This window comes from Candidimonas nitroreducens (assembly GCF_002209565.1).
Taxonomy (GTDB): Bacteria; Pseudomonadota; Gammaproteobacteria; order Burkholderiales; family Burkholderiaceae_B; genus Candidimonas; species Candidimonas nitroreducens.
Genome location: NZ_NJIH01000003.1, coordinates 742442 through 800112 on the forward strand (window position 1 = coordinate 742442; position 57671 = coordinate 800112).

Sequence of the window (57671 nt, forward strand, 5' to 3'; positions counted from 1 at the left end):
AGGCCTTGCGTGAACTTGCGGCAATCGCCGGTTTCTTCGTCGGCGGTGTAGATGGCACCGGCCATGGCGCTGCCCAGGGATCGCAGGGACGGTTCGATCTGCAGGACTTCGGAGGGCGTCAGTACCCTCTGGCTGGAACCGTGCTCCGCCTGGTAGGCGACCAGCGCACGCGCCTTGTCCAGCAGGGCGGCGTCGCGGTAGACGATGAGCTTGCCGCTGCGCTGCAGATTGAAGTCCAGAGGTTCGTCGCGCAGCAGCGTGTGCAGCGTTTCGCGGCTCAGGTAGGAAAGCGTCAGCATTTGCGCCGTGGACGCGCGCGCCACGGACGAGCGGCAGGCGCCCAGGAATGCGGCGATCCAGCGCCATTGGTGGGGATCCCAGCGCGGCCGGAAGCGCAAAGGGGAGTCTTTTTGCCACAGCCATTTGGGCATGCTGGGAATCACCCCCGGCCCGGCCAGCGGCGCCACATAGCTATAGCTGAGCTGTCCGCCGTTGGCGAAACTGGTCATGCCGGCCGCCTCGGCGCCCGCCTCCAGCAGCGTGACTCGATGTCCTTCCTGTGCCAGCAGGTAGGCCGAGGTCACGCCGACCACCCCCGCACCGATCACGCAAACATGCATGGCCCGAAATCCGTCCACAAAAGATGGGGGATTCTGGACGCGGCGCCGCCGGGGCGTCAATTCCAATGCTGCGGGTTGCCATAACCTTGCGATATGGGTGGGCTCGCGCACGCTTGCGCCTGAGCCTCAGGCAGTGATGGTGGCGTCGGGTGGCGGGTGGTGGGTGGCACCAGGCCATGCGCGGCCCGTGTTGCGTTCAGCCCTGCAGATTGTCCTGGCCGTCGGGCAGCAGGATCTGCTTGCAGGCCGTGCACAGTTTGTCGATGAAGGTCTGGGGCTGGGCCGAAAGCGGGTCGTCGGCGTGCACCATGACGCTGATGGGTACTTCGATGCGTGGGGCCAGGCGGCACAGCGTCAGGCCGGGCCGCAGCATGGCGCGTCCGGTGATCAGGTCGACGATGGTGTCGCCGCAGCCTGCCTCCACCAGCGCGCAGGCCACGTAGTGGGTCTGCACCTGCGCGATGATGTTCATGCTTAGGCCTTCGGCGTCCATGGCCTGCTGCAACAGCAGGCCCGAGGGGTCGCGGGCCTCGAGCGCGATGAAGTCGCGCTTGGGCAGGTCGCGCAGCTTCATGGGCCCTGGCTTGTTCCGGCGCGTCATGTAGACGAGTTCTGTCTGGCCCACGGGTATGCGCCGCAGCCCCGGGTATTCGTTGCGGTCGAACGTGACGATCAGGTCGAGTTCGCGGGCCAGCAGGCCTTCGACCAGTTCTCCGCTGTGATGCGTGTGCAGGTCGAAGGTGACGTGTGGATGCGTGCGCTGGCTGTGCCGCACCACCGCGGGAAGCAGGCCCAGGCCCAGCGCGGGCGTGCTGCCTATGCGCAGGTGGCCCTGGTGGCTGTGCTTGAGGCTGTAGGCCAGGCGCCGCACGTTGGTCAGTTCTTGCTGCAGGCGCGCCACCTGGGGAGCCAGCACCTCGGCCTCGCGGGTGGCACGCAGCCGTCCCTTGACGCGCTCGAACAGCTTGAATCCGAGCTGGGCCTCGGCATTGGCCAGCAGCTTGCTGGCCGCCGGCTGGGAGACGTGCAGCGCTTCGGCCGCTTCGGTCAGGGAGCCGGTGCGCCAGATGGCGTCGAAGATTTCAATGTGGCGCAGCCGCATGATGGATCCCCCTTTGAAAAGCAGGCTATGGCGTTGTGGATGAAGCCGCAAGGCGGGCGGCGCCCCGCGGCTTGCTTTTGAATTTATGCCCGTGGGCCACGTAAACAGGATATTGAACCTGCGAGGGTAGCGGGGCAGTCTCGCTCTTCACGTGCGGCTGGCGTACTATAGCCGGTGCCGCGGGTCGGCTATTCCAAAAACTATAACCAAAGGTTATTCATGCTGTCGAATTGGCTATTTGTCCACGGGCGAATCGCGACCCGATAATGTCCTGCGTCGCCAAGCGCCTTGCGCCGCTGCATGGCAGCGTCGCTGCGGCAAAGCGTAGTGTATGCGGGACGGGGCGATAGATCCTCTTGCACGTAAATTCATTGGAACCCAATTGGATCCACAGAGGCTCACGCATCGGTGGGATCAAGTTCAAAGGAAGGTCATGAAAGTATTCAGCGGGGCATTGGGCACGGAAACCAATACATTTTCCCCAATGCCGACCAGCATCGAGGTGTTCCGCTCCCACGAGTATTATCCGGCGGGCCAGTATCCCGACAGCCCTACGCTGTACGGCGCGCCGCTGGCCGTCGCGCGCCGGCGCGGCGCCGAACTGGGCTGGGAAGTGCATGCGGGCATGGTGTCTTCGGCGCCGCCCAGCGGCATTACCACCCGCGCCGCCTATGAAGAACTGCGCGACGAATTGCTGGCAGACCTGCGCCGGGTGCTGCCCGTGGACATGGTGCTGCTGAGCCTGCACGGCGCAATGGTGGCCGACGGCTACGACGATTGCGAGGGCGACATACTCGCCCGGGTACGCGACATGGTCGGGCCGCAGGCCATTGTCGGGGCTGAACTCGACCTGCATTGCCACCTTAGCCCCACCATGGTCGAAAAGGCCGACGTGCTGGTGCTGTTCAAGGAATACCCGCATATCGATATCGTCGAGCGCGCCGAAGAACTGGTAGAGCTGTGCGTGGCCAAATACGAAAAGCGCATACGGCCCGTGGCGGCGGTGGTCGACTGCGAGATGATCGTACCCATGCACACCACCCGCGACCCCGGCCAAAGCTTTGTGCGCCGCATCCAGTCGCTGGAAGGCAAGGACTCCATCCTGTCTGTTTCGGTTGCCCATGGCTTTGCCACGGGCGATGTTCCCGACATGGGCACTAAGGTGCTGGTATACAGCGACGGCAAGCCCGAGGCGGCGCAGCGCCTGGCCCGCCAGTTGGCCGATGAACTGATCGCCATGCGCGAACAACTGATGGTGCCTTACCGCAGCATCGACGAGGCACTGGACGAAGCCCTGGCCACGGACGGCGGCCCGGTGGTGCTGGCCGACCGGCCCGACAATCCGGGCAGCGGGGCGCCGGGAGATTCCACCTTTGTCCTGCGCCGCATGCTCGAGCGCGGCATCGGCAATGCCGCGCTGGGGCCGCTGTGGGATCCGGGCGCCGTGCGTATCGCCTTCGACGCCAAGCCGGGCGCCACCCTGGCCATGCGGCTGGGCGGCAAGATCGGGCCGCTGTCGGGCGACCCGGTGGACGTGGTCTGTACCGTCAAGGCCATCCAGCCCGATCTGCTCATGACCGGCCTGACCGGCGCGCCGGTGCGCATGGGCGATGCCGCGCTGGTCGATGCCCAGGGCATAGATATCGTTCTTACCACCCGGCGCAACCAGGCCATGGATACCGACTTGTTCACCAAGATGGGCTGCGATCTGTCGGCCAAGAAGATCGTCGTGGTGAAATCGGCCCAGCACTTTCATGCGTCGTTTGCGAAGGTGGCGCGCCAGATCATCTACGTGGGCGGCAAGGGCGTGGCCAGCCCCGACTGGAAGACCTTGCCGTACAAGCATATAAAGCGGCCGAAGTGGCCCTTGTAGGGGTTGCGCCGGCAGCTGTTGCCTGTTCTTGCCAAAAGGGGCATCCCTTATAGTGTGAACAGGCCTAGCGGCGCGACAATGTATATCAAAACCAAAAGAGAGGGGAGGTAAAAATGGAAAATACCTGGCAAGCCAAGAGCCGGCCCGGCACGGCGCCTGGGCCGCGGTCGCCCTGACGCCAGCGCAGTGATTTGCGGCTTTCTGCAAGCCGCGGCTCGTCGTTGATAGGCTCGTCGTTAATAATTTCATTCCTGGGAATAGACATGAAACAACGTATTCTTGCTCCGCTCGCGGCTGCGCTCGCGATCTCCGGCACCCTTTGCGGCGTGCAGGCCCATGCCAAGACGCTGAAGATGGTGCCTTATGCCGATCTGAAGATCCTGGATCCAAGCTTCACCACTTCGTATGTCACCCGCAATTTCGGCTACATGGTCTACGACACGCTGTTCGCCATGGACGCCAAGGGCCAGCCCCAGCCCGAAATGGTCGACACCTACAAGAAGTCGGACGACGGCAAGGAATGGACTTTCACCTTGCGCCCCGGCCTGAAATTCAGCGACGGCAAGCCGGTTACCGCGGCCGACTGCGTGGCTTCGCTCAAGCGCTGGACGGCCCGCGACAATATCGGGCACGCCATGACCAAGGCGGGCGGACAATGGAGCGTGGTCAACGACAACACATTCAAGCTGACCCTGCAGCAGCCCTTCGGGCTGGTGCTCGACGGCCTGGCCAAGGTGTCCAGCTATCCGGCCTTCATCATGCCGGCCAGGCTTGCCGACATGCCCACCAACAAGCCGATCGCCGAAGTCGACGGCTCGGGCCCGTATCTCTTCAAGCGCGACGAATGGGTGCCGGGCAACAAAGTAGTGTTCGTGCGCAACCCCGCCTATGTGCCACGCAAAGAGGCGGCCAGCGGGCTAGCGGGCAGCAAGGCCCCGCACGTGGATCGCGTGGAATGGGTGATACTGCCCGACGCCAACAGCGCCGCCGCGGCGCTTAAAAGCAACGAAGTCGACATGATCGAGCAGGTGCCGGCCGATTTCATCTCGAACCTGGCCGCCGACAAGAATCTCAAGACCGGCATCCTTAGCCAGAACCAGGCATACATGGTCATGAACCACGCGCTGCCGCCCTTCGATAACGCCAAGGCCCGGCAAGCCGTGGCGCACGCCATCGACCAGAACGAAGTCACCAGCGCCATGGGCTATCCCGACAATCTGCGCAAGCAGTATTGCGCTACGTTCTTCATCTGCGGCGGCCCCAATGAAACCGACGCGGGCGCCGCGCCCTACCGCAAGCCCGACATTGCGCTGGCCAAGAAGCTGCTGGCCGAATCGGGCTACAAGGGTCAGAAAATCGTGGTGCTGCTGCCTACCGATGTGCCGCACCTGAATGCGGCTACGCTGGTGGCCATTCAAGATTTGAAGAAGATCGGCTTCAACGTCGATGTGCAATCCATGGATTGGGCCACGATGTCGGCGCGGCGCGCCAAGAAGACGCCTGTCAGCCAGGGCGGCTGGAACGTCTTCGTCTCGTCGGCTGCGCAATTCAATGTGGACTCGCCCCTGAACAACACCTACCTGGGCGCGGCCTGCGGCAATACTCTGCCGGGCTGGCCTTGCGACGAAAAGCTCGACAAGCTGCGCGCCGAGTGGATCGCGGCGACCGATCCGGCGCAGCGCAAGAAGCTGCTGGACGAGTTCCAGGTGGAATCCTACGCGAGCTTTCCCAATCTGCCCATCGGCCAGTTCTCGGCGGTGTACGCCACGCGCAAAGACGTGAAATACAGCGACAAGCTCTGGGGCCTGCCCAACCTCTGGGTGCTGGATAAATAAATCGATGGATCGTGCCCGCCGGCCGGCGTGATGTTTCGCCGGCATAGGCGGGCCTTGGGAAGCCTGCATGCAATACATCCTCAAGCGCATCCTGGCCGTCATCCCCGTAGTGGTGGTGGTGGCGGTTGTGGTGTTCCTGTTGATACATCTGTCGCCGGGCGATCCCGCGGCGCTGATCGCGGGCGACTTCGCCACGACCGACGACATCGCCAAGCTGCATGAGGCCCTGGGCCTGAACGAACCGTTGTGGCGGCAGTTCATGCTCTGGGCGCTGAAGTTGCTGCACGGAGACTTGGGTACGTCCATCTTCACCCAGACGCCGGTTACACAGTTGCTGGCGCAGCGCCTCGGGCCCACCGTGTCGATCGCGGTGCTGACTACCTTATTGTCAGTGGTGGTCGCGGTGCCTCTGGGTGTGCTGGCCGCCTACTTGGCCGGCAGCTGGATCGACCGGCTGTTGATGCTGTTCGCCGTGCTGGCGTTTTCGGTGCCGGTGTTCCTGGTCGGCTACCTGTTCATGTACAGCTTCGGGGTCAAGCTGCAATGGTTCCCGACCCAGGGCTACGTCAGCCTGTCGCACGGGCTGGTTCCGTGGCTACGCAGCCTGGTGCTGCCTTGCGTCAACCTGGCGCTGGTGTACATCGCGCTGCTGACCCGCATGACCCGCGCCACGGTGCTCGACGTGCTGCACGAAGACTACATCCGCACGGCGCGAGCCAAGGGCCTGGCGGTGCTGCCGGTGCTGGGCCATGCGCTGCGCAACGCTGCCATTCCCATCGCCACTACCGTCGGCGTCGGCGTCGCCCTGATGCTGGGCGGCGTGGTGGTGACCGAAACCGTGTTCGCGATCCCGGGTATTGGGCGCCTGGTGATAGACGCCGTGCTGCACCACGATTACCCGGTCATCCAGGGCGTGCTGCTGGTGTCCGCGGCCTGCTACGTCGTGATCAACCTGCTGATCGACCTGAGCTACGGCCTGTTCGACCCGCGCATCCGCTACTGAGCGCCGCGAAGGATTTTGCCATGACAGACAGTTCCGTGTCCGCGCCGACCGCCGGCGCCGACGTGCCCGCAGACCACGACCTGCGGCGCGCCTTGCGTTTCAGGTCGCTGCGCAAGTATCCCATGCTGTACCTGGGCAGCGCGCTGCTGGTGCTGATCGCCGCCACGGCGATCTTCGCGCCCTGGATAGCAACCCATGACCCGCTGGCGATCAGTCCGCTGACGCGGCTCAAACCGCCGTCGGCGGCCCATTATTTCGGCACTGACGCCCTGGGCCGCGACGTATTCAGCCGCGCCGTGTGGGGCGGCCGCGTGTCCCTGGTCGTGGCGGTGGCGGTGGCCGTGCTGGCCACGGTTTGCGGCGTGATACTAGGCTTGGCCGCGGGCTTCCTGCGCTGGGCCGATTCCCTCATCATGCGCATCATGGATGGCCTGATGGCCATCCCCGACATCCTGCTGGCCATTGCGCTGGTGGCCATCGTGCGCCCCAGCATGACCACGGTCATCGTCGCCATCACCATTCCACAGATTCCGCGCATGGTCAGGCTGGTGCGCTCGCTGGCTCTGACGCTGCGCGAACAGCTGTTCGTCGAGGCGGCTCATGCCATAGGCACCCGGCTGCGCGTCATCTTGTGGCGCCATGTGCTGCCCAACACTCTGGCGGCGGTGGTGGTGCAGGCCACCTTCATCGCCGCCACAGCGGTGCTGACCGAAGCGGTGCTTTCCTTCCTGGGCGTGGGCGTGCCGGCGCAGATACCGAGCTGGGGCAATATGATCGCCGACGGCCGCAACGTCGTCGCCATCGCTCCGCACATCATCCTGTTTCCGGGCATTCTGCTGGCGCTGACGGTGCTGTCCATCAACTCGATCGGCGATGGCCTGCGCGATGCGCTGGATCCGCGCCTGGCAAACCAACTGTAGGGTGCGGGCCATGCGTATCGATGACCCGAACAAAATGAATTCCCATGACGCGCCGGGGCTGCCGGCCGGCTTGCCCGGCGGGGGCTCCATGGGGGAAAAGGGCACTCTCCTGCTCGAAATCGACAATCTGTCGACCTTCTTCGATACCCTGGCCGGCACGGTGCGTTCCGTCAACGGCGTGTCTTACAGCCTGCATGCCGGCGAAACGCTGGGCGTGGTGGGGGAATCGGGCTGCGGCAAGAGCGTCACGGCGCTGTCGGCCTTGCGTCTGATACCCACGCCGCCGGGGCGCTACGCCGGCGGCCAGATCCGCTATCGCGGCACCAATCTGCTGGATCTCAGCGAAAAGGAAATGCGCCGCATCCGCGGCAATCGCATCTCCATGATCTTCCAGGAGCCCATGACCTCGCTGAATCCGGTGCTGACGGTGGGCCGGCAGATCGCCGAGACCATCATGGTGCACCAGAAGGTCGGCAAGCGCCGGGCCTATGCCCAGGCCCTGGAAATGCTGGAACTGGTGCAGATCGCCGAGCCGCGGCGCCGCATCGACGAATTTCCGCACCAGCTGTCGGGCGGCATGCGCCAGCGTGTCATGATCGCCCTGGCGCTGGCCTGCCGGCCCGACGTGTTGATCGCCGATGAACCCACCACGGCCCTGGACGTGACCATCCAGGCGCAGATACTGCAATTGCTGCGCGACCTGCAGAAGCAGCTCGGCATGGGCGTGGTCATGATCACCCACGACTTGGGCGTGGTGGCCGAATGCTGCGACCGGGTAGTGGTGATGTACGCCGGGCGCAAGGTGGAAGAGGCGCCGGTGGCCGAGCTGTTCGACCACCCGGCGCACCCTTATACCCGGGCGCTGCTGGCCGCCATGCCGGCCATGAGCTCGCAGTCGGGGCGCCTGGAGGAAATTCCCGGCATCGTGCCGGCGCTGCACAAGCTGGGGCCGGGCTGCAGCTTCGCGCCCCGCTGCCGTTACGCCACGCAGCGCTGTCGCGCCGAGCTGCCGCCTTTGCATGCCTTTGGCGACGGCCATACGGTGGCCTGTTTCGAGGCCGAGCGTATAGCCGGGCTGGCTGCGGTGCCGCAGGCAGCGGGTGGCGGGCATGCTACGGTAGCGGCGCAGGATGCCGTGGCGGTCGCGGAATCCTCGCCGCTGGATGGCGTACCTGCTTCCGGCGTCCCGGATATAGTTGGTGCATCAACCGCTGCGGGCGCATCGCATGCTGCAGAAGTATCTGTGGCAGTGGATGAATCGCTTGCCTCGGGCCCCGATCACGCCGCTGCCGCAGCCCCGCTGCTGGTGGTGCGCGATCTGAAAAAATACTATGCGGGTTCGCGTGCGTGGTTCGGCAAAGGCGCCCCGGTGGTGCAGGCGGTAGACGGCATCTCGTTCACGGTGGGTCGCGGCGAAACCCTGTCGCTGGTGGGCGAGTCGGGCTGCGGCAAGTCGACCACCGGCAAGTCCATCGTGCGCCTGATCCAGCCCACCGCGGGCTCGGTGCAGATCGATGGCGTGGAAATCACCGGCCTGGACGCCGAGCAGATGCGCATGCGCCGCCGCGACATGCAGATCATTTTCCAGGATCCATACGCCTCGCTCAACCCGCGCATGACCGCGGGCCAGATCGTGATGGAGCCCATGCGCAACTTCCCCGATGCCGACACCGCCACGGCGCGCGGGCGCCAAGAGCGGGTCGAGTGGCTGTTTTCCAAGGTGGGCCTGCGGCCCGAGGCCACGAGCAAATATCCCCATGAGTTCTCGGGCGGACAGCGCCAGCGCCTGGGCATTGCGCGTGCGCTGGCGTTGCGGCCCAAGCTGATCGTCTGCGACGAGCCCGTGTCGGCGCTGGACGTTTCCGTGCAGGCGCAGATCATCAACCTGCTTACCGACCTGCAGAACGAGCTGGGCGTAGCCTACTTGTTCGTGGCGCACGACCTGACGGTGGTGCGCCACATCAGCCACCGGGTCGCAGTCATGTACCTGGGCCACATCGTCGAGATCGCCGATCGCGACACCCTGTTTTCCAGGCCTTTGCACCCCTATACGGAAATCCTGTTGTCGGCGGTGCCGATGCCCGACCCCCATGCCACCGCGCAACGCAAGCTGTTGCAAGGGGATCCGCCGAGCCCGGCCCACCCGCCCAGCGGCTGCCGTTTCCACACCCGCTGCCCGCTGGCCCGGCCCATCTGCACGCAGGAACGGCCCGTGCTCACGCCGAGGCAAACCGGTGCCGGCGGGCAGCAGATGGTGGCCTGCCATGTGCGCTAGGGGCGAAACTGCTGCGAACCGCATGCGCGGACAATGCCGTGTTCGCGCCATGCCCTCGCTGCCTCGGGCATTGGCTTTTCAGTGACGATGCAGATGCCTGTCCGTACCTGCCACCAGCCGGCGGCTGCCTATTCTTCATGCCCGCCCGTGCAAGCAATGGAGCCATACCGTGAGTGAACAGAATTCCAGGCCCGCAGCGCGGCCCGTCTTCGACCTGATCATCCGCAACGGCACCGTCATCGACGGTACCAAGCGGCCGCGCTACGACGCCGACGTCGGCATCCTCGACGGCCATATCGCCGAAATCGGCGACCTGTCCGCGGCCAAGGCGCGCGAACTCGTGGACGCCACGGGCAAGATCGTCGCGCCGGGATTCATAGATTCCCACACGCACGACGACCACGCGCTGCTGGCGCAGCCCGACATGAGCTTCAAGATTTCCCAGGGCGTCACCACGGTGATCACCGGCAATTGCGGCATCAGCCTCGCCCCGCTGGACGAAGGCGTGCCTGTTCCCGCGCCCCTGAACCTGCTGGCGGGCGACGGCGACCGCCAGCGCCATCACAGCTTCGCGGCCTACATGGATGCCTTGCGCGAGCGGCCGGCCGCCATCAACGCGGCAGCGCTGGTGGGGCATTCCACCCTGCGGGTCATGGCCATGAGCGACCTGGGCAAGCCCGCCAGCGAGGCCGAGATCGCGACCATGCGCCGCCTGCTGGCCGAATCGCTGGATGCCGGCGCCATAGGCATGTCCACCGGCACCTACTATCCGCCGGCCGCCTCGGCCAGCACCGAAGAAATCATCGAGGTTGGCCGGCCCTTGAGCCAGGCGCGCGGCGTGTACGCCACGCACATGCGCGACGAGGCCGACCACTGCCTGGAATCGCTGGAAGAAACCTTCCGCATCGGCCGCGAGCTCGACATCCAGGTGGTGGTCTCGCACCACAAGCTGCAGCGCCAGGAAAACTTCGGCAAATCCGCCATCACGCTACCCCGTATTCGCGAGGCCATGCGCTGCCAGTGCGTAGCGCTGGACTGCTACCCCTACAACGCCAGCTCCACCATGCTGCATACCGATCCGAAGCGGCTCACGGGCCGCATCATGATCGCTTTCAGCGGCAGCCATCCCGAATGCGCCGGGCGTGACCTCGACCAGATCGCCGCCGAATGGCAGGTACCCATCGTCGAAGCGGCGCAGCGCCTGCAGCCGGCCAGCGCCATCTACTTCACCATGGACGAGGCCGACGTGCGCAACATTCTTGCCTTCGAAGACACCATGATAGGGTCGGACGGCATCCCCCAGGGCGAGAAGCCCCACCCGCGCCTGTGGGGCACCTTCCCGCGCGTGCTGGGCCACTACTGCCGCGACCTGGGCCTGTTCCCGCTGGAAACCGCAGTCTGGAAAATGACCGGGCTGACCGCCCGCAACTTCGGCCTGAAAGGCCGGGGGCAACTGCAGCCCGGCAGCCACGCCGATGTAGTCGTCTTCGACCCCGCCACCGTCCGCGACCTGGCCACCTACCAGGATTCGACACGCATGGCGCAAGGCATAGTAGCGGTGATTGTTAACGGGGAGCTGGCGTGGAAGGAAGGCAGGAGCCTGGGCACGCGCAGTGGGCAGGTGATTAGGCGATTACCGAATGGTTTACAAAATTAATCTCCCTTATTTATAGAAGCACGGATAGCGATAATTTGAGAGCTAGGTGCGCCGATATGGTCGTCGTGTGTCCTACATGGGTACGTAGATTGATGCAGCTCATTGGGCCAGCAACTGATCAGCATACCGAACGTCGTATTTGCAATGGGCACAACGGCTACCGCTTGTCGTCGTTATACGTGCTCGTCGCGTTTCAATCCATGTATTTGCGCAGGACACGACGTGGCAGGACTGCACCAGATCCAGGGCCTCTTCTAGGTTTCAATCCGCGCGCCCCAGAAGGAATGCGACCCACCGCGTAGTTCGATGGCCTTGAGCATATTCATGTTTCAATCCGCTCATCCGTGAAGGATGCAACTTTTTTAAGGCGATCCTGGGCGGCGGCCAGAACATCGTTTCAATCCACGCATCCGCGAAGGATGCGACAAGACCTCAGTAAAGTTACTTCAGGAGGGTGACGTTTCAATCCACGCATCCGCGAAGGATGCGACAGCCCAAGCCCTTTGTCGGCGCCCAAGGCTGGATGTTTCAATCCACGCATCCGCGAAGGATGCGACGCAGGCACCGGCCTGGCTGCCCAACAGATCAGCCAGTTTCAATCCACGCATCCGCGAAGGATGCGACCCTTAGCGTCGCCAAAGTCGTGGCCATAGAACGTGTTTCAATCCACGCATCCGCGAAGGATGCGACCAGGGCGTTGATCCGATTGCCCGGCTGAACGTGCAGTTTCAATCCACGCATCCGCGAAGGATGCGACGCCACTTTTGCCGTTAACTGGCACTATAAGCGCCAAGTTTCAATCCACGCATCCGCGAAGGATGCGACGTGCGCCGTGGGTGCTGTAGCGGGCACCTTGCAGGGGTTTCAATCCACGCATCCGCGAAGGATGAGACATTGATAAGGTAGCTCTTATTGATGAGTTTGTTAGTTTCAATCCACGCATCCGCGAAGGATGCGACGAGCGCGCCTATCAGTTCATCGTGGCCTATGTCCTGTTTCAATCCACGCATCCGCGAAGGATGCGACACTCGGGATCAACATGCGTGCCTCGCCGCCCTAGCAGTTTCAATCCACGCATCCGCGAAGGATGCGACCTCGCGTTCAAGTAGATGCTTGCGCGTCTTGATGAGTTTCAATCCACGCATCCGCGAAGGATGCGACCGTCCAACGTCCATGCACTATTGACCCAAACATAGTTTCAATCCACGCATCCGCGAAGGATGCGACCAGCGCGTCGATGATTTCCTGGGTTGTCAAAGAACGTTTCAATCCACGCATCCGCGAAGGATGCGACCCACTGGGGGCGCTGGTGATTCGAAATCGGAGGGTGTTTCAATCCACGCATCCGCGAAGGATGCGACATTATCGAGTCGACAATTCAAGCGCATCGGAAAAGTTTCAATCCACGCATCCGCGAAGGATGCGACGCGCTGGCCAAGCTGCCGCCGGACGAACAGCACGCGTTTCAATCCACGCATCCGCGAAGGATGCGACCAGCGTTGGCAATCATCTTGAGCAGCATGTCAGCGTTTCAATCCACGCATCCGCGAAGGATGCGACGGAAACTCAGAATAGGCCCTGCTGCGCATCGAATCGTTTCAATCCACGCATCCGCGAAGGATGCGACCCGCCTGGATCCGTGCATAGATCATATTCTTGGTGTTTCAATCCACGCATCCGCGAAGGATGCGACCAGGATTCGTGGCGATTCAACAGTGGTATAACTAGTTTCAATCCACGCATCCGCGAAGGATGCGACAGTTTCCTGTACAAATTCCGATACAGGAAGCTTCATGTTTCAATCCACGCATCCGCGAAGGATGCGACACCTATAGCGCTCGCAATGTTAGCAAAGTTCATGGGAGTTTCAATCCACGCATCCGCGAAGGATGCGACTATTCATAGATGACCGGTAGAAATTCCGGGTCATGTTTCAATCCACGCATCCGCGAAGGATGCGACACAGGCGGCTGTCCATTGACCATTCGCTGTATTCGTTTCAATCCACGCATCCGCGAAGGATGCGACCGTCCCGTTGACGCGAAGCGCATCGAAGATCTTCGAGTTTCAATCCACGCATCCGCGAAGGATGCGACGGCAAATCACGAGTAACCATAGCAATTCCAAAAAGTTTCAATCCACGCATCCGCGAAGGATGCGACGATGCAAGCAAAGGAGTCTGCGATGAACCGAGGCAAGTTTCAATCCACGCATCCGCGAAGGATGCGACCTCTATGATGCGTTTGGTTAAGCGGCACTCACATTGTTTCAATCCACGCATCCGCGAAGGATGCGACCACTGACGCGCGTTTCACGAGCACCCTGGATGATGTTTCAATCCACGCATCCGCGAAGGATGCGACACGTTCGCATAGACGAAAGCCAGCGTGTCGGATTGTTTCAATCCACGCATCCGCGAAGGATGCGACAGGCGCCCCATGGCGGCGACGCCGACGACTATGTCGTTTCAATCCACGCATCCGCGAAGGATGCGACGCCAGGGCCGCGTCCAGCTTGTCCTGCATGCTGGTGTTTCAATCCACGCATCCGCGAAGGATGCGACGGTGTCTCGTACCAGCGGCCATTATCTAACGACTGGTTTCAATCCACGCATCCGCGAAGGATGCAACCGGCTCGACTGGGCGCACGTCGAAGTCTCTCAAGGTTTCAATCCACGCATCCGCGAAGGATGCGACCTCTTCAACCGTCATGGCATGTCTAGGTATCAAGTTTCAATCCACGCATCCGCGAAGGATGCGACACGCGTCGACGATCTCCCGGCGCACCGCATCAGCGTTTCAATCCACGCATCCGCGAAGGATGCGACACGTATCGCTGTCGGCTGGCCGTTTTCATCAATAGTTTCAATCCACGCATCCGCGAAGGATGCGACGCGCATGATCGGAGAATACAAATGGCTGTCACCGCAGTTTCAATCCACGCATCCGCGAAGGATGCGACCATCTGGGCCTTGCAGCGTGTAGATAGGCATTTATCGTTTCAATCCACGCATCCGCGAAGGATGCGACGCCCGGAGACGTCTATATCGACGAGATCTATGTGAAGTTTCAATCCACGCATCCGCGAAGGATGCGACAGGCCATCATCACGCTCAATGACCATCCTGATATTCGTTTCAATCCACGCATCCGCGAAGGATGCGACGCACTAAGCTGCTTGAGCACAGCTGTGTATGTGGTTTCAATCCACGCATCCGCGAAGGATGCGACCACGCGGAATCATTGCAAACTGATGGACATTAACAGTTTCAATCCACGCATCCGCGAAGGATGCGACCTACTCCGAAACCGGAGGAACATCAACAACAGGAGGTTTCAATCCACGCATCCGCGAAGGATGCGACCACGGCCCTAATAGCTATCATCCTGAAGATAGAGATGTTTCAATCCACGCATCCGCGAAGGATGCGACCGCCGGGCGCCGGCACCTTGCAAGCCTTCTACAAGGTTTCAATCCACGCATCCGCGAAGGATGCGACGATTGGGCATCGGGCGTGGCGCCGAACACCTGCTGTTTCAATCCACGCATCCGCGAAGGATGCGACGACACAAGCCGCGCGACAGGCCGGCCAGGCTCCGGATGTTTCAATCCACGCATCCGCGAAGGATGCGACATATCCGTGATATTCGACGCTATCGTCTCTCTGATGTTTCAATCCACGCATCCGCGAAGGATGCGACATATCCGTGATATTCGACGCTATCGTCTCTCTGATGTTTCAATCCACGCATCCGCGAAGGATGCGACTTGCGGCCCGCATTTGATGCTACCCGCGGTGAGGGTTTCAATCCACGCATCCGCGAAGGATGCGACGCGAAACTGAACAGGCAATCGACGAACAGCTACAGTTTCAATCCACGCATCCGCGAAGGATGCGACGAAAGCTGACCGGCATCACGACAGGATAGACGCGGTTTCAATCCACGCATCCGCGAAGGATGCGACGCCGTACGGCTCATCGTCATTGTCCGCACCCGCGGAGTTTCAATCCACGCATCCGCGAAGGATGCGACATTCCTTATTGGTTTTGAGCTTGGACCAGGAAGTGGTTTCAATCCACGCATCCGCGAAGGATGCGACTTCCTGGGCGGTCGGTATGACCCGCTGGTGCTGATGTTTCAATCCACGCATCCGCGAAGGATGCGACCACCGGCAAATTTAGACAGCGTGTCGATATGGTCGTTTCAATCCACGCATCCACGAAGGATGCGACCATATGCGCGACGGCCAGGGCCGGCTCATCCCGGTAGTTTCAATCCACGCATCCGCGAAGGATGCGACCTTCCGCAGAAATTCGTCGTGTGGCTTAACCTCCGGTTTCAATCCACGCATCCGCGAAGGATGCGACTTGTCGTGCAAGTCAACGGCGAGTGCGTGCTGCAGTTTCAATCCACGCATCCGCGAAGGATGCGACGGCGACGGCGCCGGCGGCTTGGGCGGCCCAAGCGCGTTTCAATCCACGCATCCGCGAAGGATGCGACAGCCCCGTTCAGCCTGTTCAGCTCGCCGGTGATGTTTCAATCCACGCATCCGCGAAGGATGCGACGCGCCACGGGCCTGAAGGTGATGGTGCGAGACGTGTTTCAATCCACGCATCCGCGAAGGATGCGACTCTTGTCTTCCACGTCTTCGGCGACGCGAACGACAGTTTCAATCCACGCATCCGCGAAGGATGCGACCTGACCTGCACTGGTGGCGACGTGCCGTTCCAGTACGTTTCAATCCACGCATCCGCGAAGGATGCGACCATCATGCGTATTGAATACAAGACCGGAATGCAGCGTTTCAATCCACGCATCCGCGAAGGATGCGACGGAAGACACCATCCAGGAGCGCGTCCTGCTCGCTGTTTCAATCCACGCATCCGCGAAGGATGCGACGTTACTCCCGACGACACAGCCAATTATCAGACGCTGTTTCAATCCACGCATCCGCGAAGGATGCGACCCGGCGATCCGGCCCGCGTGCGCAGGACATGGCGAGTTTCAATCCACGCATCCGCGAAGGATGCGACGCGGCCGCCGAGACGCGTATCGACGCCGGACGAGGTTTCAATCCACGCATCCGCGAAGGATGCGACTGCAGCTCCAGCAGCTCGCTGTCACGGCGGAGCAGTTTCAATCCACGCATCCGCGAAGGATGCGACCCCCAGGTATCGTCCCCGGTCTTGACCACCTCGTAGTTTCAATCCACGCATCCGCGAAGGATGCGACGACCGGGTTGATTACGTCGATGGCTTCCTGGTGCTGTTTCAATCCACGCATCCGCGAAGGATGCGACCAAGGTCGCATCCGTCCAGGGCACGAACGAGCAGGTTTCAATCCACGCATCCGCGAAGGATGCGACGCTCCAGGCGCTCGGCCAGCTCGTCAGCCATTGGGTTTCAATCCACGCATCCGCGAAGGATGCGACTTTCGAAAAACTCGCGTATTCATGGGTGATGTTCATGTTTCAATCCACGCATCCGCGAAGGATGCGACCATTCGTGGTGCGATTTTGTTTGACACACAGGAAGTTTCAATCCACGCATCCGCGAAGGATGCGACGCCCCAGCAGTCGGCCAGTTGCCGCGGTCGCTCCAAATGTTTCAATCCACGCATCCGCGAAGGATGCGACTCGCCGCGCGCGGCCGCGCGCTCCTGCATGGTCGGGTTTCAATCCACGCATCCGCGAAGGATGCGACCAGGATCATGGAAAGCACCCCTCTCCACATCATTGTTTCAATCCACGCATCCGCGAAGGATGCGACTACATAGATGCTGGCGGCCTGGGCGAGCACCAGATGGTTTCAATCCACGCATCCGCGAAGGATGCGACCTCGACAAAGGTAGGGTTCGGCTTGGTTTTAAACATGTTTCAATCCACGCATCCGCGAAGGATGCGACGAAAGTTGCGTCACGATATCCGTCATCTGCGGCGGTTTCAATCCACGCATCCGCGAAGGATGCGACTTAGTGATTATAGAGTGTTGAAATATTTGGTTTTTTAGGGGATTTTCTGCGAAATCGCTTTATTGGCCAAAAAATTTTCCCCCAAATCCTTGGTATAAGAAAAAGGGGGTTTAGTAGCAATGGGTTGCGTTTGCGCGAACCTCTGGGGAAAGAGGCCGTAACTTGGGGTTCGCAGAAAATCAGAGGATCAGGGGGCCGTTGAGATCAAGCACAGGCTTCGAGCCAATATGCTCGATTTTGCCCTGCCATTTGAGGCCTAGGTAATAGAAGCGCAGGCTATCGACTTCTGGATCTATTAGATCGCACAGTTTTTGTTTGATTTTGACCCAACGGGCCGTGTCTACTTCTAATTCAAAAACGGAGAACTGAACTCTCTGGCCATAGTCCTGACAGGTTCTGGCGACGTGCCTAAGACGCTTTTCCCCGCCGGGCGAGGAAGTGCTGACATCGTAGCTGACTAGAACCATCATGGCGATATCGTATTTATTTCCACAGAAATGGTGGGTAGGCGTCGAGATCGCCACGCAAATGGCGCGCGAGCAATTGTGCTTGTATATAGGGTAGCAGACCGACGTCAATTTTCTCGCCTAGAAAAGCATGCTGCAGTTGTTCGCGTTTGCGTTCTTGGTATGCGACCAATACGGTTTTTCGGGCATCATCCTTCAACAGCACCGCACCATTTTCGAAGTACCGGAAGTCCTTTTCGGTTAATTGTTTCCGGTTTATGAGAGACAGGGCTAAGCGTTCCCCTAACAATGGTCGAAATTCTTCCGCGAGATCCAGCGCGAGGCTGGGTCGGCCCGGGCGGTCGCGATGCAGAAAGCCTACTGCCGGGTCGAGGCCAATTGTTTCGAGTGCAGAGCGGCAGTCGTGGATAAGGAGGGTATATAGGAATGAAAGTAGCGCATTGAAGGCATCGAGAGGTGGCCGACGGCTGCGGCCGCCGAATCGCAGCAGCGGCGATTCGACGCGGACGAGTTGATCGAAGACCCCGAAATAGGCCTGTGCTGCCTCGCCTTCCAGGCCACGTAAGGAATTCACATCGGGCTCGAGAATCAGTCGTTGGGGAATGCTTTTCAGTCTTTTGAGAGCATGCTGAAATGACGATACATCGGTGAGCCTGTCGCCGTGGTCCCGCCAGCCTCGTGCCAGTACTGCACGTTGATTATGCACCTTGCCCGCCAATAAATTACGTACTATGGAGGCGCAGCCCGTGGGGTCGTCACTGCGACGATATTGCTCGCGACGTAGCAGCACGTTGCCCGACACGGGGCCTTCCACCCGCGCCAGGAACCGTCCCTGGGTAGTAAGGTAGCAAATGGTGATGCCTTGCTCGGAGCAGAAGCCCAGCAACTGTGGAGAAACAGAAATGCGGCCGATGCATACCAGGCTTTCCAGCATGTGCACGGGTACCCGGGCTCGCACCTGATTGTCGACCTCCATGACGACGTTGGCCCCGTCCTTGTGCAGCCAGGCACCCTCGGTGGTGGCGTATAGGGTATTGAGCTGGCGACGCATTCAATCCTCCAGTTGCCTGCGCAGCCAGGTATCGATTCCTCGGCCACGAGGCAGCCAGCCGGGCTGGCACAGATCGATCAGGGAACAGGCGTCGCACCGTTTGGGTTCGTAACTCGCCATGGGTGTGATGCCGCCTTTGATCATAGCTCTTGTATCGGAGACCACCTGGCGAGTCAACGCCCGCAGGTCTTCGTCGAATGCTACGTCCTTGCGCCGTCGAGTTTGGCCATAGAATAGGGCACCTCCTGGCACGGATTTGCGCAGCATGGATTCGAGGCACATTGCCTGGGCGCAGAGTTGCACCTCGTCAGCACGGTGGACCTTGGGCCGGCCTCGCTTGTATTCCACTGGATAAGCTTGTTCCCCGGCGCTGCTCCGGTGGAATTCCACTACATCTGCCAGGCCGGTGATGCCAAGCGTCAGGTCTACCAAAGGCATGGCGGTCACAATGCGCACGCTGCCGCGCCGGTCGGTTTGCGGCTGGTCGATGCGTTCGTGCATCAGGCGCCCCTCGGCCGTGTGGCGGCTTTCAGTCCATAGCTGCTCTATATGAATCAGCGCGCATTGCCGTGGACAATAAAGGAAATGCTGCAGGGCGGAAATGGGAATCAGGTCTTCGTCGTTCATGATTCTGTTCCCTCTGCGACGGGCCTACAGCAGCTCTTTGACTATCACGCCGGCCGGCGGGAGGGCCGTCCGATCTATGGATACACGATAGTCGGCAAAGCTGCGTGCCGGAGGGTCGGTATCGCCGGTGCGTTCTACCTTGACTGCATCGAAAAGTACATGAGCGGGAGCATTGCCCATCGGGTGATCATGTTCGAAGATGATCAGTTTTCGTGCTGCCATTTCGCCGCGGGCCGCGGAGCGGTCGTGCTCGAACATGTTGATAAGCGCCTGCCACAACAATTGCAGGTCGTCTTCGGAGAAGCCGGTGCGTTCGGCCAGTTTGGCCGACACGAAGCCGTGCGCACGGTACAGGCCATAAGGCAGAATATGCTTGCGGCCCATGGTGCGATTGTCCCCGCTTTGCGATTCCGCCTCTTTTTCGGTGGTCACTGCCATGCGGGTAATGGATACTTCCAGTGGCAGCACGGGCTCTATCGACGATGCGAAGGCCATCTGCACGGGGCCCCGGACTTGCCCCGCGTTGACTCCAGTGGTCATTACGGCACCGAATGTACGCACGTCGAAGAAGTTATGGCACATCCATGCAGTGATTTCCCTGGCCTTGGCTTCGTCTTTGGGAAGCTTCTTGTATCCGTCTTTGGCATCAGGGGAAATGCTCAGTGCTTCCCAGGCTTTCTGATGCTGTTGATTGAGAATGGCTTTTTCTTGCATGTAGATGGCGTAACCCGGCGCGCCCTCTTTGTCCAGGGTAACGAAATTGCGTATTTTCCGTTTCAGGCTAACGTCTGTGACCAGCCCACGGTTGGTTTCCGGGTCCAGGCGCGGCAGGTTGCCGGCATCGGGATCGCCATTGGGGTTGCCGTTGGCGACGTCGAACAGGTAGACGAATTCGTAACGGTGGGAAATGATGGTCATTGCTGGGCTCCTTCGGTCTCGGACTCATTGTTGTCAGTTGCATTGTCTGGGTCGCGTCGGGGGTATTGAGCCTGCGCCTGGTGGTAATAGCCTATGGCGAAGCGACCTTGATCTTCGATGCGCAGGCTGCGTGGGAATTGTGCGGGCAGGCCGTCGATGATCTCGCGAATATCCCGCTCCAGGGTAATGGCCAGGCCTGGCTTATCCTTGCGGACCTTGCTCATATGGTTTTGTGTGTTGCGCAACAACACCGGAAAAATCGAGGCTGGCGTCGCGGACGCTGCGCCATAATAGCGGTCGCGGATCGTTGCATTGACCTGGCCCAGGGCACTGCGCTGTATACGTTCCAGCACGGCGAAAAGGCGGCCAAGCAGATAGCTGGGCTGTGTGGATTGCTTGTCTAGGCTCACGGGAATCTCCTCATTGGAAGTACGAATGCCTTTGCGCCATTCGCGTGCCAGCACACCCTTGCAGATTGCGACACGCAGGTCGGATAGATTGCCGTCGGCACGTACACGCATGATGGTGTTGGCCAGCAGGCTGCGGGGGTAGAGGCCGCCAGTCAGGATGGCGCGCATCATTTCACCTACCAGGTTGTTGAAAGCGTCCTCCGCCTTGGGCATCGGGCCTTCGCGGTTCGGGACGGTGGCCAGTACCAGGCGTCGTGCGGCGGGCTCGGTCTTCCAGCGCCTGGGCTCGATCCGCAAGTCCTGTTCGTGCTCTGAAATCCGGCTGGCCAGCGTACCCAGGGAATCCATCAGCCAGAAGCGGATCGACAAGCGGGAAGCATTGGGGGCCAGGCCGAGCACGTACATGCGGGTATCGGTGTCCAGGCCAGGGTCGATCTCGGTCAGTGGGCGCCCCTTGGCCACCCCGTCCAGAACCCGGCGCACTTTATCCGCTTCCTTGGAATCGTCCGGGGGAGGGTCGAGCATATCGGCCAGCAATAATTCCGCGGCTTCCGCCTGTTGGCTATCTGCTGACTCGGCCCAGAATACGACGCTTGTGTCGCCGACCTGCAAGCGCTGGCGATTGTGTTCCCCACGGCGCAGCAAGTAGTTCAGGACGGTGGTATAGGCGAACGCCGCGGACTCGGAAACTGGCGCGTTGTCGCCCTGGGCCTTGCCATAGGAGGTAAACGCTTCCTGGTTGAAGGAAACGATGGAGGCTCCGGACGTTTGTGCGCCGTTGACGCCTTTGATGGCTGGATGCAGCCGTGCGATGGGTAGATATTCACCCAGAACCAGGCAGATTCCCGACGCGGCTGATTCTGCTCCAAGCAGGCGCGTTCGGATGATTCGGGCTGCTTCGCGCTCGTGGATGTAGCCTTGCTCTCCATCAAGCCGGAATACCACGTTGGTGTCCAACATTTCTTCGGAAAACATTGGTGGTGCCATTTGGTCGGGTGTCCAATTCCTCAAGAAATCGAGAAAGGCCTCGAGGCCGGCGTCCTTCGTTCCGGCCAGCGCCTGTTCGTGCATAGCCTTGAAGGTCGCATGCTCCTGATCGGCCCGTTTGCTGGTTGCGCTGACACCCAGCACATAGCTCGTCTTGTCCCAGAGAAAATTGGGCTTGATGCCGACCGTGCGCTTTTCCGGCTGTGGTACTTCCAGAATGCGCGGTACCGGTTTCTTGCCCGAATTGTCGCGGATATTATTGACGTCCATCACCCGTCCGTCGGGCGCCAGTACAATTGCGTAGCTGATCTTCTCGGGGCTGTAGCCATAGGGCGAAATGCCATCGACCCTTCTGTCGAGCAGCCGCTGGTAATAGCGTGCGAGGGCTGAGAGGATCATGCCTGGGCCTCCCGGGAGGGCCAGGGCGGCACTTCGATGGCGCCGTTTTTCATGCGGGCCTGGAAGAATCGTGGTTTTGTACCGTCGGAGAAATCCAGGTCGTGCAGCATCCAGCCCAGATCCTGATCTGGAACCGGCTCTGCGGCAGGCATGGCGTCGTCGGCTTCCAAGAGCTGGAAATGAGCTGGGAACTCGCGTACGCCCATGCACGGTGCATGAAAGTATTGTCCTTTTCGCGCCCGCCGCTTGAAAGTGTCCAGATGCTTGCCGACGGAGTCGTCGGGGCCGGCCTTTTCGGTCAAGTCGAAATGCGCTTCGATGACGTACGCGACGTCGCGCAGCACAGTTGCGGCACGCTGCTGGCGGTCTTCGTCCACATAGTTCGCCAGGCCGACCGTAGACTTGGCTTTCATGGCTTTGGTCACGCTGGCCGGCGACAGTTTGCTGCCGACTTCATTGCGCCGGATGGACTCGAACCGGATGGCTTTGAGTACGTGTATGCGGTCGATTTGCCAGCGGATCGCAGGCTTCCAATGTATGGCTTCCAGTATGCCGCGCGCGGCCGAGGGGGTGATCACTTCATACGACGCCCGTTCCGCTTTGTGCTCCGGCCTAGTGAAGCAGGCACGATTGCCCCATATATGCAGGCGAATCCCGTAGCTCATATCCCCTCCTTAAGTAAAAAACCAAAGACGGCGCCTAGAAGTTGCCCCCTAGGCGCTATGTGCCTTCGTTTTGCAGTTGAACCACCTAGTTTCAATCCACGCCAGACATCTATTTTTGCCACCACCAAATAAGTAATGGCAGTAGAACGCTGGCGACAACCCATCTCCATAAAGAAGAACACCCGCATGGCCACACGCGAACCTTCAAATCAATCTCTAAATTTGGCCGGTTGTTTTTGTCGTCGGGCGGCATGGACGTGGCCTCTATGTTGATGGAAGCCAAATTATATATTCTAGGTAGTTCAAATGCAAAAATGTAGTTTATCCCCAGCAGCCCTAAATCATCATGCTCGCGATCTTCACAAAAGTCGGGTCTTCCCACCAGAGACCGAACTGCTCGCTGTAAATGTCCATATTCACAAGTTCCATGAACTGCTCTCCCCATTTGTCGAAGGCAATTGGCTGGACGGCTCCGGCGTTGCGCAGGGCGTCGAAGCCCTGACGCGGCACCTGTATCAGATAAGGTTGTAGCGCGCGTGCCAGTCCACCGCTTTTCTCGGCATGGCGCAGCTTATTGATCATATCTCGTGCCTCTTTGTCGTAAGGCACGATCACGGGCATCTGGGCGCTGTCTATCATGCGAAAACGAGTTGCCAGGGTTTCCATTGGCAAGCTGTCGATGCCACTGGCTTGCAGCATGCCCAGCAAATCGTTGGCGTCCAGTTCTTTGCTGCCTTTTTGCCAATAGAGGTGTTGGAAGTAGGCCTTGATGGCCTCGGGGGACAAGGGATCCGCGCCGTGTTGGCGCAATATTTCACGGGCCGCCTGTGCGAATTGCCTCAGCTCTGGTGGCGGGGCCCAGCCCTCGTCGGCGGGCGCGAATATCAGCACTTCGCTGTTCTCGGCGGCCCATTCCCCGTTCCGGTTGCAGCGGCCTGCCGCCTGTGCGATCGAATCCAGGCCGGCCTCGGCGCGCAGCACCGTGGGCAGCGAAATGTCGACACCGGCCTCGACCAGGGATGTCGCCGCCAGGCGGCATGCTTCGCCTCGCTTGAGCATGGCGCGGATTTCAGACAGTACGGCGCTGCGGTGTCTGGCGCACATCAAAGTGCTCAGGTGCCGGGCTCCCGGCAGGTCGGCGAGGCTCTGGTAAACGGCTCTGGCATGGCGACGGTTGTTGACGATGCATAAAACCTGGGGGCGGGCACGTAAATAGCCAGTGAGTTGCGCATCGTCGAGAGTCCCGATGTGCCTGACACGCACGCGCTTCAGTTGGCGGAACAGCTCTGGAGGATCAGAGGCGATTTCCCTAACGTTCTGCAGCCCTCCTTCGAAGTTTGGGGACTGCAATGCCGGCTGGGTCGCCGTGCACAATACGATGCTGCTGCGGTAATTCAGAGCCAGTTCGTCGATGGCCGCTATGCAGGGGCGCAGGACTTTGAGTGGCAGTGTCTGCGCCTCGTCCAGAATGATCACGCTGCCGGCGATGTTATGCAGTTTGCGGCATGCGGATGGCCGGGCCGCGAAAAGGCTTTCGAAGAACTGTACGGCGGTCGTGACGACGATGGGGGCGTCCCAGTTTTCCATGGACAGTCGAAGCTTCTCGCGCGCTTGATATAGTTCGGGCTCGTCGCGAGGCGGAGGCGCGGCAACGAACGCGCTGTGGTGTTCCAGCACTGCTCTGTCGCCCAACGGGCTCAGGGCGGTGCGGAAAACGGCGGCGTTCTGTTCCACGATGCTGGTGAAAGGAATGACGAAAATCACGCGCCGCAAGCCATGCTGGATTGCATGATCCAGCGCAAAGGCCAGCGAGGCCAATGTCTTGCCGCCGCCGGTCGGTACGGTCAAGGAAAACAGGCCGGGTGCCAGTTGCGCCTGATCGCGCACATGGCGCAGGATGCTGGCCCGTATTTGGTTCACAGGTGTGTCTGGTTTGAAGCTTGTCAGATATTCTTCCAGCAGGTCGCGTAGGGCTGGTAGGGTAGGCAGAGATGCCTTTCTGGCGGATGCTCTTCCTTCTACTTGGTCGTAGAACGCTTCGGTATCCAGGTAGTCTGCATCGACCAGGCAGGAAAACAGCATGCGAACCAGGAAGGACAGTTGAAAATTGCTGCGCTCCCGGCTACGCGCTTTTAGAGAAGAAGGTAGGGAAATATGCTCTGGCAGTGTGATTTCCTGCTGCCACTGTTCGAGCAAAGGCGGAAGGCCCAAACCTTTGAGGCGGTCGCGCAAGGAGGTGCGCTCTGCGCTTTCCGATCCATTGGCCAAGCCGGCGTGATGGCCGGCAATGCCATAGGCCAACAAATAACCTATTCGGCTGTTTTTATACCGTTCCACCGCCAGCATGGCGCCGCGTGTGGCGTGATCTACGCGTATCGCATCGCCAGCGATGCGGCGCTGATAGTCGTGGGTGTATTTACCAACGTCGTGTAGCCGTCCTTGGGGCTCTGCTAGGTCTTGAGCATTAAATATGGCGGCCTTGGATGCAGCTGCGGCCCCTACTGCGACCAAGTGGTTGCGCAACGGCTGCCAGTTTCGCTTGGTGGTGTCGTCAGTCGAGTGCGCGTAGAAGGTAGGCTGGACTGCTTGTATCGCCATCTCGCCTCCTCGACTATTATTATCAATACAATTCTAATTGTAATAAATAATATACCTGTGCAGAGAGATGTCAACTTGTAATCGGGGGGGCTTGTTGGCACATGTATTAAAGCAATTAATCAAGTATGCCCAAGTTGGGCTACTTCCCGCGTCTGGGGGATTCTGTCTGGGGGATTCTTACGCTTTCGAGCGGATGGGTGCAGAATAGAACCCTCGCGCTTATTCCCTGTAGCTGGATAAACGACGCTTATCGCCTCTATCTCGAAGCCCCTTATGTACCTGCCCACACATTTCGAAGAATCCCGCCCCCAAGTCCTGCATGAACTGATCACCAGACACCCCTTTGGCGTGCTGGTCACCCATGGCGAGGGCGGGCTGGACGCCAACCATATGCCTTTTGAACTCGACCCCGCGGCGGGCCCGCAAGGGGTGTTGCTGGCGCACGTGGCGCGCGCCAATCCGGTGTGGCGCGAGCTGCATGACGGCGACGAGGTGCTGGTGGTGTTCCGCGCCGAGCACGGCTATATCTCGCCCAACTGGTACCCCAGCAAGCATGAATTCCATAAGTCGGTGCCGACCTGGAATTACATGGTGGCGCATGCGCACGGCAAGGTTACGGTGCGCGACGACGAGAGTTTTGTGCGCGGGCTGGTGGCGCGCCTGACGCGCACGCACGAGGCGTCCCAGCCGGTGCCGTGGAAGATGACCGACAGTCCGGCGGATTTCATCGATTCCATGCTACGGGCCATTGTCGGGCTGGAGATCGAGATCACGCGGCTGGTCGGCAAGTTCAAGCTCAGCCAGAATCGCGAGGCGCGCGACCTGGAGGGCGCCGGCAAGGCGCTGATCGCGCAGGGCGATACTGCGCTCGGAGAGGCGATGCTGGCCTGTAGGGCGGCGAAGGCAAAGGGCTGAAGGCCGGGCTATCCACGGGCTGTGAGTTGCACGGATCTTTGGGCGGATCCCCAGTATCGGCTCGGAGCTTGCGGGTTCAGTAGGCCTGAATGCAGATGAGATGGGCCAGGCGGGCCGTGCCGTACGACGGGCCGGGCATATTCCTGCCGTATTCCCGCTGCCACAACCGCCGCTGCCGTGGCCCAGCCGCGCCCACCTACCTTTGGGCTCGGACTTGCCGGCCTTTGCCTACAAAGCGACGACCAGCCTTGGGTCGTCGGCCTGTTCCAGGATACGCCGTACGCGGTCTTGCCAGCCGTCGGCAAAGTTGCGCCGGTCGTCGTCGCTGGCGTAGCCGCCTACGACTTTGGGCAGCAGGCTTCTGACCGTGGGCACGGAGGAAACCATTTCGGGGTGGTATTCCACGGTGGTGCTGGCGCCGGTGTCGATGCGCGTGTAGCGGATTTCGCCGTCCATGGGAACGTTGAAGAACAGCAGGTTGCGGCGGTCGTACTGGCCGCCCAGGCCCTTGAAACCGTTGTCGGTGGTGGCGCCGGTAATGTAGCTGGCGACGTTGGCGATGACGCCGGTTACGCCGTTTTGCTGCGCGTCGTGGAATTCCACCTTGATCTCGCCGCGTTGCGGCAAGGCGTCGCCGTAGAGTTTTTCCAGGGCCTTGAGCGTCATGAGGTAGGCGCCGGCCACGGTGGGGCAGGAGTGCCCGGCCAGCTTGACCACGTCGGCATAGGTGTAGCGGATGATGCCCTGGTCGGCGGCGCCGAGCAGGGCGGCCAGCGGATCCTGCATGGTGATGGTTCTGGCCGCGTCGAAAAAGGAAGGGTAGGTCATTTGAGTTTCCGAGCCGAAAGAGACTAATGCCCTGTTCGCCGGATACGCGCAGCAAGCAGGGCCGCGGCGGAAGGCGCCATGGGCATGGTGCCTTCATGATAGGGCCTGGCGCGCGATTGGGGCGGCATACCATTACGAGGAATGGTGCTTTGCCGCGGCCTGATTTGCGGCTGTGTGGGGAATGCGCGACCGTGGCCTGATGTGGATCCGCAATGAAGGTGGCAACTGAGCCGAGGTTGCCGCGCGCCTGGCCATGCAGCGTGGCTGGATTGCGGCACGCCTGCCCTGGCTGGCCGATGGGCAGGCGGAGAGTCAGAAGAGCTTCAATTGGGGGCTTTCTTCCTGTACGCGATGTGCTGCGGCCCGATGTTGCGGCGGCCAGCGTTCCGGGGCCTGGCGCCGCAGCGGCTGGGGCGCCTGAGCCCGGACAAAGAGGTCGGTGCGCAACAGCGTGCGCCGCTGGTTCAGGCCGGCCTGGGCGCAGGCGCGGCGGAAGCGCTGGCGGATCAGGTCGGCGTAGACGCCGCTGCCGCGCATGCGGGTGCGGAAGTCGGAATCGTATTCCTTGCCGCCACGCATCTGCCGGACCAGGTTCATGACGTGGGCCGCCCGCAAGGGGTAGTGGCGCAGCAGCCATTCGCGGAACAGATCGGCGACTTCGAGCGGCAGGCGCAGGACGTTATAGGCGGCGTCTTGCGCGCCCGCGTCGCGCGCGGCGAAAAGGATTTTTTCGATGTCGACGTCGTTGAGCGCCGGGATGACGGGGGCCACGATTACCCCGGTAGGAATGCCGGCTACGCTGAGCTTGCGGATGGCCTGCATGCGCGCGCCCGGTGCGCTGGCGCGCGGTTCTAGCGTACGCGCGATGTCGCCGTCGAGCGAACCGATGGAGATGAATACCCGCGCCAGGCCCTTGGCGGCCATGCGGGCCAGGACGTCCAGGTCTTGCGTGACGGAAGCCGACTTGGTGGTGATGGCCACCGGGTGGTTGAATTCTTCCAGTACGGCCAGGATGGCACCGGTGATGCGCAGGCGCCGTTCTATGGGCTGGTAGGGATCGGTATTCGCGCCCAGCGCGATGAGCTTGGGTATGTAGGACGGGCTGGACAGTTCTTTGCGCAGCACTTCGGCCGCGTTCTGTTTGGCGTACAGGCGGGTTTCGAAATCCAGCCCGGGAGACAGGTTGAGATAGGCGTGGGTGGGCCGCGCGTAGCAATAGACGCAGCCGTGCTCGCAGCCGCGATAGGGGTTGATGGACTGGTCGAAATAGATGTCGGGCGAACTGTTGTGGGAAATAATGGACTTGGCCTGCTCGAGCGCCACGGTGGTGGGGCGCCGCGGGGCTGCGATGGGTTCGCCCGGCGCCCAGTCGTCGTCGATGGCTTCGCGCTGCAAGGCTTCGAAGCGAGGCGTTTTGTTGGAGAGGCTGCCCCTGCCTTTGATTGCGGCGGTATGCATGGCTAGGCTCCGAAAATACTGTATTTATGTACAGTATATAGCGTAACCGCCTGGCCTGCCATAGGGCCGATATATCACAGCGCCGGGGCGGCCTGGGCGGGCCGCGCCATCCCCAAAGGTGGAATTGCCCCGTAAAATCGGCGCAAACCATCCGCATGCATCTCTACCACCCTCGGGGGCTTAATGGAATACGCGATTTCGAGCCGATTCTGGCTGGCCGGCCAGCGTGCCGCGGCCTTGTGCGCAGGCATCGGCCTGTCGCTGGCGGCTATGTGCGGCGGCATGCCGGCCCATGCCGGCGAGGGTACGGCCAGCGCCTCGGGGGCGAAGAATGCAAGCAGCGGCGATGAACCGGGCCGCGCGCTGCCGCACATCATCGTGCTGGCCACCGGCGGCACCATTGCCGGCAAGGCCGATGCCCGTTCGGCTACCGGATACAACGCGGGCGAGGTCAGCGCCGCACAACTGCTCGAATCGGTTCCCGGTCTGTCCAGGCTGGCCCGCATCAGCGCCGAGCAGATCGCATCCATCGGCTCGCAGGACATGAACGACCAGGTGTGGATCAAGCTTGCGCACCGGATCCGGCGCATCGCCGAGCAGCACGAGGCCGACGGCGTGGTCGTTACGCACGGCACGGACACCATGGAGGAAACCGCGTTCTTCCTGGACGAGGTGCTGCGCACCAGCATGCCGGTGGTGCTGACCGGTGCCATGCGTCCGTCGACCGCGATCGGGGCCGACGGCCCGCGCAACCTGTATGAGGCAATCGAGGTCGCGGCCAGCCCGGCTACGCGCGGCCGCGGCGTGTTGATAGTAATGAACGACACCGTAGAAAGCGCCCGCGGAGCCACCAAGGCCAATACCTCCAGCGTCCAGACCTTCATGTCACCCAACACCGGCCCCGTCGGCTATGTCGACCCCGCCGGCGTGCGCTACGTGGCGGCGCCGCCCGCGCCGCGCCATGGCAAACCCTACGCGCTGCCGGCTGGCGACAGTCTGCCACGTGTAGACATTGTCTACTCGCACAGCAATATGGGTGCCGCGCAGATCGAGCACGCCGTGGCCGACGGCGCCAAGGGCATCGTGCTGGCCGGCGTGGGCGGCGGCAACACCTCCAAGCAGGCGCTGGACGCCATGGAGAGCGCCGTGCGGCAGGGTCTGGTCGTGGTGCGTTCGACGCGGGCTCATTCCGGATTCGTGGCGCGCAACGTCGAGGTCGACGACGACAGGCTGGGCTTCGTTGCCGCCCTGGATCTGAACCCGCAGAAGGCGCGGGTGCTGACGCAATTGCTGATCGCCAACGGCATCACCGCGCCGAAGCAGGTACAGCAGGCGTTCGAGCCTGGGCGGTAACGAGCATGGAGTATGGCGGCGGCTTTTAGCTGATCGAGGTGATTCCGCGGATCGTCTTGCGGCATATTGCCGCTGCAACGGCTTTTTGAGCCCCCGGCGCGACATCGCCGCAGCGCGGCGGCAGGGCATGAGTTCCTGATAATTTTGCGCATAATAGTGGTGCCAAAATGGCACCACGACATATAATAGTCCCGTAAGGTGATAGCGGAGCACGAAATGACGACAGGCACTCAGGATCGCGGACGAATTACCGCGCGCGTATCCGTCTCGGTGCAGGAAACATTAGAGACGGCGGCGGGTATGATCGGATCGACGGTGAATCAGTTCATCGTGCAGAGCGCGCTGCGCGAGGCCGAGCGCATCATCGAGCAGGAACGGGTAATACGCCTGTCGGCGCGCGAAGCCGAAGGCTTGTTCGCGGCCCTCGAAAACCCCCTGCCGCCCAATAAGCAATTGAGGGCGGCCCTGGACGACTACACGGCGCGACGCAATGATCAGACTGGAGCAATTGACTGGCGGCCACGATCGAAACGGGTTTGACTGCGGCGTCGCAGCACTCGATACGTGGTTGCGGCACACAGCGCTGCAGCATCAGGCCAAGGGCATTTCCCGTACGGTAGTGGCGGTTCCGGAGGCGCAGGGGGTGGCGGACGAATGGCTGGATGCCGGGTTCCAGGGCATTACCGTGGCCTCCATACTCGGGTTCTACGCCCTGTCGTCCGCGTTGGTCGTAATCGAAGACCTTCCGCAGCAAACATCCCGCCGTTATCCGAAGCGGATTCCTGTTACGCGCCTGGGCCGCCTGGCCGTGCGTTCGGACGTGCAGTCCCAAGGCCTGGGCCGCTTCTTGCTCGCCGATGCGATCATGCGGGCGCGGCAGGCGGCCTTGCGCGTCGGCAGTGCGGGCATTGTGGTCGACACCAAAAGTGCGGCGGCCGCGCAGTTCTATCAGCGATATGGCTTTGTGGCGTGCGCCGGCCAGTCGCGAAAGTTGTTCCTGGCGATGTGGTGAAAGCTCGGAACCTTAATCCGCCCGGCTCGCTGCGCAGCCTGATATCCTTGCCAACGGGGTGCCGCCTGCTGGATATTCGAGGCATGACGCAATCGGCGCTAATCGAGGAGGGTAGGCAATGCCTCAAAAAATCATCGGCCTGATAGGCGGTATGAGCTGGGAAAGCTCTTTGGAGTACTACCGCATCATCAACCAGCGTGTGCGTGAGCGGCTGGGCGGGGTGAGTTCGGCGCGCTGTTTGATGTGGTCTTTCGATTTTGCCGAGATCGAGGCGCTGCAGCACGCGGGCGACTGGGACGGGGCGACGCGCGAGATGATCGAGGCGGCGCGCAGTCTGGAACGGGGCGGCGCTTCGTTCCTGGTGATCTGCACCAACACCATGCACAAGATGGCCGACGAAGTGCAGCGGGCGGTGGGCATACCGCTGCTGCATATCGCGGATCCGACCGCGCGGCGCATCAAAGAGGCGGGCTTGCGCCGGGTGGGCTTGCTGGGCACGGCTTTCACCATGGAACAGGATTTCTACAAAGGCCGGCTGCAGCGCGAGCATGGCCTGCAGGTGCTGACGCCCGACGCACAGGGGCGGCAGACGGTGCACCGCATTATTTACGAAGAGCTGGTGCAGGGGCGCGTGCGGCCCGAGTCGCGCGAAGCCTATCGGCATGTGATGCGCGCGCTTGCCGCGCAAGGAGCCGAGGCGATCATCCTGGGATGCACGGAAATCATGCTGCTGGTGGGGCAGCAAGACAGCCCTGTACCCGTGTTCGATACGACCACGCTGCACGCGGTGGCAGCGGCCGATCTGGCGCTGGATTGATGCGCTGTCGTGTCGGCGTTTAGTGTTTTGGTTTGGAAATTCACACCCGTATCCGTCGGCTTCATGATGAGCGCGAGCTTCGAAGGCATCGCACTAGGGATTTCCCTCTTGCCGCCACCTATCGGCCTTTCTAAAATTGGCGCCAATTTATGTCGTATCGATACAGGGTGGCGGTGTCACTGGAAAAGATGGCATCCGTGCCGGCATCCCGGTGCTCGGCACCGCCTTATACGATCTTGCAGGGCCACAGGGGAATCTGATGACGGCTACACCGATCGACCCGCCGCAAACTGCGGATTCCCGTGCGCGGGCCATGTACGATTTTGGTCCCAGCACGATTTTCGCGGCGCGCTGCGACCCGCGGTTTTCCTACTGCACGTACGTGCCGCCGCATATTCAGCAGGCGGGGCAGGCGATGGAGTTGGTCGTGTTCATACACGGCACCGCGCGTTCATTCACGGAATATCGCGACGCGTACGCCGAGTTCGCCCGCTGGAATGACTGCATGGTGCTGTGCCCGCTGTTTCCGGTGGGGGTGCTGGGCGACGGCAACCGCGACGGCTTCAAGCAGTTGCGCGAGGGCGATATCCGCTACGACCAGGTGCTGCTGGGCATGGTCGACGAGGTCGCGCAAAAATTCCAGTGCGATTTCAGCCGCTTTGCGCTTTGCGGCTATTCCGGCGGCGGCCAGTTCGTGAACCGTTTTGCGTTGCTGCACCCCGATCGCCTGTGGGCCGCATCCATAGGCGCGCCGGGCTCGGTTACGCTGCTCGATCCCGAGCGCGACTGGTGGGTGGGGGTGCGCGACATGCAGGCGCAATTCGGCACGGCGCTCGACCTCGATGCGCTGCGGCAAGTGGCGGTGCACATGATCGTCGGCAAGGCCGATATCGAAACCTGGGAAATCACGCACAAGCCCGGCGGCAAGTTCTATATGCCGGGCGCCAACGACGCCGGGCGCACGCGTCCCGAACGCCTGCAGACCTTGAAGCGTTCTTTCGAAGACGCGGGCGTGGCGGTGACGCTGGATATAGTCGAAAACGTGCCGCACGATGGCATCAAGTGTGCCGGCCATATCCAGGACTTCCTGGCTGCGGCGCTGCGCGCGCGGCGTGCGGGCGGCAGGGGGAATACGGCCGCAAGCCCGGGCCCAGGTTCAAACCCAAGCCCCAGCCCCGGCGGGCGCTGACCCCTTCGCCCGCACCGGTCTAGCCCCGCGAAGAAATGAAAGCCGCCGTCAACGCCGGCGCGTATGGAACCAGGAGCCTGGAGCGCCCATGCTGCGTTTCATAATGTCGCGGGTAGTCATGGCCATACCGACGCTGTTGATCGTGTCGGTGGCGGTGTTCGTGCTGATCCGCCTGATTCCCGGCGACCCGGCGCAGCTGCTGCTGGGCGACCTGGCAACCCCGGCCAGCCTGGCGGATTTGCGCGCGCGCATGGGCCTGAACCAGAGCGTGGCGGTGCAGTTCGGCATCTGGCTGCGGCACATGCTGCATGGTGACCTGGGCGTATCCATCAGCACCGGCCAGCCGGTGCTGGAACTGGTCTGGAGCCGTTTCCTGGTCAGCGCGCAGATCGTGGTGGCGGCCGTAATCTTCGCCAGCCTGGTGGCGGTGCCCGTGGGCATGATTGCGGCCTGGAAGCAGAACCGTGCGCCCGACTTCTGCCTGGTGGGCGCGGCCACCCTGCTGGTGTCCATACCCACGTTCTGGATGGGCCTGCTGCTGCTGATCCTGTTCGGCCTGAAGCTGCAGTGGCTGCCGGTGGTGGGATATGTGTCGGTCAGTACCGACTGGAAGGCCGGCCTGCTGTACCTGGCCATGCCGGTACTGACGCTGTTCCTGCACGAGATCGGCGTGCTGATGCGCATGGCGCGGGCCAGCACGCTGGAAGTGCTGGGCCTGGACTACATCACGCATGCCCGCGCCAAGGGGCTGTCCGAGGTCACGGTGCTTACCCGCCACGCGCTGCGCAATGCCTTCGGCCCGACCTGGACGCTGATCGGGCTGGTGCTGGGGCATTTGCTGGGCGGCATCGCCGTGGTCGAAACCGTGTTTACCATACCCGGCCTGGGCCGGCTGCTGGTGGACGCCATCTTCTCGCGCGATTATCCGGTGATACAGGGCTGCCTGCTGTTCGTGGCGGTGATATATGTAATGGTGAATCTGGTGATCGACCTTTGCTATCCGCTGTTCGACCCCAGGGTGGCGGCGGAATGAGGCGCCGCAACGCGGCCAATGCGCTGGTGGGCGGCGCCATCGTGGCGTTGGTGGTGGCCGCCGCGGTAATGGGCGTGCTCTGGACGCCGCACAATCCGCTGCAGATCAATTTCGCCGCGCGCCTGCAGCCGCCCGGCGCGCGGTTCCTGCTGGGCACCGACGAGTTCGGGCGCGACGAACTGTCGCGGCTGATGGCCGGGGCGTCCATCAGCGTCTGGATCAGCCTGCTGACGGTAGCCTTCGCCGTCGTCGCCGGCACCATCATCGGCGTGGTGACCGGCTTCGTGCGGGGCTGGACCGACCGCATCATCATGGCCTTCAATAATGCGCTGCTGGCTTTTCCCGGCCTGTTGCTGGCCCTGGGCCTGCTGGCCGTGCTGGGGGCCAACGAGTACGGCATCATTCTTGCCCTGGGCCTGGCCTACACGCCGGCGGTGACGCGCGTGGTGCGCGGCTCGGTGCTGTCGCTGCGCGAGAAAGAATTCATCGAGGCCTCGCGGGTGATGGGCAATTCCGAGCTCTACACCATGTGCCGCCACGTGCTGCCCAATTGCGTGGCGCCGCTGACGGTGCTGACGACTTCGATGTTCGGCTGGGTGATCCTGGCCGAAAGCGCGCTGTCGTTCCTGGGGCTGGGCGTGCCGCCGCCGGCGCCCACCTGGGGCAATATGCTGGCCGCGGCGCGGCCCTTCATGGCGCAGGCCACGTATCTGTCGATATTGCCCGGCCTGTGCATCGCCCTGGCGCTGCTGGGTATCAATCTGCTGGGCGATGCGATCCGCGACTTGCTCGATCCGCACATGAGGGGCTCGCAGTGAATCCGCTGGTTTCGGTCTCGCATTTGTCATTGAGCGTGGGTGCGGCGGGGCGTGAAATCGTCAGCGACGTGTCTTTCGACATCGCGCCGGGCGAGATGCTGGGCATCGTCGGCGAGTCGGGCAGCGGCAAGACCCAGGTGGCGCGCGCCATCGTCGGCCTGACGCCGCCGCCCCTGGTGCGCAGCGGCGGCAGCATCTGCTTCGACGGCGTCGACATCACGCAAGCGCCGGCGCGTACCCTGCGCCGCCTGCGCGGGGCGCGCATCGGCATGGTGTTCCAAGAGCCCATGACCTCGCTGAACCCGTCCATGACCATAGGGCGCCAGCTGGAGGAAGGCCTGGAGCTGCACCGCAAGGACTTGAGTGCGGCGGCGCGCCGCCAACGCGTGCTGGACATGCTGGCGCGCGTCGGCATCCGCGATCCGGCCGCGGCGCTGCGGGCCTGGCCGCACGAGTTCTCGGGCGGCATGCGCCAGCGCATGATGCTGGCTTCGGTGATGCTGCTGCAGCCGGCGCTGCTGATCGCCGACGAACCCACCACGGCGCTGGATGCCGTGGTGCAGCGCGACGTGCTGGAGCTGATGGTGGGCCTGACGCGCGAGCACGGCACGGCGGTGCTGATGATCAGCCACGACCTGCCGATGGTGGCGCGCTATACCGAACGCATGGTGGTGATGCAGGGCGGCAGGGTCATGGAAACGGGCTCGACCGCGGAAATCCTGGCGCATCCGCGCCACGCATACACGCGCAAGCTGCTCGAGGCCATGCCGCGGCCCCGCCCGGCACGCCCCGAGCCGGCGGCGAACCCGATCGTCGAGGTCAAAGGCCTGCAGGTGGAATATCGCGGCCGCAGCCGCTTGTTCTCGCGCAGTGCGCCGGTGCATGCGCTGCGCGGCATCGATCTGCACGTGCGGCCCGGCGAGGTGGTGGGGGTGGTGGGCGGCTCGGGTTCCGGCAAGACGACGCTGGGCCGCGTCATCGCGGGCCTGCTGGCGCCCAGCGGTGGGCAGGTGCTGTTCCAGGGCAGGCCCGTGGGGCGCCACCCGGCGGGGCATCATGCGGCGGGCCGCCATGGGCCGGGCTGGGCCGATTATCGCCTGAACTGCCAGATGGTGTTCCAGGATCCGTACTCGTCGCTGGATCCGCGCATGACCATAGGGCAGCAGGTGGGCGAGGGCCTGCGCCCCTATACGCGGCTGGACGCCGCCGCCAAGCAGGCCCGGGTGCAAGAGGTGCTGGAAGAGGTGGGCCTGGGCGGCGATTACGCGCGCCGCTATCCGCACGAGCTGTCGGGCGGGCAGCGCCAGCGCGTGGCGATTGCCCGGGCGGTGGTGCGCAGGCCGTCTTTCGTGATTGCCGACGAACCCGTGTCGGCGCTGGACGTGACGGTGCGCGCCCAGGTGCTGGATCTGTTCGCCAGCCTGCAAGAGCGCCACGGTTTCTCGTGCCTGTTCATCAGCCACGACCTGGGCGTGATCGAGCAGGTTGCCGACCGGGTCGTGGTGATGCGCGAGGGCGCCATTGTCGAGCAGGGCACGCGCGACGAGATTTTCGAGCAGCCGCGCAACGAATACACACGCAGCCTGCTGTCGGCGATCCCGGCGCTGGAATCGACTGCCGAGGGTGGAGTGCGGCTGCGCTGGCGCCTTGCCGCCGATGACAGTTCCACATGAGGGTTACCGAGGAGGGACGCGCCTATGCCGAAAAAAGCGGCCACGCAGCCCGGCCTGGCGGATCGCATTGCCCATGACATACAGTCCGGGGTTCATGGCGCGGGCGCCTGGCTGAAACAGATAGACATGCAGGAGCGCTACGGCGCCAAGCGGCTGGACGTGCGGCGCGCGCTGGATCTGCTGGTACTCAAGCGCCTGATCGAGCACATCCCCAATCGCGGCTACCATGTATACGCCATGAGCGAGCGCAGCGAAGACGAGATCCGCGACGTCCGCATCATGCTGGAAGCCGGTGCCGTGCCGGATCTGATCGCCAGTGCGAGCGCGGCTGGCATCAAGAACCTGCGCGCTCTGGCCGAACGCTTCGCCGGCCTGCTGCGCGAGGGCACGCTGCTCGAGCAGTACGAGGCCAACCTGGCCTTCCACGCGGCGGTGTACGACATTTGTTCCAACCGCGAGCTGGTGGGCCTGATCGGGGACATGCGCGGCCGTGCACCCGCGGCGCCGGCCACACAGTGGTGGACGCGCGCTCGCATCGAGCAGTCGGCGCGCGAGCATTTCCAGATCGTCGAGGCCCTCGAGGCGCGCGACGCCGGGCGCCTGCGGAAGGTTATTACGGCGCACATCAGGCAAAGCGCCTGATACGAATTCGCGATCAAAACGGCAGCCGCGGGATGCTCCGCGGGCGCCACACTACTTCGCGGTCTTTTCCACTTCCCAGAGCCGCGCCGATTTCACGGCCCAGGGGCGGTAGCCCTTGATGTCGCTGCGATAGGCGACGATGTCCACCGGGTTGTACAGCGGCACCATGGGCGCATCGGCAATGAACATCTGGTGCAGCCGGTCGAAGATCTTCTGGCGCTCGGCATGGTCGACGTCGAGGTCGGCCTCTTTGATCAGCTTGATGGCTTGCGGATTGTCCCAGACCTTGCGCGGCTGCTTGTTCTTGTCGCCGGTAATCGAGTCGAAGCTCAGGGCCGGATCCATGCGCGCCGAGTACGGGAACGACATGAGCTGGTATTTGCCGGTGTTGTAGCGATCCAGCATCGCGGCCCACTCCATGACTTCGAGCCGAGTGTTGATGCCCGCCGCCTGCAGCATGGCCTGCAGCAGCACTGCCGACTGGTATGTCTGGGGAAAGCGCTTGGTGGCCATCAGTGTCAGCGTCTGGCCCTTGTAGCCGGCTTCCTGCAGCAGCTTGCGCGACAGCGCCGGATCGTAGGCCCAGCCCTTTTGCTCTACGGGCCCGTAGTAGGAAGAGGCCTTGGGTACGATCGAATTGTTGGGTTGCGCCAGGCCATAGGAAACCGCTTCCACCAACTGCTTGCCGTCGATGGCGTGGGCGATGGCTTGGCGCAGCTTGACGTTGGACAGCAGCGGGTCGCGGGTCTGCATCAGCAGCCCGGACATGCTCAGCACCGGGGCATGGGCCACCTTGATGCCGGACACTTTTTCCAGCACGGCTGCGTCGCTGTCGGGCAGGTCGTCGATGATGTCGATGTCGCCGCGCTGCAGGGCGGCCTTGGCCGTCGAGGCGTCGGGCACCACCATGAAGCGCACTTCGTCGACCAGCGGTCGCTTGGAGCCCGTGTAGCCGTCGGATTTGCCCGGCGGATTGGCGTAGCCGGCATAGCGTGTCAGGCGCACATATTGGCCGCGCTGCCATTCGGCGAAGGCGAAGGGGCCGGTACCTATGGGCTTGTCCCAGGTGCCGTCGGGCTTGACCGAGGCTTGCTGCAAAATGCCGGTGCCACCGCAGTCTACGCGCGCCAGCGAAGTCAGGAACAGGCCGTTGGCTTGCGACAGATGAAACACCACGGTGTGCGGGTCGGGCGCGTCCACGCCGGTTACCTTCATGCCATCGCGCCCGTCGAAGGCGCTGCGGCAGCGCCAGCCGGTCTTGGGATCCATGTCGTGCTGCCAGGTCCAGAGCACGTCGGCCGAGCTGAAGGGCGCGCCGTTCTGGAATTTGACGCCTACACGCAGCTTGAAGGTGTAGGTCTTGCCGTCCGGGCTGATGTCCACCGACTTGGCCAGCAGCGGGCGTACCGTGGCGTCTTCGCCGTAGGCCACCAGGCCTTCGACCACCTGCATGACCACGGCATCGCTATTGCTGTCGCGGTTGACCCCGGGTTCGCTGGAGCGGATGTCGGACGTGACCGAGATGCGGATGGTGCTGGGCGCCGTGGCGGCGCCGGCCGTGGCGCCCAGAGCCAGCGCGGCGGCCGCCGCCAGTAGGGTAGGGGTCTTCATGGCTTATTCCTCCTGATGCGCCGCGGGGCCGCGGCTATGCGGAACCGCAAGGGACAAGTTCCGGATCCGCCGTGAGGCTGTAGCGGGTAAAGGTACGGTTTTGCGCTGGCAGCGGCGCGACTTCCATAGTGCCCGTAGCGGGCTCCATGACGACCATGGCGACCGAGGCCGAAAGATTGGCGTGGCTGCCCGGACGCGGCGGCCGGCATACCGAATAGGGGGTGCCGAAGTCGTCGAACAGGGCGCGCTTCAGGTCGTCGAGCGTAAGCAGCTGTTTTTCGTTGAGCAAACGGCGTACGCGCCAGTCGCGATAAACGCTTTCGGGCATGCTGGCGCGGCCCGTGTCGCGCAACTTGCACAGCGCCGCCGGGTCGACCCAGTGGTTGGCGTGCACGATCAGGTCGTCGGCGCCGGGATACAGCGCAAAGGCCTCGTCGGGGGCGCATTCGTAATCGATGCCGAAGCCCTCGGCCATGCCCAGCATGATGTTGTTCGAGCAGGACTTGGGCGTGGAGGCCACGGCCTTGAGGGCCAATGCGAAGTGCTGCTGTTCCAGCACCTTGCGGCGGATCAGCGACAGCGGTACGCCGACCTGCCTGAAGTCGCGTTCGGATTCCAGGTAGTTGGCGGTAATGGAAATGCCCGCGCTGTTCAGGCCGCTGCGCGCCAGGCCGCCCGCCTCGACGAAGGTGAGGAAATCGGGGCCGTCGTCGTTGTGGACGCGCAGCACGACAGAGGTCTCGGCGCATTCGGCGCGCCAGTCCCAGTTCTGGCCATGCAGCAGCTTGCCGTTGGCCGAACGGTTGGGCAGGATCAGCGCCCCGGTGCAGCCGTCGTCGGGTTCGAGCTCGGCGGCCTGGTCTTGTTCCGCGCGCGCCTTGGCGACCACCTCGGTGCGCGCGTTGATCATGACAATATCTTCAAACGGTATTTTGGCGCCTTCTGCGATACCGTGCATTTCTTCAATGTAGTGCGGGGCGAAGCTTTCGATGTCGCGGGCGAAACTTTGGATGAGGCGGCTGCGCGCCGCCGCCTCGTAGCCCAATGCGGCCAGCGTCTGGCCATACATGGCTGCGCTCTTGGCAATACGCGCCGCGGCTTGGCGCCCGTATGACTGGCCGCGTTGTGCGGCTGTGCCGGATACGGAGACGAAGGGGAACTGCGGGATGTTCGGCATGGTGGACGGGTCAGCCTGAGGGTGGGGGCGGTGAAGCCCTGGAAAAAATTCTATCGTATTTTGATGTCAAAAAATACTACGGGTTTTCTCCTAGGAAAAACCCTCGCAGCCCCGGCTCCAGGTGGCGGTTTCAGGTGCCGGATGTCGCGTGTAATGGTTCATTGTCGGCCTGGCGCTCGGTGTTGTATATGACTTTTGAAGATAGTATCCTGAGCAAAACATCAAATTACGCAATATCGCAATATCGCATCCGGCGCGTCGCGCTGGGCGCTGCAGCGCATCCGGTTCCGGGCCGTAGCGCCAGGGGTTGCGGGCAAGCCGGTGGTTTCTGGCCCGGCGGCCTCGTAAGGCGGAGTAAAGGCGCGGGATAAAGGCAGTAAGTGTTGGCTTATTCTGTTGGGAGGCAGATATGGAGTCTGATTCACTGGTGCAATCCGCAGCTTCCGTGGCACCCATAGCGGGCGATGAATTGAAACGGCGGCGTTTCCTTCAACATGCGGGCGGCGTTCTGGCCGGGGCCATGGCCTCGGCGGCCACCGGTGCCTTCGCCCAGGGCGAGTCCGCGTCGCCGGCCGCCGCCCAAGCGCAGGCCGGGCCCGAATATCCGCCCGGCGTACCGCCCTGGAGCAAAACGCCGGGCAAGCCCATCAGCAAGCACCCGTATGGCATGCCCTCGCCGTTCGAAAAAGACGTGGCGCTGGATGTGCGCCCCACCGACAAGCAGTACTGGTCTTCGTCGGCGCGGTCGCCTTTGCAGGATCTGGACGGCATCATCACGCCCAATGGCCTGTTCTACCAGCGCCACCATGGCGGCGTGCCCGCCATCGACCCGGCGCAGCATCGGCTGATGATCCACGGCAAGGTCGAGAAGCCCTGGCTGTTCACCATGGAAGATTTGCGCCGCTTTCCTTCGGTGTCGCGCATCCACTTCCTGGAATGCTCCGGCAACCCGGGCTATGGCGTGCATGGCAAGACCGCGGCGCAGGCAAACGGGCTGGTCAGCTGCGCCGAATGGACGGGCGTGCCGCTGAAGACGGTGTTCGAGGAAATCGGGGTCGATACCAGCGCCAAGTGGGTGGTGGCCGAAGGCGCCGATGCCGCGGCCCTGACGCGCAGCATACCCATGGAAAAATGCCTGGACGACGCCTTGCTGGTCTATAGCCAGAATGGCGAGCGCCTGCGGCCCGAGCAGGGCTATCCGCTGCGCCTGCTGGTGCCCGGCTTCGAGGGCAACATGAACGTCAAGTGGCTGCGGCGCCTGCACGTGGTGGATGCCCCGGCCTATTCGCGCGAAGAAACCTCCAAGTACACCGACCTGCAGGCCGACGGCAAGGCCCGCCAATTCACGTTCTACATGGAGGCCAAGTCCATCATCACCTCGCCTTCGGGCGGCCAGAAGATCCCCAAGGGTGTCTGTGAAATCCGCGGCATCGCCTGGAGCGGCCACGGCAAGATCAGCCACGTCGACGTGTCCGTGGACGGCGGCCGCAACTGGCGCCGCGCCGAATTGCAGCTGCCTGTTCTCACCAAGGCCTTGACGCGTTTCAGGCTGTTGTGGGAATGGGACGGCAAGCCCGCGGTGATCGTCAGCCGCGCCACCGACGAAACCGGCTATGTGCAGCCCTCGCTGGAAGAACTGGTGCGGCTCAGAAGCCTCAACGGCACGTATCACAACAATGCGATGACGCCCTGGCGCATTGCCGAAAACGGGGAGCTCACCAATGCGTACGCCTGAACATCGCCCCGTTTTGCCTCTGTCGCGGCGCCTGCTGTGTGGTCTGGCGGGTGTGCTGCCCGCGGCGGCCGTGCTGGCGGCAAGCCCTGCGCAGCCGCACCAGTACGGGCTGGGCCATGCCGCCACGCCGCAGCAGGTCGCGGGCTGGTATATAGACATCGCGCCCGATGGCAAAAACCTGCCGGCCGGCAGCGGCACCGTGCTCCAGGGCAAGAAAATATTCGACAGCAGCTGTGCGGCCTGTCATGGGGCCAAAGGCGAAGGCGGCATGGGCGACCGCCTGCAGGGCGGCCAGGGCACGCTGGCCAACGCCAAGCCGATAAAAACCGTGGGCAGCTACTGGCCGTACGCGACCACGCTGTACGACTACATCCGGCGGGCCATGCCCATGACCGCGCCGCAGTCGCTCAGCAACGACCAGGTCTATGCTGTGTCGGCCTATGTGCTGTACTTGAACGGCCTGGTCAAGGAAGACAGCACGCTGGACGCCAAGTCGCTGATGGCGGTCAAGATGCCGAACCGCGACGGATTCATTTCCGACCCACGCCCCGACGTGAAGGATCAGGCATGCATGCAGGACTGCCCACCCCTGCATGTCAAGTCCGTTCAGGCGGAAAAAGCCGATTCCGCCGCGCATCCGTCGTAGCGTGTCGTAGCGCGCAAAGCCCGGGGGCGGCGCTTCAGCGCCGCTTCCACCACCCAAGCAGCGCGTACGACAGGCGGGCCTTGCGCCGCCAACCCGCCAAGCCATGCGCGCATGCCGGGCCTGTGGCCGCGGCAGGGCTTACAGGTGTGCGGCACATGCCTTGAGCATGGTTCTGAACCGGGCAAGCGAGTCTATGCTGTTCTTTTCGTTGCGCGTAATCAGCAGCAGCGGCGATGGGCTTATGGGCCATTCGAATGCGATCTGCCGAATCATCTTCAATTTCTCGAATCGGGCTACCGCGGTGGCGGGAGCGATGGTCAGAAAATCCGATACCGAAACCAGGTGCAGGTTGGAAAAAAAGGACAGCGATTCCACTACAGGAGTTGGCGGCACGAGCCCATTCTGAATGAAGGCCTGGTCAAAGGTGTTTCTGGTTTGTGAATCGATTGACAGCAGAGCCCAGTTTTGCGGAACCAGGTCATCCAGCGTGATCGACGGCCTTTTGCCGAATTCATTGTCGGGGCTGCACGCGAGCTTCAGCCCAGTTGCCAGTAATTTCTCGAAAGAGAACTCGCGATAAGGCAGCTGCGACAGGGATTTTGCGTCCACCCGCCCGATCACGCAGTCCAGCTCGTTGTTGTAGAGCGCTTCCATTGCATGCTCTACCGTGCTCTCGGTGAATTTGAGCACCAGATCGACGCCGCGCTGCTTGATCAGCGCAATCACCTCGGGAATCAGGTCTATCATCGCCGCCGGCAGCACCCCGATGCGCAGATAATGCCCGCTCGCCGAAGCGATATTGGCGTCCCGGGCGGCATGCAGCTCATTCAAGAGCGCGGCCAGACGTGCCTTGGTCGCGATCCCGGCGGGCGTCAGCATGGCTCCTTGCCGGTCGCGCGCCACCAGGGATACTTCGAAGGCCTGCTCCAGGTCATTCAGCATCGCGGTGATCGCCGGCTGCGTCAAATGCATGGCTTCTCCCACCTTGCGCAGCGAGCGGTGCGTATCGATCATCTGCAGCAACATCAGGTGCTTGATCCGGAGCTGCGCCAAATGATTCGAGGTCGTGGTCATAACGAATATCTATCACGTTGAATATAAACATGATTATGACCCGGGCGCGTCCGGGCGGTAGCATTGAATGCGCACACCATGTGCTTGGGCGGCCGCGGGTTCAGGCTTTCACTCATAGAAAAACAAGGAGTAGAGACATGATGAAGTTTCCTTTGCTTCGCAAGGCCGGCCTGTACCGCCTGCTTGTGTCGCTGGGCTGGGGTTTCGGCGCCGCCGCGTCGTTGTTCGTGGCGCCCGCCGGCGCAGCATCGAGCGACTATCCCAGCAGGGCAGTCACGATCGTCGTGCCGTGGCCGGCGGGAGGCACCACCGATCTTGCCGCGCGCAAATTCGCCGAACCGCTTGCCAAGCGCCTGGGCGAGTCCGTCGTGATTCAGAACAAGCCCGGGGCGACCGGCATAGTCGGGGCTGCGTCCGTGGCCCATAGCCGGCCGGACGGCTACACCTTGCTGCTGGCCAGCGCCGAGACGCATGCCATCAACCCGTACACATATGGCAAGCTGCCCTACGATGCCGCCAAGGACTTCATTCCGATTGCAGCCTTTGCGACCAATCCTTATTCCATCGTCGCACGTGCGAACTTTCCCGCGGCGACCGTCAAGGATCTGGTAGAGGTGGTGAAGAAAAGCCCCGGCAAGTACACGTATTCCTCGGCTGGCCTGGGCAGTGCATCGCAGATCGTGATGGAAATGTTCAAGCGCGAGGCTGGGCTGCAGATCCTGCATGTTCCGTTTCAGGGCGAGGCGCCCGCAGTGACCGCATTGATGGGCGGAGAGGTCGACATGATGGTTCTGCCCGCTGGGCGTGCCCAGGTCTTGTCCTCGGGCAAGAAAATCAAGGTCTATGCCGTCACGACTCCGCAGCGCTTCCCGGGGTTGCCGGCAGTGCCCACCTTGAAAGAGGAAGGCTACCAGAACCTCCAGGTCGCCAACTGGTTTTCGCTGATGGCGCCGGCGAATACGCCCAAGGCCGTCATCAGCAAGATTTCCGCGGCCGTCAACGACATATTGCAGGATCCGCACACCGAACCGATGCTGGCTACTTTGGGGCTGGGTGTATTCCAACCGAGCATGACTCCCTCCGAATTTGCCCGGTTCGTCGCCCAGGAACGGCAGCGTTGGGGCGATGTGGTTCGAGAAGCCAAGATCCGCATCCAGAAGAAATAATGGTCGACACCGCCGTATCTCAGGCATTGCCAGACCGGCCTCCATCGGCCTACGCGGCGCTGCAGTCCCCGTTCACGCTGGCGGGCCATACTTTGCGGAACCGGCTGATCCACGCCGCCATTTCGACTTTTTCGGCGTCGCAAGGCGCCGTGACGGATCGCTTGATCCACTACTACGCCAATCGTGCCCGGGGCGGTGCGGGCATGATCATTACGGAGCCGGTCGGTATGATCCGGCGCCAGAGCGTGCCCAACTGGGTGCAGGCGTGGGATGATGCTCACGAAGATGGGTTGAAGCGGTGGGCCCAGGCCGTGCGGCTCCATGACACCCGGCTGCTGGCTCAGCTTGTGGATCGCGGGCGCGGCCGCAATATTCCTGGCAGGAACCCGGACGCGATCGGCCCTTCGGCGCTTCCGGACGACCTGAGCCTGACCATGCCGCGCGCGCTGCGGCTCGATGAGATCCGGGCCCTTATAGAAGAATTCGCGGGATCCGCCCGGCGGTTGCAGCGCTGCGGCTTCGACGGCATCGAAATCTCGGCGGGACACGGCCACTTGTTTCATCAATTCCTGTCGCCCCGCATGAATGCCCGTACCGATGAATACGGGGGCGATCGTGCAGGCCGCGTGCGCATACTGGCCGAACTGATTTCCGCAGTCCGTGCGAACTGCGGGTCTCATTTCATTATCGCCGTCAAGTTGCCAGGGGATGATTACCTGGAAGGCAGCATAGACATTGCGGAAGCGGGTGCGATCGCCCGGCTTGTGGCGGCTGCGGGCCCGCCCGACATGCTCAGCTTTGCCTACGGCAGCCACTCGCGCGCTCTCGAGCGCCACGTGCCCGACGGCCATGCGCCGCGCCTGTCGTATCTGCCGCAGCTCCAGGAGCTGCGCAAATCGGTTGCGGGCATTCCCGTTGCCGCCCTGGGGCGCATAACCGACCCGGCCGAGGCCGAGGGAATCCTGAGCCGCGGAGATGCCGAGCTTGTCGCCGTCGGCCGTGCGCTGATCGCCGATCCCGATTGGCTGCTCAAGGCGGCACGCGGAAGAACCGACAGCATCCGCTATTGTGTTTCGTGCAACACCTGTTGGGAGTGCACCACCGCGCTGCGCCAGCCGATTCGCTGCGATAACAATCCATTGCTGGCGCATCCTGATGAAAACCTGTGGCGTCCGCCGCCTGCGACGAGCCGGCGCCGCGTTGCCGTGATCGGCGCGGGTGTCGCGGGGATGGAGGCCGCCTGGATTGCCGCGGCCCGTGGGCACGATGTCACGGTATTCTCCAGAACGGGGCAAATCGGCGGCAAGGCCCGGTTGCGCAGCACCTTGCCAGGCGGCGAATCCTTCAGCAGCGTCTACGATTATCAACACACGCAGGCGCTCGGGGCCGGCGTCCGTTTCCAGCTAGGCATGGAGGCTACGCGGGAAGATATCTTCGCTCTGGCTCCCGACGCCGTCGTACTGGCTTGCGGAGCGGACATGGTCGCGCCCTCGTGGCTGCCCGCGGATGTCCGGGACGCCGGCCTGGTGCCGGATCTGCGGGCCGCGATGTCGAGCCTGAGCGGGCTGGCCAGCCGGCAGCCCGGAGCCGCGGTTCTCTATGACCTGGATCACACTGAAGGCACCTATGCCGCGGCCGAGCAGTTGCGTGCGTTGTTCGACCGGGTCGTGATTGTTACCCCGCGGGATGCGCTGGCCAAAGACACCTCTGTCGTTACCCGCCAGGGCATCCTGAGGCGCCTTTATACGAAAAGAATCGACAGCTTCGTGCTTAGCGAACTCAAGTGGGGCGACGGTCTGGAAGATGGCTGGATCGACCTATGCAATGTGTATAACGGCGAGCCGGTGCGCATCCACGACGTATCGCTCTTGACTTACAGCACGCCGCGCCGGCCGGCGGATGAATTATTGCAGCCGCTGCTAGATGCCGGCATCGATGTCCATGTCATCGGCGACTGCCGCAACGCCCGGGATGTGCTGTCGGCCACCTCGGAGGGGTGCGCCGCGGGCATTGCGATCTAGGCGCGCGGGACGGCCCGGCCGCCGGATCCGGTCAGTGCCGCTTCCACCACCTGAGCAGCCCGTACGACAGGTGGGCCTTTTCCTGCCCGACCGGCATATCGGGCACGACCTTGAGCCACGACGACTTTGAATACGCCAGGCGCTGGTCGGGGTAGACGCTGCGGTGGCCGATGATGAGGTAGGCGGCGATGGCGCCGCCGGCCACGTAGATCATGCCTACGGCGCCGCCGAACAGTTCCACGCCCATCAGGATGGCGGCCAGGGGCGTGTTGGACGATGCCGCCACCACCGCGACCAGGCCGACCGCCGCGCCGAGCATCGGACTGATGCCCAGCAAATGTGCGCAGGCATTGCCGGTAACGGCGCCTATGACGAACTGCGGGGTGACGATGCCGCCGTAGAAGCCCGAGCCGAGCGTAATGGCCACCAGCAGGCTCTTCCAGAGGAATCCCAGATACGGCATGGGCTCGCCGGACAGGGCGCGATCCATCAGCGGCAGGCTCAGGCCCAGGTAGTCGGTAGGTATGGCCAGGATCAGCAGTGCGAGCAGGATGCCGCCGGCCAGCGGCATCAGCGGCGGCCAGATGTCGTAGCGCAGCCGCAGGCGCTGGAACAGGTTGCGGCTGAAGTGGATCAGGTCGACGAACAGCCAGGCGACCAGGCCGCAAACCATGCCGATGCCTATGGTCTCGATGAACAGCAGTTCCGAGAAGACTGGCAGCGACGGGATGTGATAGTACTGGTAGGGGATGCCCAGCCACCTGCTGACCTGGAATGAAGTGATGCCGGCGATGATGGCGGGGAACAGGAAGTCGTGGCGGATGCGGCCGATGGCCAGCACTTCCACGCCATAGATGGCGCCGGCGATGGGTGTGCCGAATACGCTGGCAAAGCCGGCGCTGACGCCGCAGGCGACGATGCGGCGCTGCAGTTCGGTATTCAGCTTCAGCACGTGGCCTATGCCCGCCGCCAGCGAGGCCCCGATGTGCGAGCAAGGCCCTTCTTTGCCCGCCGAGCCGCCGCAGCTCAGGGTGATGAGCGCCGCCACCGGCTTGATGACGCAAGTCTTGAACGGCATCTTGCCGCCCTGGTCGTACACGGCCGCAAGCATGGAGTCTTTCAGGCCGGTCTTGTTGGCGCGGTATCCGTAATACAGCAGCAGGCCATTGAGCAGCCCGCCCACCGGCAGCAGGATCATCTGCGCCCACAGCGGCACGGCGGCGGATTTCCCGGTGAGGTAATACAGCGGCAGCAGGAACAGGCTGGTGCCGCAGCCGACCACCACCCCCGTCAGCGTCGCCAGCGCCAGCCACTGCGCCACGGTGGCAAGCATGAGCAGGGGCTCGACGAGGTCAAATCGCCTCATGGGGGCGTATTTCCTGAAAATGGGTTGGCTACAAAATTGGCGAAAAAGCAGGCCGGCTGGCCGGAATTATAAGCGGAGGCTCGAGCGCGCCTGGTCGCAGCGGGTGCGAGATGCATCCAAGATCGCAGCGTCCGTAGCGGCCGGTAGCGCAGGGGGCAATAACACAGGAGGCTTGAGCCCAAGGGCGCTCTTAAGCGTTTAGTAAGCGTATGACTCCTAATATCAAGCGTATGGCCTGGGCCTGTCTGTATCTATTTGCGGATAGGCCGGTTGGCAAAACTAAGTTCCTTCACTGCATTTGAAGTCCGATCAGAGATAGTGTTCGGCAAGAGTCGACGTCCTGCCTGGCACCCAAGAGACAAGGAGGACGAGTCGTGTTGTTATCAAAATTCCACAAGTGCGCCGCCTACATGCTGGGTGGCGTGTTGGCTGGCCTGTTCATAAGCCCGCCTGCACCCGCCGCCGCGGCGGAAAGCTCGGTCGTCGTCTACACCCCGCTGAAGGCGGGGCCGGTGCGGCAGCTACTGCAGAAATTCACCGCGGACACCGGCGTGAAATTCAGCATGGTCACCGCCAACACAGGCACGCTGCTCAATCGCGTGAAGGCCGAATCTTCACACCCGAATGGCGATGTGCTGCTGAGCCTGGGCGGCGCAAACCTGCAGACGGCCTCGGCCTTGATCGAGCCCTACACTCCGCCGAACGCAAAGAAAATCCGGCCCGAATTCGATGTCCATGCGCTGTGGACGCCGTTCAGTGCCGCGACGGTGGTGGTGGCCATAAACACCAAAGAAGTTCCCAAGGCCGACAGGCCGGACAGCTGGAAGGCCCTTACCGACCCGAAATGGAAAGGCAAGATCGCGTCGACCCAGGCGGATTTGTCGGGCAATGCCTTTCAGGCGCTTGCCACGGTTTTGCTGACGCAGCCAACCGAAGAGCAAGGCTGGGCCTTGTACAAGGGCCTGTTGAAGAATTATGAATTCGCCAACAGCGCGGGTGCGGTCGCCAGACTGGTCAACGATGGCGAATATCCCATAGGCATACTTCTGGAAGACAACGCGCTCGATTATGTGCGCGCCGGCGGCCCCGTCGTCATCATGTACCCCAAGGAAGGCACGTCGGTGATTCCCGATGGCATGGCCATCATCAAGGGCGCGCCGCATCAAGAGGCTGCCCGCAAGCTGATCAACTGGGTGCTGAGCGACAACGGGCAACAGGCCATCGTAAAGCTGCTGTCCCGCCGCCCCGTTACCAACATCGACGTAGCGCCCAGTGGCGCGGTGTCTCTGGACAAGATCAAGCGCGTCAAGTTCGACATGAAGTATGTCGGCAGCCATACCGACGCCTGGGTCAAGAAGTGGAGAGCCCTGAACGATTCTCTGCGCTAAAGCTTCAGGGCGGCGGCAATGATGTCGGCATGGTCGAAGGCCAGCGGCGGAAGCGCATCGATGGGATACCACTGCGTTTCCGCTGCGTCGTCTGCAGCCTTGGCCTGCCCCTTTCTTGCGGCCGGCAGCTTTCCCAGGAAAGCCACCGTTATGGCGCGGCCGCGCGGATCCCGGCCAGGCTTGCCGAAGGCGCCGATCTGGATCAAGGGGACGTTCGCGATGTGGGTTTCTTCGGCCAGCTCGCGCGCCGCCCCGTCCATGAGGTCTTCGTCCAATTCCAGGCGGCCGCCCGGCAGGGCCCAGCGCCCTGCATATGGGTCGAACTTGCGGCGAATCAGAAGAATAGTTGGTGATGGTTTGCCGGTGCTCAGCAGCACGACGTCCGTGCAAAGTTCGAACTGCCCTGCGCGTGTCATTTTCGATGCTTCGGTCATGATGTAGCCCCATTTCCTGTGATTGCTATTCCTTGCTGCATGGGGAGCCATGAATGTCAAATATCAAAGTCCTGGAACTGAATAAATCTTATGGCTCTTCAAAGCTCGTGCTTGACAATATTAATATCGATATCTCGTCCGGGGAATTTTTTACTTTGCTGGGCCCTAGCGGTTGCGGCAAAACTACGCTGCTAAAGGTTATATCGGGGTTCCTGCCGCACAATTCGGGCGAGGTCTTTTTTGGCACCGAGCGTGTCGACAAGCTGCCGCCGCACCGGCGCGGCATCGGCATGGTGTTCCAGGACTACGCCATTTTTCCGCATCTGACGGTGCGCCAGAACATTGCTTTCGGGTTGAAGGTGCGCAAGATGGCGGCGGCTGAAAGCGCCCGGCGCGTGGCCGACGCAATCCGGCTGGTACGCCTCGATGGTTTGGAAGATCGAATGCCTTCGTCCCTGTCCGGCGGCCAGCAGCAGCGCGTGGGCATCGCGCGGGCGCTGGCGATCCAGCCCAGGCTGCTGCTGATGGACGAGCCGCTATCCAACCTCGACGCAAAATTGCGTGTCGAGATGCGCGACGACATCCGCAAGATCCAGCGTGATCAGGGCCTTACCACCATATATGTGACGCACGACCAGGAAGAGGCGCTGGCCATATCGGATCGCATTTGCGTGCTCAGCGCCGGGAAGGTTCAGCAGATCGATCGCCCCGACAGGATTTACCGCCACCCGGCCAATATGTTCGTGGCCAGCTTTCTCGGGTCGATGAATTTTCTTGCGGTGCGGGCCGAGAGAGGAAGGCTCGTGGCCGATGCGGGGAACGGTACGATCGAACTGAATGTGCCTGTCGTAGCAGATGTTGCCGAAGGCGCCTATACGCTGGGCTTTCGTCCGGAGGCGGTCGACGTCGGCGGCGGCGACCCCGACAGCCTGCGCATCGAAGCCAAGCTTCAATACATTACCTACTTGGGGCGTGAAGCGATCCTGACCCTGGCCGCGCATGGGGTTTCCATATCGGCAAACCTGCGGGATCGCGACATCGGGCATGCCTACAAGGAAGGCGACATGCTGCCGCTGCGCATACGGCGCGAGCAGCTCAAGCTGTTTGCGCCCGATGGCGTGCTTGCCCACGACGGCCTGTGATCATGCGCAAGCACTTTACCGATATCTGGCGTGTCTCCCTGCTTCTGGGCTGGCTGATTCTGGCGGCCCTGCTGTTGTACCCGCTGCGCACGATCATAGCGGCCAGCTTCAAGAGTAATGCCGACGGCCATTTCACGCTCCAGCACTATGTCGACGTCTTTACCAAGCACATCTACTATCACGACCTGATCAATACGTTCATCGGCGGCTTCGGGGGAATGATAGGGTCATTGGTGCTGGGCGTTGCGCTGGCCGCGCTCGTCACGCGATTCAAGGTGCGCGGCCCTACCGTAATCTCGTCGCTGGCCGTCATCGCGCTGGTGACCCCGCCTTTCATCGGCGCCTACGCATGGATCATTCTGCTGGGCTATGACGGCGTCATCCGGCAAGCGCTATTGAGCATCGGCATTCCCTGCCCGACCATATACGGCGCGGGGGGCGTCATCTTCGTCTTCAGCCTGAAGTTCTTTCCCTATGTATTCCTGATCGTTTCCGCGGCGCTGCGCAACGTCAATTCTTCGCTGGAAGAGGCGGCCGAGCTGCTCGGTATGCCGCCGGGCCAAAGGTTCTGGAAGGTAACCCTGCGCCTGATCGCGCCGGCGGTCTCGGCATCGGGACTGCTGACATTCATACTCTCGGTGGCAGACTTCGGCACGCCGCGCTTCATCGGCCACGACTTCCAGACACTGTCCACGCAGGCATACATCCTGTTCTCGTCCGAGACCGGCGAAAACCCCGGCATGGCTTCGACGATCAGCCTCGTCCTGCTGGCCATTTCGCTGGTGCTCGTGCTTGGGCAGCGATGGTTCGTGCGGCACGACCTGTCGCAAGGCTCGAAATCCCGGCCGCGGCCCCCGCGCGAAATGTCGCTGGGTACAAGCATACTCGTACACGGCGTTTGCTACCTTATCGCCGTGGTGGGCGTACTGCCCATGATCACTGTTTTCGTCGAGTCGTTCCGCAAGAAGAACGGCCCCGTCTTCATGCCGGGCTTCAGCCTGGACAGCTATCGGCAAGTGCTGGGCGAGGTGCCGGTGGCAATCGAGAATTCGCTGCTCTATGCAGGCGTGGCGGTGGTCGGTATCGTCATCGTCGGCACGGTACTGGGATACATCATCGTCCGGAAACGAAACTTTTTTTCCACGGCTCTCGACGCCGCCCTGACCATTCCCTACATCGTGCCCGGCATCGTCATGGGTATCGCCTACGCCGCAAGCTTCAACACTGGCGCCATAGCCATTACCGGCACGGCCACCATCATCATCCTGCAATTGTTCATACGGCGGCTGCCCTACGCCATGCGCGCCATGATCGCGGCCTTGCAGCAGGTCAGCCCCAGCATAGAAGACGCCGCGATCAGCCTGGGATACAGCCCCCTCAAAGTCCTGCTGAGGGTTACCGTGCCCTTGATAGGCCCGGGCATCCTGGCCGGCGCAATCATGAGCTTCATAACGGCCATCAACGAATTGTCGGCCACCCTGGTGCTTTATGTAGGCAACACCGTCACCATGCCGGTTCAGATATTCGAGCTGGTGGATCAGGGCGAGTACGGAACGGCCTCGGCGCTGTCGTCGATTTTGCTGCTGGTGACGACCATCCTGGTCTACATCGCGTTCCGCGTGGGGGGCGGGCGGCAGATGATGTGACTAAGCGGCCGCGTCGTCGCGGCTCGATTGAGCCGTGGCCCCCAAGTCTCAGTGCGGTTTTATCACTCCAGCCAGCTCATGCCATGATAAGTTTCATGCGGAGTGGGTAAGCAATTTTTATGAATGGGAGAGGCAAGCAGGTATAAGCCTTTTCAAGCAGCGCGCTTTTCTTGTTCCGCCACCTTCTCTGCCAGCCAGATCTTCATGAGCGATTGGTAGGGCACGTCCATCTTGTTGGCTAGTGCCTTGATGTGATCCAGCAGGGCATCGGGCAGGCGCAAGGAGATGGAGGTGGTGGACGGCTTGAGGTTGGGCAGTACTGCACGTACCGACTTTGACGAGTCGAAGTATTTGGTCGAGTCGTTGTTTGATGCTTCCCAGAAAGCCCGCTCTTCGGCTTCCGAGGCGAATTTCGGGATTGGCTTAGTCTTGCTCATATTCCTTACGCTCCTTGCGATGCATGTCGCGCGCTGAAATCACACGGATGAGTGTATCGTTGGCCCGCAGGGTGAAGATGACGGTTAGCAGGCGTCCTTCGTGCGTGCATCCCAAGGCTCGAATCCGCTGTTCCACTTGGCTGTGCTTGTCGTCCAAAGTGACGATCAGGGGATGATTGAAAAACACGGCTTCTGCTTCTTGTATGGAAACATCGTGGCTATGAGCGTTCTTGCGCTCGTTGCCGTGATTCCAATCGAAGCCAATGATTTTATTGAAATCAATCATGATTTGTATATTATCATAATATACAAATCATGATGTGAATTCAGGGCGGCGTATTTCTATTAGAAAGGCACCGGAAGGCCTGGGGTTGAGCTGGCGGGAATTGCCGGCCTTGACGAGGTTGACTTTGGCGTCAATTCACCGCCGCGGCCACAGCCGGCAGTATTTCTCGCTGCTTTCCAGGTTCGGCCCGGTGCTGCCGTCGGCTCGCACTATTTTGAGCCAGCCGTCCGGGTCAGACCGGGTGGGCCTGTCTCCGCAGTTGTTGTGTACCCAATGGATGCCGCCCTTGAAGGGTATGCCGCAGGCTTGAACCTTGTCGCCCACTTCTATGGTGTTCAAGGGTTCGGGCACTTTTTTTGAATGTGGCTGGTAGCCGGAGGCGAACACGTTGTCTATGGCGACGTCGTAAGTTTGCCCGTCGCCGCCGCGCAGTTTCAGGTGCGTGTGCGACAGCTCGACGCCTTTTTTGTACATGCCGTGCCTGAATTTTGGCGGTGAAACCACTTGGCCTACGAGCAAGGTGCCGCCGGAGGCCCTGCATATCTGCGCGTCTTTGGAAAGCGCGCTTGCGGTCTGGGATGCCAGAACCAGCGCGGCGCCGATAAGGGCATGGGTTGATAGCCAGGTGAGGCGGCTCGCGTGCATGCGTAAAAGTGACATTGGATTTTCTCTGTCTATTGAGAACGGTAGATTACGGCTGGAAATTATCATAAGAATAATCCGGCTTTGCCGTAAGTACGCTCCGTTGACAGTTAGGCTTTGTCAGTTCGCGGGAGGCCATTCGGGGTGGCTGGCTTGGGTGTTGGTTTCCAGCCATGGCACGTCGTGCGACGTCCAAATGTGCATGACTGGCTTCACGCCAGGGTCGTCGTCAAGGGTTGGCACGCGCAGGATGAGGTGCGGCTGTGCGGGGCGCTCCGCAATAAGATGGCTGCCGCAAAGCGAACAGAAGTGCCGGAATTTCCCTGGAGACGATTGGAAAGACCGTACATGATGCACTCCCGCAGTCCACTGGAATCGGTCACGCATGACGCGGGCCGTTGTCGTGAATGCGGCGGCGTGGGCCTTGCGGCATGTCTTGCAATGGCAGTGCGTAATAGGTGAGTCCAGGCCTTGGATCTGATAGCGAACGGATCCGCATAGGCAACTGCCTGTCAGTGACATTGGTTTCCCCTAAAAGAGTGATGGAAAGCCAGCCGGCAAGCGCTGGATGCCTGACTCGGATGTCTGGCTCTGAGAGAGTAAGTGGAGCTATCCACTTATAATATAAAATATATGTGTTTACTGCTATGGGGTACGAAAATGTCGCAAATCACTTTGTACCTGGATGAAGGCACACAGGAATTGATCGAGCGCTCGGCAAAGGCGCAGGGTGTGTCGAAAAGCCGCTGGGTGGCCGATCTTATCCGCAAGCATGCCGGAGAGGCGTGGCCGCAGGACTGTCTTGATCTGGCAGGCCGCTTTCCGGATTTCCCACTGCGCGACGAACCTGCAGAGCCGTCTGCAGAGGATGCCGCGCGACTCGGGTGGTAGGTAATGTGGCTGCTCGATAGCAATACGATCAGCTATTATTTTCGGGGCGAGCCGCAAGTCGTTGCGCGGATGCGGGCGGCGCGGCCGGCCGATCTTGGCGTGCCTGCTATCGTCGAGTACGAACTGCGCTATGGGATGTTGCGCTTGCCGCGAAAGCTTGCCGAGCCAAGACTGGCGGCGCTTACGCAATTGCTCGCGCCATTGCAGGTGATGGCTTTCGACACCGAGTGTGCCGGCTGTGCCGCCAGGATTCGTGCAAGCCTGGAGTCGGCAGGTACACCGATTGGGCCGCATGACACGCTGATTGCCGCAACCGCGCTGCGCTATCAGGCGACCCTTGTGACGCGCAATGTGCGTGAATTTTCTCGAGTGCCAGGCCTGCTCTGGGAAAATTGGCATGGGAACGATGGCTGATTCCATTTCTAAATCAATCGTGCTCGCGAAATCGAAGCGCAGACAGTGCGCCTGGTACGGTAAGCGAAGCTGCCAAAGTGCGCGGTTGATTTAGACGTGGAATGAGAGAAAGCAGTAGTGGCTGGCCCCATCCCCGAGAATGCGTGCGCTGCCCGCTTCTACAAGCCCAGATAAGCCTTCCTCACCTGATCTGATGCGCTGATTTCCTGTGCTGTGCCCTGCAGCGCGATCTTGCCGCTTTGCATCACATACGCCTGCCCGGCCAGTTCCAGGGCTTCGGCCATGTTTTGTTCCACCAGCAGTATGGACGTGCCGCTCTGGTTCAGGCTGGCGAGGTTGTCGAAGACGGTTTCCACCAGCAGGGGCGACAGGCCCAGGCTGGGTTCGTCGACCAGCAATAGCCGCGGGCCGCTCATCATGGCGCGGCTTATGGCCAGCATCTGGCGCTCGCCGCCGGAAAGCGTGCCGGCGATTTGCGCGCGGCGCTCGGCCAGGCGGCGAGCCGATCAGGACTCGACGTCTTCCAGGCTGAAAGTCTCGGCCTGGTCGTCGTAGGAAAAGATCTCGGCGTAGCGGCCCCAGTTGATGACGGATTCCAGGGTTTCCTCGGCCGCGCTGTCGGACAGGAAATCTTCCAGTTCCTGTTCGAAGCGCACCCTGGGGGCCCGGTGGCCGGGGCGCTCGTTGAGCACCGCGCGGATGCGCGCCGCCATGGGCACCGAGCGCAGCAGCCGTTCGGCGAACATCTGCTTGCGTTCCTGTGTGCCGCCGTCGGCAAAGGCCTTGCCGGCCGGGGTCAGGATGATGTCGCCTTCGCGCACGTCGGCAAAGCCCAGGTGCTGCAGCATTTCCGCCACCGGAAACAGGTCGTCGACCTCCAGGTGCTGGGTGCGGGCGATTTCCGGCAGGTCGGCGCGGCCGTTGTAGGGCGCCATGGCCAGGGTTTCCATCAGGCCGGCCATCAGGTTGGTCGACACCTGCGGCAGCCAAGTGCCGAGTTCCAGCTCCTTGCGTATGCCGCCGGCCCCGGAGCGTGCGGTCATGCGGGCGTAGATGTCGTCCACCAGGCGGCGAAACGCCGGGTCGAGGCGGTTGCGCGGGTGCGGGAAGGGCACCTTGATTTCTGCTATGACCCGGCCCGGGTTGGACGACAGCACCAGGATGCGGTCGCACATGAAGACCGCCTCTTCGATATTGTGCGTGACGATTAGTACGGACTCGATCTTCAAACGCCGCTCGTTCCACAGGTCGAGCAGGTCGGTGCGCAGGGTCTCGGCCGTCAGCACGTCCAGCGCCGAGAAGGGCTCGTCCATCAGCAGCACGGTCGGATCCACCACCAGCGCCCGGGCGAAGCCGACGCGCTGGCGCATGCCGCCCGACAGCTCGCGCGGGTAGGCGTTCTCGAAGCCGTCCAGGCCGATCAGGTCGATGGCGGCCAGCGCCCGCTGGCGCCGCTCCTGGGCTGGGACGCCCAGGGCTTCCAGGCCCGCCTCGACGTTCTGCAGCACGGTCAGCCAGGGGAACAGCGCAAAGGTCTGGAACACCATGGCCACGCCGTCGGCCGGGCCGTCCAGCTCTGCGCCGCGGTAGACGACGCTGCCGCCGCTGGGCCGGATCAGGCCGGCGATGATGCGCAGCAGCGTGGACTTGCCCGAGCCCGAGCGGCCCAGCAGGCCGACGATTTCCTTGCGGCCCAGGCTCAGGTTGACGTCGTCGAGCACCAGCAGTTCGTCCTGGGGCTTGCTGAAGCCGCGCCGCACGTTCTGGACGCGCAGGATCTCGTTCGGGTTGGCGGTATGGTCAGGCATGATGTGGCCTTGAACGGGCGGGTAGGGCCGTGCCGGCGGGCGCGGCCGTGTGGGGGAAGGCGGTATGGAGATCATGCATGTTGAGGCCCGCCATTGCGGTTCCCCTTTTAGTGTGAACGGGCCCTAATCCATACGCAGCCGGGCATCCGCGTAGGCGTATAGCGGGCGCCACAGCAGGCGGTTGACCAGGGTGACGAACAGCGACATGACCGCTATCCCCAGGATGATCTTGGGGAAGTCGCCGGCGATGGTGTTGTGCGCGATATAGGCGCCCAGCCCATGCGCAGCCACCTTGTCGCTGCCCCACGATACATATTCGGAAACGATGCTGGCATTCCAGGCCCCGCCCGCGGCGGTGATGGCGCCGGTGACGTAATAGGGGAATATGCCGGGCAGCATGACCTGCTTCCACCACTGCCAGCCGCGGATTCGGAAGTTGGCCGCGGCTTCCTTGAAGTCGTTGGGAAAGGCCGAGGCGCCGGCGATCACGTTGAACAATATATACCACTGCGTGCCCAGTATGATGAGCGGCGACAGCCAGATGTCGGCATTCAGGCGGTACCTGACGATAAGCACCACGAACACTGGGAACAGCAGATTGGCCGGGAAGGCCGCCAGGAACTGCGCCAGCGGCTGCACCTTCTCGGCCAGTGCCGGGCGCAGGCCGATC

The 57671-nt window shown here is 62.2% G+C and carries 48 protein-coding genes, 2 pseudogenes and 1 CRISPR repeat array (2 of these 51 running past the window's edge); of the genes and pseudogenes, 26 read left to right on the forward strand and 24 right to left on the reverse strand.

Features of this window, described 5'->3' with window-relative positions; translation table 11 throughout:
* Both CEY11_RS07050 and CEY11_RS07055 read right to left on the reverse strand, forming a co-directional pair.
* A protein-coding gene (locus CEY11_RS07050) for a D-amino acid dehydrogenase (protein ID WP_088602623.1) crosses the window boundary here: on the reverse strand, positions 1–620 show its 5' portion. Its footprint begins 640 nt before the window's first position; only the first 620 of its 1260 coding nucleotides appear in the window; its start codon is at positions 618–620; its stop codon lies off the left edge, out of view.
* Between the two features lie 196 nt (positions 621–816).
* On the reverse strand, positions 817–1722 hold the full coding sequence (locus CEY11_RS07055) for a LysR family transcriptional regulator (RefSeq protein ID WP_088602624.1): 906 nt from the start codon (positions 1720–1722) through the stop codon (positions 817–819).
* 433 nt (positions 1723–2155) lie between these two features.
* Between CEY11_RS07055 and CEY11_RS07060 the strand changes: the two genes are divergently transcribed.
* Positions 2156–3595, forward strand: coding sequence for a M81 family metallopeptidase (locus CEY11_RS07060; protein WP_088602625.1), 1440 nt, complete (start codon positions 2156–2158; stop codon positions 3593–3595).
* 85 nt (positions 3596–3680) lie between these two features.
* Here CEY11_RS07060 and CEY11_RS25055 read toward each other — a convergent pair whose 3' ends face one another.
* Positions 3681–3860, reverse strand: coding sequence for a hypothetical protein (locus tag CEY11_RS25055; protein ID WP_143322722.1), 180 nt, complete (start codon positions 3858–3860; stop codon positions 3681–3683).
* Here CEY11_RS25055 and CEY11_RS07065 point away from each other — a divergent pair.
* The 6 genes and pseudogenes from CEY11_RS07065 to CEY11_RS07085 all read left to right on the forward strand — a co-directional run bounded on the left by CEY11_RS07065 (position 3859) and on the right by CEY11_RS07085 (position 11285).
* Positions 3859–5430: an ABC transporter substrate-binding protein gene (locus CEY11_RS07065; protein ID WP_088602626.1), complete on the forward strand. Its 1572-nt coding sequence runs from the start codon at positions 3859–3861 to the stop codon at positions 5428–5430. The genes CEY11_RS25055 and CEY11_RS07065 overlap by 2 nt on opposite strands.
* 67 nt (positions 5431–5497) lie before the next feature.
* Positions 5498–6433: an ABC transporter permease gene (locus tag CEY11_RS07070; RefSeq protein WP_088602627.1), complete on the forward strand. Its 936-nt coding sequence runs from the start codon at positions 5498–5500 to the stop codon at positions 6431–6433.
* 20 nt (positions 6434–6453) lie between these two features.
* The gene (locus CEY11_RS07075; protein WP_088602628.1) at positions 6454–7353 is read left to right on the forward strand and encodes an ABC transporter permease; all 900 of its coding nucleotides are present in this window, start codon (positions 6454–6456) and stop codon (positions 7351–7353) included.
* An 88-nt stretch (positions 7354–7441) separates the two neighbouring features.
* A pseudogene (locus tag CEY11_RS25520) lies at positions 7442–8410 on the forward strand (ABC transporter ATP-binding protein); the annotation flags it as partial.
* 192 nt (positions 8411–8602) lie between these two features.
* Positions 8603–9628, forward strand: coding sequence for an ABC transporter ATP-binding protein (locus CEY11_RS25525; protein WP_198958858.1), 1026 nt, complete (start codon positions 8603–8605; stop codon positions 9626–9628).
* 169 nt (positions 9629–9797) lie between these two features.
* On the forward strand, positions 9798–11285 hold the full coding sequence (locus CEY11_RS07085; protein ID WP_088602629.1) for an N-acyl-D-amino-acid deacylase family protein: 1488 nt from the start codon (positions 9798–9800) through the stop codon (positions 11283–11285).
* Positions 11286–11611: 326 nt separating this feature from the next.
* A CRISPR array of direct repeats spans positions 11612–17257; the repeat unit is 32 nt; unit sequence GTTTCAATCCACGCATCCGCGAAGGATGCGAC.
* Between the two features lie 179 nt (positions 17258–17436).
* Here the strand turns inward: CEY11_RS07085 and cas2 are convergent.
* The 7 genes from cas2 to CEY11_RS07120 all read right to left on the reverse strand — a co-directional run bounded on the left by cas2 (position 17437) and on the right by CEY11_RS07120 (position 25379).
* Positions 17437–17727: a CRISPR-associated endonuclease Cas2 gene (gene cas2, locus CEY11_RS07090; protein WP_088602630.1), complete on the reverse strand. Its 291-nt coding sequence runs from the start codon at positions 17725–17727 to the stop codon at positions 17437–17439.
* A 13-nt stretch (positions 17728–17740) separates the two neighbouring features.
* Positions 17741–18775: a type I-C CRISPR-associated endonuclease Cas1c gene (cas1c, locus tag CEY11_RS07095; RefSeq protein WP_088602631.1), complete on the reverse strand. Its 1035-nt coding sequence runs from the start codon at positions 18773–18775 to the stop codon at positions 17741–17743.
* Entirely contained in the window at positions 18776–19402 is a 627-nt protein-coding gene (gene cas4, locus CEY11_RS07100) for a CRISPR-associated protein Cas4 (protein WP_088602632.1), read from the reverse strand.
* Positions 19403–19426: 24 nt separating this feature from the next.
* A complete protein-coding gene (gene cas7c, locus CEY11_RS07105) occupies positions 19427–20320 on the reverse strand; it encodes a type I-C CRISPR-associated protein Cas7/Csd2 (RefSeq protein WP_088602633.1) in 894 nt (297 codons plus the stop codon).
* Positions 20317–22116: a type I-C CRISPR-associated protein Cas8c/Csd1 gene (cas8c, locus tag CEY11_RS07110; protein ID WP_088602634.1), complete on the reverse strand. Its 1800-nt coding sequence runs from the start codon at positions 22114–22116 to the stop codon at positions 20317–20319. Before cas8c ends, cas7c begins: the two co-directional genes overlap by 4 nt.
* Positions 22113–22781: a type I-C CRISPR-associated protein Cas5c gene (gene cas5c / locus CEY11_RS07115; RefSeq protein ID WP_088602635.1), complete on the reverse strand. Its 669-nt coding sequence runs from the start codon at positions 22779–22781 to the stop codon at positions 22113–22115. Before cas5c ends, cas8c begins: the two co-directional genes overlap by 4 nt.
* Before the next feature lie 336 nt (positions 22782–23117).
* Positions 23118–25379, reverse strand: coding sequence for a CRISPR-associated helicase/endonuclease Cas3 (locus tag CEY11_RS07120; protein ID WP_088602636.1), 2262 nt, complete (start codon positions 25377–25379; stop codon positions 23118–23120).
* A gap of 273 nt (positions 25380–25652) precedes the next feature.
* Here CEY11_RS07120 and CEY11_RS07125 point away from each other — a divergent pair, with 273 nt between their 5' ends.
* On the forward strand, positions 25653–26294 hold the full coding sequence (locus CEY11_RS07125) for an FMN-binding negative transcriptional regulator (RefSeq protein WP_088602637.1): 642 nt from the start codon (positions 25653–25655) through the stop codon (positions 26292–26294).
* A gap of 228 nt (positions 26295–26522) precedes the next feature.
* On the opposite strand, the gene CEY11_RS07130 is transcribed toward CEY11_RS07125, so the two are convergent.
* Positions 26523–27122, reverse strand: coding sequence for a hypothetical protein (locus CEY11_RS07130; protein WP_088602638.1), 600 nt, complete (start codon positions 27120–27122; stop codon positions 26523–26525).
* A gap of 312 nt (positions 27123–27434) precedes the next feature.
* Positions 27435–28580: a PA0069 family radical SAM protein gene (locus CEY11_RS07135; RefSeq protein WP_088602639.1), complete on the reverse strand. Its 1146-nt coding sequence runs from the start codon at positions 28578–28580 to the stop codon at positions 27435–27437.
* Positions 28581–28850: 270 nt separating this feature from the next.
* Here CEY11_RS07135 and CEY11_RS07140 point away from each other — a divergent pair, with 270 nt between their 5' ends.
* The 9 genes from CEY11_RS07140 to CEY11_RS07180 all read left to right on the forward strand — a co-directional run bounded on the left by CEY11_RS07140 (position 28851) and on the right by CEY11_RS07180 (position 37117).
* Complete coding sequence (locus CEY11_RS07140) at positions 28851–29933, forward strand: asparaginase (protein ID WP_088602771.1); 1083 nt, start codon at positions 28851–28853, stop codon at positions 29931–29933.
* 216 nt (positions 29934–30149) lie between these two features.
* Positions 30150–30473, forward strand: a complete 324-nt coding sequence (locus tag CEY11_RS07145; RefSeq protein WP_088602640.1) for a type II toxin-antitoxin system TacA family antitoxin — start codon at positions 30150–30152, stop codon at positions 30471–30473.
* Positions 30424–30945, forward strand: a complete 522-nt coding sequence (locus CEY11_RS07150) for a GNAT family N-acetyltransferase (protein WP_088602641.1) — start codon at positions 30424–30426, stop codon at positions 30943–30945. Before CEY11_RS07145 ends, CEY11_RS07150 begins: the two co-directional genes overlap by 50 nt.
* 118 nt (positions 30946–31063) lie before the next feature.
* On the forward strand, positions 31064–31762 hold the full coding sequence (locus CEY11_RS07155; protein ID WP_088602642.1) for an aspartate/glutamate racemase family protein: 699 nt from the start codon (positions 31064–31066) through the stop codon (positions 31760–31762).
* A 259-nt stretch (positions 31763–32021) separates the two neighbouring features.
* On the forward strand, positions 32022–32951 hold the full coding sequence (locus CEY11_RS07160) for a hydrolase (protein WP_088602643.1): 930 nt from the start codon (positions 32022–32024) through the stop codon (positions 32949–32951).
* Between the two features lie 88 nt (positions 32952–33039).
* Positions 33040–33984, forward strand: a complete 945-nt coding sequence (locus CEY11_RS07165; RefSeq protein ID WP_088602644.1) for an ABC transporter permease — start codon at positions 33040–33042, stop codon at positions 33982–33984.
* Positions 33981–34802 carry an ABC transporter permease gene (locus CEY11_RS07170; RefSeq protein WP_088602645.1) on the forward strand — a complete coding sequence of 274 codons (822 nt, stop codon included), beginning with the start codon at positions 33981–33983 and terminating at the stop codon, positions 34800–34802. The genes CEY11_RS07165 and CEY11_RS07170 overlap by 4 nt, the downstream gene beginning before the upstream one ends.
* Positions 34799–36475 carry a dipeptide ABC transporter ATP-binding protein gene (locus tag CEY11_RS07175; protein ID WP_088602646.1) on the forward strand — a complete coding sequence of 559 codons (1677 nt, stop codon included), beginning with the start codon at positions 34799–34801 and terminating at the stop codon, positions 36473–36475. Before CEY11_RS07170 ends, CEY11_RS07175 begins: the two co-directional genes overlap by 4 nt.
* A gap of 24 nt (positions 36476–36499) precedes the next feature.
* On the forward strand, positions 36500–37117 hold the full coding sequence (locus tag CEY11_RS07180; RefSeq protein ID WP_088602647.1) for a GntR family transcriptional regulator: 618 nt from the start codon (positions 36500–36502) through the stop codon (positions 37115–37117).
* A gap of 51 nt (positions 37118–37168) precedes the next feature.
* Here the strand turns inward: CEY11_RS07180 and CEY11_RS07185 are convergent, their stop codons facing one another.
* Complete coding sequence (locus tag CEY11_RS07185) at positions 37169–38728, reverse strand: ABC transporter substrate-binding protein (RefSeq protein ID WP_088602648.1); 1560 nt, start codon at positions 38726–38728, stop codon at positions 37169–37171.
* Positions 38729–38762: 34 nt separating this feature from the next.
* On the reverse strand, positions 38763–39905 hold the full coding sequence (locus CEY11_RS07190; protein WP_088602649.1) for a C45 family autoproteolytic acyltransferase/hydolase: 1143 nt from the start codon (positions 39903–39905) through the stop codon (positions 38763–38765).
* Positions 39906–40314: 409 nt separating this feature from the next.
* On the opposite strand from CEY11_RS07190, the gene soxC reads away from it, so the two are divergent.
* Together soxC and CEY11_RS07200 are read left to right on the forward strand one after the other, a co-directional pair.
* Entirely contained in the window at positions 40315–41640 is a 1326-nt protein-coding gene (gene soxC, locus CEY11_RS07195) for a sulfite dehydrogenase (RefSeq protein ID WP_088602650.1), read from the forward strand.
* Positions 41627–42286 (forward strand): c-type cytochrome, encoded by a 660-nt coding sequence (locus CEY11_RS07200; protein ID WP_088602651.1) that lies wholly within the window; start codon positions 41627–41629, stop codon positions 42284–42286. The genes soxC and CEY11_RS07200 overlap by 14 nt, the downstream gene beginning before the upstream one ends.
* 138 nt (positions 42287–42424) lie before the next feature.
* On the opposite strand, the gene CEY11_RS07205 is transcribed toward CEY11_RS07200, so the two are convergent.
* A complete protein-coding gene (locus CEY11_RS07205; protein ID WP_088602652.1) occupies positions 42425–43360 on the reverse strand; it encodes a LysR family transcriptional regulator in 936 nt (311 codons plus the stop codon).
* Positions 43361–43497: 137 nt separating this feature from the next.
* Between CEY11_RS07205 and CEY11_RS07210 the strand changes: the two genes are divergently transcribed.
* Positions 43498–44526, forward strand: coding sequence for a Bug family tripartite tricarboxylate transporter substrate binding protein (locus tag CEY11_RS07210; RefSeq protein WP_158215224.1), 1029 nt, complete (start codon positions 43498–43500; stop codon positions 44524–44526).
* Positions 44526–46547, forward strand: coding sequence for an oxidoreductase (locus CEY11_RS07215; RefSeq protein ID WP_088602654.1), 2022 nt, complete (start codon positions 44526–44528; stop codon positions 46545–46547). Before CEY11_RS07210 ends, CEY11_RS07215 begins: the two co-directional genes overlap by 1 nt.
* Before the next feature lie 31 nt (positions 46548–46578).
* Here CEY11_RS07215 and CEY11_RS07220 read toward each other — a convergent pair whose 3' ends face one another.
* Positions 46579–47913 carry a chloride channel protein gene (locus tag CEY11_RS07220; protein WP_198958846.1) on the reverse strand — a complete coding sequence of 445 codons (1335 nt, stop codon included), beginning with the start codon at positions 47911–47913 and terminating at the stop codon, positions 46579–46581.
* Positions 47914–48287: 374 nt separating this feature from the next.
* Here CEY11_RS07220 and CEY11_RS07225 point away from each other — a divergent pair, with 374 nt between their 5' ends.
* The gene (locus CEY11_RS07225) at positions 48288–49301 is read left to right on the forward strand and encodes an extracellular solute-binding protein (protein ID WP_088602655.1); all 1014 of its coding nucleotides are present in this window, start codon (positions 48288–48290) and stop codon (positions 49299–49301) included.
* On the opposite strand, the gene CEY11_RS07230 is transcribed toward CEY11_RS07225, so the two are convergent.
* Entirely contained in the window at positions 49298–49735 is a 438-nt protein-coding gene (locus tag CEY11_RS07230; protein ID WP_198958847.1) for an NUDIX domain-containing protein, read from the reverse strand. The two genes, CEY11_RS07225 and CEY11_RS07230, sit on opposite strands and share 4 nt — an antisense overlap.
* A gap of 53 nt (positions 49736–49788) precedes the next feature.
* Between CEY11_RS07230 and CEY11_RS07235 the strand changes: the two genes are divergently transcribed.
* Positions 49789–50877 (forward strand): ABC transporter ATP-binding protein, encoded by a 1089-nt coding sequence (locus tag CEY11_RS07235; protein ID WP_088602656.1) that lies wholly within the window; start codon positions 49789–49791, stop codon positions 50875–50877.
* 2 nt (positions 50878–50879) lie between these two features.
* Entirely contained in the window at positions 50880–52523 is a 1644-nt protein-coding gene (locus CEY11_RS07240; protein WP_088602657.1) for an ABC transporter permease, read from the forward strand.
* 152 nt (positions 52524–52675) lie between these two features.
* Here CEY11_RS07240 and CEY11_RS07245 read toward each other — a convergent pair whose 3' ends face one another.
* The 4 genes from CEY11_RS07245 to CEY11_RS07260 all read right to left on the reverse strand — a co-directional run bounded on the left by CEY11_RS07245 (position 52676) and on the right by CEY11_RS07260 (position 54410).
* Positions 52676–52960, reverse strand: coding sequence for a BrnA antitoxin family protein (locus CEY11_RS07245; protein WP_088602658.1), 285 nt, complete (start codon positions 52958–52960; stop codon positions 52676–52678).
* Positions 52947–53246 (reverse strand): BrnT family toxin, encoded by a 300-nt coding sequence (locus CEY11_RS07250; RefSeq protein WP_088602659.1) that lies wholly within the window; start codon positions 53244–53246, stop codon positions 52947–52949. Before CEY11_RS07250 ends, CEY11_RS07245 begins: the two co-directional genes overlap by 14 nt.
* Positions 53247–53381: 135 nt before the next feature.
* Positions 53382–53720, reverse strand: coding sequence for a hypothetical protein (locus CEY11_RS07255; protein WP_233154750.1), 339 nt, complete (start codon positions 53718–53720; stop codon positions 53382–53384).
* 288 nt (positions 53721–54008) lie between these two features.
* Positions 54009–54410 carry a GFA family protein gene (locus tag CEY11_RS07260; RefSeq protein WP_088602661.1) on the reverse strand — a complete coding sequence of 134 codons (402 nt, stop codon included), beginning with the start codon at positions 54408–54410 and terminating at the stop codon, positions 54009–54011.
* Between the two features lie 138 nt (positions 54411–54548).
* On the opposite strand from CEY11_RS07260, the gene CEY11_RS07265 reads away from it, so the two are divergent.
* Positions 54549–54779, forward strand: a complete 231-nt coding sequence (locus CEY11_RS07265; RefSeq protein WP_088602662.1) for a CopG family transcriptional regulator — start codon at positions 54549–54551, stop codon at positions 54777–54779.
* Positions 54780–54782: 3 nt separating this feature from the next.
* Positions 54783–55193, forward strand: a complete 411-nt coding sequence (locus CEY11_RS07270; protein WP_088602663.1) for a type II toxin-antitoxin system VapC family toxin — start codon at positions 54783–54785, stop codon at positions 55191–55193.
* 158 nt (positions 55194–55351) lie between these two features.
* On the opposite strand, the pseudogene CEY11_RS07275 reads toward CEY11_RS07270, so the two are convergent.
* The 3 genes and pseudogenes from CEY11_RS07275 to CEY11_RS07285 form a co-directional block, all read right to left on the reverse strand.
* Positions 55352–55690 (reverse strand): annotated as a pseudogene (locus CEY11_RS07275) (ATP-binding cassette domain-containing protein); the annotation flags it as partial.
* 9 nt (positions 55691–55699) lie between these two features.
* Positions 55700–57001, reverse strand: coding sequence for an ABC transporter ATP-binding protein (locus tag CEY11_RS07280; RefSeq protein WP_088602665.1), 1302 nt, complete (start codon positions 56999–57001; stop codon positions 55700–55702).
* A gap of 123 nt (positions 57002–57124) precedes the next feature.
* Positions 57125–57671, reverse strand: the 3' portion of a protein-coding gene (locus CEY11_RS07285) for an ABC transporter permease (protein ID WP_088602666.1). The gene runs 1208 nt beyond the window's last position; only the last 547 of its 1755 coding nucleotides appear in the window; the start codon falls outside the window, past its right edge; it ends in the stop codon at positions 57125–57127.

What these genes read in the sequence shown, in the direction of transcription:
- CEY11_RS07055 (WP_088602624.1), bottom strand. Translation starts at nt 1,722, where the DNA reads ATGCGGCTGCGCCACATTGAAATCTTCGACGCCATCTGGCGCACCGGC.
- CEY11_RS07060 (WP_088602625.1), top strand. Translation starts at nt 2,156, where the DNA reads ATGAAAGTATTCAGCGGGGCATTGGGCACGGAAACCAATACATTTTCC.
- CEY11_RS07065 (WP_088602626.1), top strand. Translation starts at nt 3,859, where the DNA reads ATGAAACAACGTATTCTTGCTCCGCTCGCGGCTGCGCTCGCGATCTCC.
- CEY11_RS25055 (WP_143322722.1), bottom strand. Translation starts at nt 3,860, where the DNA reads ATGTCTATTCCCAGGAATGAAATTATTAACGACGAGCCTATCAACGAC.
- CEY11_RS07070 (WP_088602627.1), top strand. Translation starts at nt 5,498, where the DNA reads ATGCAATACATCCTCAAGCGCATCCTGGCCGTCATCCCCGTAGTGGTG.
- CEY11_RS07075 (WP_088602628.1), top strand. Translation starts at nt 6,454, where the DNA reads ATGACAGACAGTTCCGTGTCCGCGCCGACCGCCGGCGCCGACGTGCCC.
- cas2 (WP_088602630.1), bottom strand. Translation starts at nt 17,727, where the DNA reads ATGATGGTTCTAGTCAGCTACGATGTCAGCACTTCCTCGCCCGGCGGG.
- cas1c (WP_088602631.1), bottom strand. Translation starts at nt 18,775, where the DNA reads ATGCGTCGCCAGCTCAATACCCTATACGCCACCACCGAGGGTGCCTGG.
- cas4 (WP_088602632.1), bottom strand. Translation starts at nt 19,402, where the DNA reads ATGAACGACGAAGACCTGATTCCCATTTCCGCCCTGCAGCATTTCCTT.
- cas7c (WP_088602633.1), bottom strand. Translation starts at nt 20,320, where the DNA reads ATGACCATCATTTCCCACCGTTACGAATTCGTCTACCTGTTCGACGTC.
- cas8c (WP_088602634.1), bottom strand. Translation starts at nt 22,116, where the DNA reads ATGATCCTCTCAGCCCTCGCACGCTATTACCAGCGGCTGCTCGACAGA.
- cas5c (WP_088602635.1), bottom strand. Translation starts at nt 22,781, where the DNA reads ATGAGCTACGGGATTCGCCTGCATATATGGGGCAATCGTGCCTGCTTC.
- CEY11_RS07120 (WP_088602636.1), bottom strand. Translation starts at nt 25,379, where the DNA reads ATGGCGATACAAGCAGTCCAGCCTACCTTCTACGCGCACTCGACTGAC.
- CEY11_RS07125 (WP_088602637.1), top strand. Translation starts at nt 25,653, where the DNA reads ATGTACCTGCCCACACATTTCGAAGAATCCCGCCCCCAAGTCCTGCAT.
- CEY11_RS07130 (WP_088602638.1), bottom strand. Translation starts at nt 27,122, where the DNA reads ATGACCTACCCTTCCTTTTTCGACGCGGCCAGAACCATCACCATGCAG.
- CEY11_RS07135 (WP_088602639.1), bottom strand. Translation starts at nt 28,580, where the DNA reads ATGCATACCGCCGCAATCAAAGGCAGGGGCAGCCTCTCCAACAAAACG.
- CEY11_RS07140 (WP_088602771.1), top strand. Translation starts at nt 28,851, where the DNA reads ATGTGCGGCGGCATGCCGGCCCATGCCGGCGAGGGTACGGCCAGCGCC.
- CEY11_RS07145 (WP_088602640.1), top strand. Translation starts at nt 30,150, where the DNA reads ATGACGACAGGCACTCAGGATCGCGGACGAATTACCGCGCGCGTATCC.
- CEY11_RS07150 (WP_088602641.1), top strand. Translation starts at nt 30,424, where the DNA reads ATGATCAGACTGGAGCAATTGACTGGCGGCCACGATCGAAACGGGTTT.
- CEY11_RS07155 (WP_088602642.1), top strand. Translation starts at nt 31,064, where the DNA reads ATGCCTCAAAAAATCATCGGCCTGATAGGCGGTATGAGCTGGGAAAGC.
- CEY11_RS07160 (WP_088602643.1), top strand. Translation starts at nt 32,022, where the DNA reads ATGACGGCTACACCGATCGACCCGCCGCAAACTGCGGATTCCCGTGCG.
- CEY11_RS07165 (WP_088602644.1), top strand. Translation starts at nt 33,040, where the DNA reads ATGCTGCGTTTCATAATGTCGCGGGTAGTCATGGCCATACCGACGCTG.
- CEY11_RS07170 (WP_088602645.1), top strand. Translation starts at nt 33,981, where the DNA reads ATGAGGCGCCGCAACGCGGCCAATGCGCTGGTGGGCGGCGCCATCGTG.
- CEY11_RS07180 (WP_088602647.1), top strand. Translation starts at nt 36,500, where the DNA reads ATGCCGAAAAAAGCGGCCACGCAGCCCGGCCTGGCGGATCGCATTGCC.
- CEY11_RS07185 (WP_088602648.1), bottom strand. Translation starts at nt 38,728, where the DNA reads ATGAAGACCCCTACCCTACTGGCGGCGGCCGCCGCGCTGGCTCTGGGC.
- CEY11_RS07190 (WP_088602649.1), bottom strand. Translation starts at nt 39,905, where the DNA reads ATGCCGAACATCCCGCAGTTCCCCTTCGTCTCCGTATCCGGCACAGCC.
- soxC (WP_088602650.1), top strand. Translation starts at nt 40,315, where the DNA reads ATGGAGTCTGATTCACTGGTGCAATCCGCAGCTTCCGTGGCACCCATA.
- CEY11_RS07200 (WP_088602651.1), top strand. Translation starts at nt 41,627, where the DNA reads ATGCGTACGCCTGAACATCGCCCCGTTTTGCCTCTGTCGCGGCGCCTG.
- CEY11_RS07205 (WP_088602652.1), bottom strand. Translation starts at nt 43,360, where the DNA reads ATGACCACGACCTCGAATCATTTGGCGCAGCTCCGGATCAAGCACCTG.
- CEY11_RS07210 (WP_158215224.1), top strand. Translation starts at nt 43,498, where the DNA reads ATGATGAAGTTTCCTTTGCTTCGCAAGGCCGGCCTGTACCGCCTGCTT.
- CEY11_RS07215 (WP_088602654.1), top strand. Translation starts at nt 44,526, where the DNA reads ATGGTCGACACCGCCGTATCTCAGGCATTGCCAGACCGGCCTCCATCG.
- CEY11_RS07220 (WP_198958846.1), bottom strand. Translation starts at nt 47,913, where the DNA reads ATGAGGCGATTTGACCTCGTCGAGCCCCTGCTCATGCTTGCCACCGTG.
- CEY11_RS07230 (WP_198958847.1), bottom strand. Translation starts at nt 49,735, where the DNA reads ATGACCGAAGCATCGAAAATGACACGCGCAGGGCAGTTCGAACTTTGC.
- CEY11_RS07235 (WP_088602656.1), top strand. Translation starts at nt 49,789, where the DNA reads ATGTCAAATATCAAAGTCCTGGAACTGAATAAATCTTATGGCTCTTCA.
- CEY11_RS07240 (WP_088602657.1), top strand. Translation starts at nt 50,880, where the DNA reads ATGCGCAAGCACTTTACCGATATCTGGCGTGTCTCCCTGCTTCTGGGC.
- CEY11_RS07245 (WP_088602658.1), bottom strand. Translation starts at nt 52,960, where the DNA reads ATGAGCAAGACTAAGCCAATCCCGAAATTCGCCTCGGAAGCCGAAGAG.
- CEY11_RS07250 (WP_088602659.1), bottom strand. Translation starts at nt 53,246, where the DNA reads ATGATTGATTTCAATAAAATCATTGGCTTCGATTGGAATCACGGCAAC.
- CEY11_RS07255 (WP_233154750.1), bottom strand. Translation starts at nt 53,720, where the DNA reads ATGTACAAAAAAGGCGTCGAGCTGTCGCACACGCACCTGAAACTGCGC.
- CEY11_RS07260 (WP_088602661.1), bottom strand. Translation starts at nt 54,410, where the DNA reads ATGTCACTGACAGGCAGTTGCCTATGCGGATCCGTTCGCTATCAGATC.
- CEY11_RS07265 (WP_088602662.1), top strand. Translation starts at nt 54,549, where the DNA reads ATGTCGCAAATCACTTTGTACCTGGATGAAGGCACACAGGAATTGATC.
- CEY11_RS07270 (WP_088602663.1), top strand. Translation starts at nt 54,783, where the DNA reads ATGTGGCTGCTCGATAGCAATACGATCAGCTATTATTTTCGGGGCGAG.
- CEY11_RS07280 (WP_088602665.1), bottom strand. Translation starts at nt 57,001, where the DNA reads ATGCCTGACCATACCGCCAACCCGAACGAGATCCTGCGCGTCCAGAAC.